Origin of the sequence: Xanthomonas sp. LF07-6 (genome assembly GCF_034105445.1) — a bacterium.
Taxonomy (GTDB): domain Bacteria; phylum Pseudomonadota; class Gammaproteobacteria; order Xanthomonadales; family Xanthomonadaceae; genus Xanthomonas_A; species Xanthomonas_A sontii.
Genome location: NZ_JAXGGI010000004.1, coordinates 173014 through 229596 on the forward strand (window position 1 = coordinate 173014; position 56583 = coordinate 229596).

Sequence of the window (56583 nt, forward strand, 5' to 3'; positions counted from 1 at the left end):
AAGGACATCTCCAGCCCCTGAGCTTCTACTGGGGAGCCAACGAGCAGGCCGTGCGTGCCCTGGCCACGCGCATGGGTCTGGCGCAACCGGACATCGAGAGCGCGGTCTTTGCAGGCGGCAGCATGTTCTGGGTGCGCCTGCAGGCGATTCAGCCCATTTTGGACTGCCACCTGCAGGCCGGCGAATTCGAGAAAGAGGCGGGACAGGTCGATGGCACCTTGGCGCATGCCATCGAGCGCCTGTTCAGCCTCTGCGCGGTGGATCGGGGCTATGCGCTGACCAGTGCCGCCTCCCTCGTGGGGGCCGAGCACGCGCCTGCCGGCCCCTACAAGTACGCACGCAGAGGCTAGATCACCCGGCCCGGATCGAAAACGGCACGCCGGTCTTGGCGACCAGTTCGGCCTCGTCCACACCCTCGGCGGTTTCCACCAGCACCAGGCCGCTGTCGGTGACGTCGAACACGGCCAGGTCGGTGATGATGCGGTCGACCACGCCGACGCCGGTCAGCGGCAGGTCGCAGGCCGGCAGGATCTTGTGACTGCCGTCCTTGGCCACGTGTTCCATCAGCACGACCACGCGCTTGACCCCGGCCACCAGGTCCATCGCCCCGCCCATGCCCTTGACCATCTTGCCGGGCACCATCCAGTTGGCCAGGTCGCCCTTCTCGCTCACTTGCATCGCGCCGAGGATGGCCAGGTCGATATGGCCGCCGCGGATCATCGCGAAGGAATCGTGGCTGCCGAAGTAGCTGGCGCCGGCGCGGGCGGTGACGGTCTGCTTGCCGGCGTTGATCAGGTCGGCGTCGACCTCGTCCTCGGTCGGGAACGGGCCGATGCCGAGCAGGCCATTCTCCGATTGCAGCCACACGTCCACGCCCTCGGGAATGTGGTTGGCGACCAGGGTCGGCAGGCCGATGCCCAGGTTCACGTAGGCGCCGTCGGTGAGTTCGCGGGCGGCGCGCTGCGCCATGTCGTCGCGGGTCCAGGCCATGTCAGGCGTCCTTCTGGCGCAGGGTGCGCTGTTCGATGCGTTTTTCGGGATGCGGGTTGTGCACGATGCGGTCGACGTAGATGCCGGGCAGGTGCACCTGGTCCGGATCGAGGCTGCCGGTCTCCACGACGTCCTCGACCTCGGCGATGCAAAGCTTGCCGGCCATCGCGCAGGCCGGGTTGAAGTTGCGCGCGGTCTTGCGGAACACCAGGTTGCCAGCGGCATCGGCCTTCCACGCCTTGACCAGGGCCACGTCGGCGCGCAGCGCGGTCTCCAGTACATAGTGCTTGCCGTCGAATTCGCGGGTCTCCTTGCCCTCGGCGACCACCGTGCCGTAGCCGGTGGCGGTGAAGAACGCCGGGATGCCGGCGCCACCGGCGCGCAGGCGTTCGGCCAGGGTGCCCTGCGGGTTGAATTCCAGTTCCAGCTCGCCGGCCAGGTACTGGCGTTCGAACTCCTTGTTCTCGCCGACGTAGGACGAAATCATCTTGCGGATCTGTCGCGTCGCCAGCAGCTGGCCCAGGCCGAAGCCATCGACGCCGGCGTTGTTGGAGATCACCGTGAGACCGTTGACGCCGCTGTCGCGCAAGGCCGCGATCAGGGCCTCGGGAATACCGCACAGGCCGAACCCGCCAACCGCCAGGGTCTGTCCGTCCGCCACCACATCGGCCAGCGCCGTGGCCGCATCGGGGAAAAGCTTGCCGCGCCGCCCGCCCGCAGGGGTAGAGGTGTCGCCCATTCGCCAGCTCCGCATTGGAATGTAGACAGCTAGTTTAGCCGCTCGGGGACTGCGACCCCCGCCGCACCGCCGCAACGACCGATTAAGCGCCGTAACGTTACACTCCGGTTTCCCCCAACTAGGACCCTCTTCCATGTCGCTTCCCGCATTCAAGGCCTACGACATCCGCGGCCGCGTACCCGACGAACTGAACGAGGACCTGGCCCGCAGGATCGGCGTGGCGCTGGCGGGGCAATTGGGCAGCGGCCCGGTGGTGATCGGCCACGACGTGCGCCTGGCCAGCCAGGGGCTGCAGGACGCGCTGTCGGCCGGCCTGCGCGCCAGCGGCCGCGAGGTCATCGACATCGGCCTGTGCGGCACCGAGGAAGTGTATTTCCAGACCGACCACCTGCAGGCCGCCGGCGGCGTGATGGTCACCGCCAGCCACAACCCGATGGACTACAACGGCATGAAGCTGGTGCGCGAGAACGCGCGCCCGATCAGCTCCGATACCGGCCTGTTCGCGATCCGCGACACCGTCGCCGCCGACACCGCGGCGGCCGCCGAGCCGACCGCCGCCGAGCATCACCGTCCGGACAAGAGCGCCTACATCGAGCACCTGCTGAGCTATGTCGACCGCGCCACGCTCAAGCCGCTGAAACTGGTGGTCAACGCCGGCAACGGCGGCGCCGGCGCCATCGTCGACCTGCTCGCGCCGCATCTGCCGTTCGAGTTCGTGCGCGTCTTCCACGAGCCGGACGGGCACTTCCCCAACGGCATTCCCAACCCGCTGCTGCCGGAGAACCGCGCCGCCACCGCCAACGCGGTCAAGCAGCACGGCGCCGACTTCGGCATCGCCTGGGACGGCGACTTCGACCGTTGCTTCTTCTTCGATGCCGACGGCCGCTTCATCGAGGGCTACTACCTGGTGGGCCTGCTGGCGCAGGCGATCCTGGCCAAGCAGCCGGGCGGCAAGGTCGTGCACGACCCGCGCCTGACCTGGAACACCATCGAACAGGTCGAAGAAGCCGGCGGCATCCCGGTGCTGTGCAAGAGCGGCCATGCCTTCATCAAGGAGAAGATGCGCAGCGAAAACGCCGTATATGGCGGCGAAATGAGCGCCCACCATTACTTCCGCGAATTCGCCTACGCCGACTCGGGGATGATCCCGTGGCTGCTGATCGCCGAACTGGTGTCGCAGTCCGGCCGCTCGCTGGCCGATCTGGTCGAGGCGCGCATGCAGAAGTTCCCGTGCAGCGGCGAGATCAACTTCAAGGTAGCCGACGCCAAGGCCGCCGTGGCGCGGGTGATGGAGCACTTCGCCTCGCATGCGCCGACGCTGGACTACACCGACGGCGTCAGCGCCGAATTCGCCGACTGGCGTTTCAACCTGCGCAGTTCCAACACCGAACCGCTGCTGCGCCTGAACGTGGAAACCCGCGGCGACGCGGCGCTGCTGGAGCAGCGCACCCAGGAGATCTCCGAGCTGCTGCGCGGCTGATCCCACCACCCTCCCCCTAGACGCACTATGGAGTTCCATCGCCCATGAGCGACGTCCTTCCCATCATCCTGTCCGGCGGTTCCGGCACGCGGCTGTGGCCGTTGTCGCGCGAGTCGTATCCGAAACAGTTCCTGCCGCTGGTCGGCGAGCAGAGCATGCTGCAGGCCACCTGGCAGCGCGCCGCGCCCGTGGCCGCGCACGCGCCCATCGTGGTCGCCAACGAAGAGCACCGCTTTGTCGCGGCCGAGCAGTTGCAGCAGATCGGCGTGAAGCCGCATGCGATCCTGCTCGAACCCAAGGGCCGCAACACCGCGCCGGCGATCGCGGTGGCGGCGCTGGAGGCCTCGCGCGATGGCGCCGACCCGCTGTTGCTGGTCCTGCCCTCCGACCATGTGATCGGCGACGAAGCCGCCTTCCAGGCCGCGGTGCGCGTGGCCGCCGTCGCGGCCGAGCAAGGCAAGCTGGTGACGTTCGGAATCAAGCCGACCGCACCGGAAACCGGCTACGGCTACATCAAGGCCGCCGCCGGCGACGGCGCGCACGCGGTCGAGCGCTTCGTCGAAAAGCCCGACCTGGCCACCGCGAAAAGCTACCTGGCCTCCGGCGAGTACTACTGGAACAGCGGCATGTTCCTGTTCCGCGCCTCGCGCTATCTGGAAGAACTGCGCAAGTTCCAGCCCGCCATCGCCGATGCCTGCACCAAGGCCTGGCAATCGGCCAAGCGCGATGCCGACTTCACCCGTCTGGACAAGGAGGCCTTCGCCGCCAGCCCCTCCGATTCCATCGACTACGCGGTGATGGAGAAGACCGCCGACGCGGTGGTGGTGCCGCTGGACGCGAAGTGGAGCGATGTCGGCTCGTGGTCGGCGCTGCTGGATGTGTCGCCGCAGGACACCAACGGCAACGCCCACCACGGCGACGTGATCGAGATCGATTGCCGCAACACCTACGCCTACGGCTCGCGCCTGATCGCGATGGTGGGCCTGCAGGACGTGGTGGTGGTGGAGACCGACGACGCGGTACTGGTCGGCCATCGCGAACGCATCCAGGAAGTGAAGGACATCGTCGGCAGGATCAAGGCCGATGGGCGTTCCGAAGCCACCTGGCACCGCAAGGTGTACCGCCCGTGGGGCGCCTACGATTCGATCGACAACGGCCAGCGCTTCCAGGTCAAGCGCATCACGGTCAAGCCCGGCGCCACGCTGAGCCTGCAGATGCATCACCACCGCGCCGAGCACTGGATCGTGGTCAGCGGCACCGCCGAGGTCACCCGTGGCGACGAGGTGCTGCTGCTCACCGAGAACCAGAGCACCTACATCCCGCTCGGGGTGACGCATCGTTTGAAGAACCCCGGCAAGCTGCCGTTGGAGCTGATCGAAGTGCAGTCGGGCAGCTACCTGGGCGAAGACGACATCGTGCGCTTCGAGGACACCTACGGGCGCACCTGAGTTCGGCGCACGCCGCAAACGCAAAGAGCCGGGCATTGCCCGGCTCTTTGTTCTTCGGCTGCGTGGTTTACCGTGTGCGGCGGTCAGGCGGCCGACGCTGCCGCGGCGAGTTCGCCGATGACCTGGCGCAGACCATCGCGCCACTGTGGCAGTTCCAGCGCGAAATCGCGCTGCAGGCGCGACACGTCCAGGCGCGAATATGCCGGACGCTTGGCCGGGGTCGGATACTCGGCGGTGGTGATCGGCAGCACCCGCGGCGCACGCGTCAACAAGCCCGCGGCCACCGCCTCGGCAAAGATCGCCTCGGCGAAGCCGTGCCAGGTGGTCTCGCCGGTCGCGGTCAGATGCCAGGTCCCGGACGGCAACGTCGCGCGCTGCGCCAGCACCCGCGCGGTGACATCGGCGATCAGCGCCGCCGGCGTCGGCGTGCCGACCTGGTCGGCGACCACCTTGAGTTCGTCGCGGTCGGCGCCGACCCGCAACATGGTGCGCAGGAAATTGTGCCCGTGCGCTGCGTACACCCAGGCGGTACGGAAGATCAGGTGCTGCGCACCGGAGGCGCGGATCGCCTCCTCGCCGGCCAGCTTGGTGGCGCCGTACACGCCCAGCGGCGCGGTGGGCGCATCTTCGGGATAGGGCTGCGTGCCCTGCCCGTCGAACACGTAATCGGTGGAGTAATGCACCAGCGGCACGCCGTGCGCCGCGCACCAGGCGGCGATCGCCGCCGGCGACTCGGCATTGGCGCGGTGCGCCGCTTCGGCGTCCTGCTCGGCACGATCGACCGCGGTGTAGGCCGCGGCGTTGACCACCGCCGCCGGCCGCAGCCGGTCCAGCAGTTCGCCCAGGGTCTGCGGCTGGTCGAAATCGGCGCGCTCGCAGGCGCTGCCGTCGGGCAACTGTCCGCTGCGCGTGGTCGCGACCACCGGCCCCTGCCCGGCCAACGCCCGCAGCAGTTCCTGCCCGACCTGGCCGTTGCCGCCGAAGACCAGCACGCTCATGGCTGGTAGACCGGCAGGCGCTCGACCGGGATGTCGGCCAGGAACGGCGCAACCGCGTCCTTGCCCGACAGCACCGGCTCGGAGATCGGCCAGTCCACGCCGATCGCGGCATCGTCCCAGCGCACGCCGGCGTCGGCTTCCTTGACGTACACGTCGGTGCACAGATAGCTGAACACCGCGCGCTCCGACAGCACGGCAAACCCGTGCGCGAAGCCTTCCGGAATCCAGAACTGCTTCTTGTTCTCCGCGCTCAGCACCACTGCGGCCCAGCAGCCGAAGTGCGGCGAGCCGTGGCGGATGTCGACGGCGACGTCGTACACCTCGCCCTCCAGCACGCTGACCAGCTTGCCCTGCGGCCGCGGCCACTGGTAATGCAGGCCACGCAGCACGCCCTTGGCCGAGGTGGAGACATTGCTCTGCACGAACTTGGTCGGCAAGCCATGCTCACCGAAGCGCTCGGCGTTCCAGGTCTCGAAGAAATAGCCACGCGCGTCGCCGAACACTGCCGGCTCGATCACCACGCAGCCAGGCAGATTGGTTTCAATCACTTTCACGGAACGGATCCTCGTACAGCCAGTTCATGCAGGTAGGTGCCATAAGCGTTCTTACGCAAGGGAGCGGCAAGTTTCTCCAGTTGCACCGCATCGATCCATCCATTCCCGAATGCGATCTCTTCCGGGCAGCAGACCTGTAGGCCCTGCCGCGACTGGATGGTCTCGATGAAATTACACGCTTCGTGCAGCGACTGGTGGGTGCCGGTATCCAGCCATGCATAGCCGCGGCCCAGCGCTTCCAGATGCAGTTCGCCGGCTTCCAGGTAACGGCGATTGAGATCGGTGATCTCCAGTTCGCCGCGCGGCGAGGGCTTCAATTCCGCGGCATGGTCGCTGGCCCGGCCATCGTAGAAATACAGGCCGGTGACGGCGTAGTGGGAGCGCGGCTTGGCCGGCTTTTCCTCAATGTCGATGACCTTGCCGGACGCATCGAACTCGGCCACGCCGTAGCGCTCGGGGTCGTTGACCCAGTAGCCGAACACGGTGGCGCCCTGTTGCCGCGCATTGGCACGCTGCAGGGTCTCGGTCAGACCATGGCCGTGGAAGATGTTGTCGCCCAGCACCAGGCAGCTCGGCTTGCCGGCGACGAAGTCGCGGCCGATCAGGTAGGCCTGGGCGAGCCCGTCCGGGCTCGGCTGCACCGCGTACTGGATGTCCATGCCCCACTGCGCGCCATCGCCCAGCAGCGCCTGGAACAGCGCCTGCTCGTGCGGGGTATTGATGATCAGCACCTCGCGGATGCCGGCCAGCATCAGCACGCTGAGCGGGTAGTAGATCATCGGCTTGTCGTACACCGGTAGCAGTTGCTTGCTGACGCCCTTGGTGATCGGGTACAGCCGCGTGCCGGAGCCGCCAGCGAGGATGATGCCCTTGCGTTGTGTCATGAGGTATTTCCTGGTGAAGTCCGCACGCGCATGGGCGGATTCTTGCGAGGGACTGGCGTTATGCCGCGGTGCCGATGCGTTCCAGCCGATAGCTGCCGTCGAGCACGCCCTGCACCCAGTCCTGATGGTTCAGGTACCAGTCCACAGTGAGCGCGATGCCCTGTTCGAAGGTGTACTGCGGCTCCCAGCCCAGTTCGTTCTTCAGCTTGGACGCATCGATGGCGTAGCGGCGGTCGTGGCCGGGCCTATCGGCGACGTAGGTGATCTGGCTGGCGCGCGGCTTGCCGTCCTCGCGCGGACGCCGCGCGTCCAGCAGCGCGCAGATCGCCTGCACCACCTCGATGTTCTGCTTCTCCGAATTGCCGCCGACGTTGTAGGTCTCGCCGACCTTGCCCTTGGCCAGCACGGTACGGATCGCCTCGCAGTGGTCGCCGACGAACAGCCAGTCGCGCACCTGCTTGCCATCGCCGTACACCGGCAGCGGCTCGCCGGCCAGCGCCTTGGCGATCACCAGCGGGATGAGCTTTTCGGGGAAGTGGTACGGGCCGTAGTTGTTGGAGCAGTTGGTGGTCAGGACCGGCAGGCCGTAGGTATGGTGGAACGCGCGCACCAGGTGGTCGGACGCGGCCTTGGACGCCGAGTACGGCGAGTTCGGCGCATACGGCGTGGTTTCGCTGAACTTGCCGGTCTCGCCGAGCGTGCCGTAGACCTCGTCGGTGGACACGTGCAGGAAGCGGAACGCGTCGCGGCGGTCCTCCGGCAGCGCCTTCCAGTGATCGCGCACCGACTCCAGCAGACCGAGGGTGCCGACCACGTTGGTCTGGATGAAGGCACCGGGCCCGTCGATCGAGCGATCCACGTGGCTTTCGGCGGCGAAATTGACCACAGCGTCGGGCTGGTGCTCGGCGAGCAGGCGGCCCACCAGCTCGCGGTCGCCGATATCCCCGTGCACGAATACATGGTCCGGGTTGCCGTCCAGCGACGCCAGCGTGTTCAGGTTCCCGGCATAGGTCAACGCGTCCAGGTTGATCACTCGGATGCCGCGCGCCACCGCCTCAAGCACGAAATTACCGCCGATGAAACCGGCACCGCCGGTTACGAGCCAAGTCGCCACTGTGTGTCTCTCCTGATTCGGCGCCGTCGGCGCCTGATATTCTAACCGCACAGGATATACGCTTTGTATGAACCGGTCGTGGTCGCCGCAGGCGGCGACCACGACCTGACGGAAGCCCCTCCATACGCCCTCGCATGGTCCCCCGCGCCCGGTTAGAATCCTCCGACTGCCCCGTGCCAGCCGCCGCGGCCGGGCCTTCCCGCACTGCTGAAGGATCTCGTACACGATGAAAATCCTCGTCGCCTACAAGCGCGTGGTGGACTACAACGTCCGCATCCAGGTCAAGCCGGACGGCTCCGGCGTGATCACTGAGGGCGTCAAGCTCTCCGCCAACCCATTCGACGAAATCGCCCTGGAAGAGGCGCTGCGCCTGCGCGACGCCGGCATCGCCAGCGAGGTGGTGGTGGCCACCATCGCCCCGGCCGACGCCGCCGCGCACCTGCGCAACGGCCTGGCGATGGGCGCCAACCGCGCCATCCACGTGGTCGCCGACGCGGCGATCCAGCCGCTGACCGCCGCGCGCACCCTGCTGAAGCTGGTCGAGCAGGAGCAGCCGGACCTGGTGATCCTGGGCAAGCAGGCGATCGACGACGACGCCAACCAGACCGGGCAGATGCTGGCCACGCTGTGGGGCCGTCCGCAGGCGACCTTCGCCGGCAAGCTGGTGGTGGCCGACGGCAAGGCCACGGTGAGCCGCGAGGTCGACGCCGGCCTGGAGACCCTGGAAGTGGATCTGCCGGCGGTGGTCACCACCGACCTGCGCCTGAACGAGCCGCGCTTCATCAAGCTGCCGGACATCATGAAGGCCAAGAGCAAGCCGCTGCAGACGCTGGCCTTCGCCGACCTGGGCGTGGAGGCCAACGACAGCCTCACCACCACCCACTACGCCCCGCCGGCCAAGCGCAACCGCGGCGTGATGGTCAAGGATGCCGCCGAACTGGTGGCCGCACTCAAGCAGAAGGGGCTTTTGTGATCGTCCCTGATCAAGAGCCCGGCCATCCATGGCCGGACTTCTCAATGCCGAAGCTCGCATCTTCCAGCGCCCCCACGTTTGAAAGGACACTGTGATGTCTAAAATCCTCGTCGTCGCCGAACATCTCAACGGGCAGCTCAACGCCGCCACCGCCAAGTGCGTCAGCGCCGCGCAGGCGCTTTCAGCCGAGGCCATCGACATCGTGGTGCTGGCGTCCGATCCGGCCGCGGTGGCCGCCCAGGCCGCGCAGATCGCCGGCGTCGCCCGTGTCCTCACCGTCGCCAATCCTGCCAACGAACACGCCATCGCGCAGGTGCTGGGCCCGCAGATCGCTGCGCTGGCGGCGGGCTACACCCACGTGTTCGGCCCCTCCACCACGTTCGGCAAGGACCTGATGCCGGTGGTGGCCGCCCTGCTCGGCGTCAACCAGATCTCCGACCTGATGGCGGTGGACGGCGACTACGCGTTCAAGCGCCCGATCTACGCCGGCAACGCCATCATCAGCGTGCAGGCGCCGGCCGACCAGATCGTGGTCGCCACCGTGCGCAGCGCCTCCTGGCCGGAAGCGGCGCAGGGCGGCAGCGCGGCGGTCGAAGCGGCCAGCGTGGACGCGGCGCTGCCGAGCCACACCCGCTTCGTCGGTCTCGCCGCCGGCAAGTCCGATCGCCCCGACCTGCAGAGCGCCAAGCGCGTGGTCTCCGGCGGCCGCGGCGTCGGCTCGGCGGAGAACTTTCAGATTATCTACCAACTCGCGGACAAACTCGGCGCCGCGGTCGGCGCCTCGCGCGCGGCGGTCGACGCAGGGTACGTGCCCAATGAGCTGCAGGTCGGCCAGACCGGCAAGATCATCGCGCCGGAGTTGTACGTGGCAGTCGGCATTTCCGGCGCCATCCAGCACCTGACCGGCATCAAGGACGCTGGCACCATCGTCGCGATCAACAAGGACCCGGAATCGCCGATCTTCGAGATCGCCGATATCGGCCTCGTCGGCGACCTGTTCACTGTGTTGCCGGAACTGGAAAAACTGACGTAGGCCTTCTGCGCCCGCTTTAACAAAGCGGGCGCTATCCATTGCGTAGCAAGGCGCCGATTCCCAAACCAAATGCGCGATGAACACTTACTAACGAGTTGGGTGCCCGCCAATGTGTTTCACTACTCTACGGCGAGCACACCAGCCACTACCACAGTAGACTAATGGGTCGCCCATACACAGCTTGATGATGGAACCCTACTCCGGCTCCCCGAGCTACCTAGTTCAAAGTCTTCTTGCGAATCGCAAGCTTACCGTCGCACTGACTGCGCGAGAGATTTCAGCACGATATAGAGGCTCTCTTCTCGGCCTTACTTGGACATTGGTCCAACCGATATTCATGCTTGCAATCTACACATTCGTTTTCAGCGAAGTTTTTAAAGCAAGATGGCCAGGTGGTAGCGGAACCCGGACAGAGTTTGCGCTAGTCTTATTCAGCGGACTATTAGTTTTCAACTTCTTCTCTGATGTATTTAACAGGGCGCCGCAACTCGTCATAAGCAATTCAAACTATGTCAAAAAGGTAGTTTTTCCTCTTGAAATCCTGCCCGTTGTTAGCATGCTAACCTCGCTATTTAGCCTGACTATCAATCTCGCAGTATGGCTAGTATTTTATATAATTTCCTACGGCCCCCCCCCAATGACGGCGCTATTATTACCCATGGTCATATTACCAGCCCTGCTATTCATGACGGGATTGGGGTGGCTCTTATCAGCACTTGGCGTATTCCTGCGAGATACCACTCAGATCACTGCAATCATTACCACTGCGGTAATGTTCTTGACCCCAATTTTTTACCCTATCGACGCCATACCTGCATCGCTACGCCCATTTCTTAATGTAAACCCTTTGGCGCCGGTCATTGCCCAGATGCGCGACGTTCTCATCTGGGGCCATGCATTAGATCCCATTGAATATATGCTTTGCTTGACAATATCACTTCTGGTCTTCGTTGCCGGATTTGCATTCTTCCAGAAGACAAGAAAGGGATTTTCAGATGTACTCTGACGTAGCAATCCAAGTGAAAGATCTTGGCAAGTGCTTCAATGTCTACGACAAGCCGATTCATCGCCTGAAGCAGATGTTTTGGCGCAATCACCGACGATACTACCGGGAATTCTGGGCACTCCGCAGGGTGAACTTCTCGATCAAACGCGGCGAGACGGTCGGCATCATCGGACGTAATGGTTCTGGAAAATCAACACTCCTTCAAATGATTTGTGGAACTTTAACGCCAACCGAAGGAGATATTGCAGTAAATGGTCGCATTGCAGCTTTGCTAGAGCTTGGGGCAGGCTTTAATCCGGAATTTTCAGGCCGGGAAAATGTTTATCTTGCTGCCTCGCTATATGGATTAGAAAAAGAAACTATCACTACCCGACTGAATTCTATAGCCGCATTCGCTGACATCGGCGAATTTATTGAGCAGCCCGTCAAATCGTACTCAAGCGGAATGTATGTCCGCCTTGCATTTGCAGTGATTGCCCATGTCGATGCTGACATACTCGTGATCGACGAAGCTCTCAGCGTTGGAGATGCATTCTTTCAGCAAAAGTGCATGCGCTTTCTTTCCAACTTCCAAAGAGAAGGCGGCACGCTGCTATTCGTCAGTCATGACATGGGAGCCGTAAATGCATTGTGTAAATCAGCCGTTCTCCTACGCCGTAATAAGTCCGAGTATAGCTGCGATACGGGAAGTGCAAAAGACATCTCTGCACTTTATCTCAGAGATTTGTACACTGATCGCACGACCTCGACAGTAATAAATAGCTCTTCATCGAAGGAAGGCGCTTACGACAGCAAAAACATTGAGCCCACTCGTTTCCATGTCAGTCCATTTCGCGCGGAGGCTGATGGTTTCGGTGCCGGCGGCGCCTCTATTGAATCAGTAGTTATCAGTGACATCCAAGGCGCGTCACTTGCGGAATTCGACTCCTTAACGGACGTCCGCCTAGTTATTACATGTCGAACCAGAAAGCCATTGATGTATCCGGCGATTGGATTCATGCTCAAAGACCGGAAAGGGCAATATATTCTAGCGGAAAGCTCAGACAGCTATCTTAGGGAAGACGCAATAAGCGTAGAGGAGAATTCGCTTATCTCCGCAACATTTCAAATGCGACTTCCCCGTCTTGTACGCGGAGAGTACAGTATCGATGTCGCTTTAGCAGAAGGCCCCGGAGAAGATCATATTCAGCACCACTGGCTACACGATGTGGTTTTACTGACTGCAATAAATACGCAGTTAGTGCATGGGATATCTGGCGCACAGCCGCTATCCGTATCGTTTCACTCTAGGCGAGATGAGTGACTATGAAAAATCCCTAATCTAAATCATCAATTTCCGCCACCGCAATAGGGCTGCCCTACCCCGTAGCCACCATACGGGGGAAGGATTACAATACCCTCAAACGTCGGAGTTTACTCCTATCGGGGATAACGACTAGACAACATCTCCAGCTTTGCCAGACTTATCATATTTCCCGCAAACGCTACCCGCATAGCTATCTACACGCAAGTAAAATCCTGCTCTTTTCCAACGAAAAAGAGTAGGATTTTTTCTTAAGAGTGCCTAAAAGCGTACCAGGCCACCATCAGACTGATTTAGACGCTTTTGGCTTTAATTTCAGGGCTGGCTGCTCTATAAAATGCCACGAAATCCAAGCCAGCGCAGAAGTAATAGACAGCGCGAGGATCAGGCTGCCCGAAAAAGAAATACTTTTACCCAAAGCCCATATTAAGGTCTGCTGGACCGGAAAAGCATAAATATATATTCCGTAGGACATATCTCCAAAACGACCGAACCGCCTAACCACGGGAAATGATGCATTACCCATCACCACAAAAGTGAACGGGGTTAGCAGAAAGGCGGCTATCAATTGGTGATTGTATTTTATCAAAAAAAGTGAACAGATTAAGATAATAAGAAAAGTAACCAGAGCGCGCCCCCAATTCAACCAAATCCCTCGGAAGTAATGCAAAAGCGCTCCAGAGAAGAAAAAGGTAGCAAATTCGATTTCATGGATTCTTCCACCCCCAGCTTTAAAGACAGCCTCAGCGTCATGATAGACGTAATAATAAAAAGCTAACGCCGTTGTAAGGAGCAAAAGCAGCCAGCGGAAGCGCAACACCCCAATTAGCCCCAATAGAGCGAGATAGCCATAGCAGTGAACTTCAATTGGAATGGTCCAAAGCACTCCGTTTGGGATGTAAGGCACTGGGCTATTGGGAAAAACTCCTTGTAGAAATGGCTGAACTTGAAAAAGAAGAGTAGCAAAATACTTCCAAGTTAAATCATTGGAAAAATATTCTCTGAGCGGCAGCGTCGTAACGATTGGCCCCAATATTAGGGCGCATAATACCAACGCACACAGCATACCCGGCCAAATTCGCAACAAACGGCGAGAAGCGAAGCGCAGCAAATTGGGATCGCGCTCCCAACTCTGCGCAACCAAAAAGCCGCTAATTGAGAAGAAAATAAAGACGCCATAGCCACCTAGCGTCTGAAACTGAAGCACCAATGGCTCTGGCAATCCAGATAAAGCAAAATGGTGGCTAACTAATACACAAAGTGCAGCAAAAATACGCACAAAATCAAAATTGTTAGTGCGATGCGTCAGCTCAGCTCGGATCATGGCTCATACCCGCTCTGGATAGTTGCTTGTTCGACTCACAGCAACGCTGCTGAACTCGGATTTTAGGGCACTTGCAAACGCGCCTGAATCAAAAAGATTCAAAGCATTAGGCTCTTTGTCAAAAAATTTCCGGATTCCTTGTCCGATATCTTTACGACTCAACTTTAGATCGAGCCGAAAGCCCCTGAACACCGCCTGCACGCTATCGTTAGCGCCATCAGGGGAAAGAAGAATGTTGACCTCATCCTCGCTTTTGCGATCACGAGCAATCCAACCAACATCAATTGAGTATCCGAATTGCCGCCCAGCGCTCCGTATTATTTGAGAAATTGCATCATCGTGCGCACGAGCAAGAACCCCAGAATGCACAAAGGCTCCCACTTGATTACGAAACTGCGGGTATCTCAAGTCGATAATCGCCTCATTCGCAGGAACAGTGGTTGAGTCCGACGATACCAAGCCCGCATCAAGATTAGAACCGCGCCCATGATGAAAAACAAAAGTTCCTGGCGCCAGAGCAATGCGATAACCAGCAGCAAGACTGCGCAGACTCCAGTCGGTTTCTTCGCAGTAACCGCGACCGAAACAAGGGTCCATAATGCCGACTTTACGTATCACCTCGGTGGGGATAAGGATACAGAAAGAAATGCCCGCCGGGATGTCCATAACAGCGTCGCCAAAATGGCCTGCAAGGCTTGCGTGAATCCAGTCAACCACTCCTTGATCATGGAGAAACAGATTGGGATCTTGGTTGGGCAACGAATAGAGCGAAACATTGTTGGACCAAGCGGTCACCGAACCGACATTCTTTTGACGCGACGCCTGCAGCATCTGGCCCATAAGCTCGCGCGGATAGAGCACATCCGAGTTGCTAATAACCACGTAATCGTAGCCGTGCTTGACAGCAGTCAGCATACCAAGGTTGACGTTACGCGGAATACCTAGATTGCGTGGAGTTCGATAGTAAATCGCGCCTCGAAGATCACAGAACGCTGAAAGTTCTTCGCTCCAACCCGGCTCTGGACTAGCGTCATCAAGAACTAATACATCGATTTCAGCATCATGTTGGTCCAATCGCAATGCACTTTCGATAGCGGCGGGAACAAAAGCTCGACCGTTATAGACGGTAATGCAATGTAGAATTCGTGGCCGACTCATTATAGACACCGCCGCAATTTGTGACTAAAAATTGCCGCAAACCTCACTAGACGCGAGGAACGAATCTGCGCATATCGATTATGCACATCTTCATAGTCTCCAAAATTAACTGTTGACTGCGGGATAGAAATTCCACCGATTCGCAATCTTTCCAACTCAGAGCGAGTCTGAATAAGCTCACGACTCATTGAAGTCAAGCGTGAAGTTAGATCCATTACCCGAGCATTAGCGACCTCAAAATCTATCAGCGCCTGCTCCAAGGAAATTTTATCGATATCAGTAGAGTTCATGTTTCAACCTATTAATGTATTAAGCGCGCGGGGGAGCCGCGAGCGTCTGGCGGTATGCTAAAGTTAGATCAGCAGCAGTCGTAGCCCACACCAAATGGTTTCCGCTAGCAAGAACATGCTTAACATTCTTTGCGGCTTGGTCAGGCTCTTGTAATAGCTGATGACAATAATCTGCCATATGCAGTGGATCCCAATCTTGAGGCAATTCCGGCGAGTCAATCAACTCTTTGAGCGGACCAAAACTCACGTGGGCGGTAGGCGTCCCCATCGACGCAGCTTCAAAAGGAACCAGTCCAAAGCCCTCCGCGGAAGTAGGATATAGCACGATGCTCGCATGACGCAGCAGCCAATTCCTGACGGCACTGCTGACGTCAGGCAGCACCACCAAATAGTCCTCGTCCGCGTCCCTTCTTGCGATCGCCTCTTCCTGCCTAGATGCTCCCTTGGCAACGACAGCACCAGCCATGACTAAAGCAATGTTGTGCCCACGTCGACGCAGCTCTTTCCAGGTGCGTATAGCTAAATCGCGATTCTTGTGACTATAACTTGCCCCTAGCACAAGCAAAAATTGCGCTGCAACAAGACCCTTTTCGACTAAGGCTCTGGGCATTTGCTCCACATCGCCAGCAACCAAGTGGTCACCGCCATTCTTGACTACATGAATGCGTTGCAACTCTACAGCCAGCCGCTCATCCAGAATAGATTCACGGGTATCGTCAGAGATTGCGACAATGGCATCAGAAAAGCGTGCAGCAGCTTCAATATTGTTTCGATACTCCAGCCACCGATGCCCACTCTCATGATAACTACCAACACGGTAGGCGATAAGATCTTGAAGGGTAATTACGATACGTTTGGACAGCTCTCGCCAGCGGCCCCAGGGAATCGACCGGTCTGGTTGAAAGGGACGATGCAGGATATCGACTTGCTCCGCCCCCTTGAACATCAGATCGCTAGCATCGCAAATGGCAAGTTTGGACTGCAAGAGCAAGTCGCGCGCATATCCCGGCAACATCGCATTGGGCGTGGCGAGTACAACTCGACTTACATCATCGCGTTTAAGCAAAGAGCGTACAAGCGCCAAAGTCTGCACCTGCGTTCCCATCTCCATCGGCCCCAAGCAAGAACCATCTATGAGAACGCGCAGACCTTGAACCTTGCTACGCGCAACGTCGAGCGCAATACCTAATGCGCTCGTCTGTGAAGATCTAATATGATCGTGCAAAGCGGGGAAACAGCTATCACGTACATGCAGACGTTGCCGTGCTCGATGCTCGTCACTTGCCTCGATGGGCGCTCCGTTACTGGTCCATTGCCCTGTCACATACGACCCCGCATCCAAGACGTGTCTAAAGCCCCTGCGCCCGGTTCGCAACGCGAACTCGGCGAGAGCCTCAGAGGGATTGGAATCACTATCAGGATCAAATCCACCAACGGCCTTTATCACTCTCGCATTGACCAACACTACCGGCCCCATCGGGACCTGCAGCGAAACTGGGCCACTGTCTGGTTGCACATCGCGAAGCATCTCACACACTTCGGACTCATCCAAACTTGGAATTCCGTGTGGTGTAGGTGAATTACGGTATGGGAAACTCAGGGCACCGGCGGCATTCGAAAGAAACGATACAGTAGCAATCCGCTGATCTCTTCTTATCCACTCCAACGCACGATCCAGGAGCTCGGCAGGCACAACCGCAGGCGATACGGCCACCACAAGAGCTTCAAGCGAAGACTCTTTACTCATGATGTCAGCGACTGCAGCTGACAATGTCCATGCCGAATTTAATCGCGCTTCGCTACCAGCAAAATCCCGTCCCGCACTGACATTATCCCAAGCCACGATCTCACAACTAGCGCTACCCTGCAGATTCAACAAAGACCGCACTGAATCTAGCCAGTCACGAGTTGCGTTAGTGATGACTGCTAATGAAACTACTTTGTCTTTCGCTATATTCAAATTATCGCCAGGCGAACTCATGCATAACCTCGCGCAATTAGCCACTCACCGACACGGCGTGCACCTTCCTCAAAGCTAATACGAGCCCGCACATCTAGAGCCTTTTCGAGTGGCGCCGCATCTGCGACAGCCCAACGCACATCGCCATCGCGGAACTTCCCGCTAACCTGAGGTTCTGGGGCATTATGCATGGCTGCGATCGCTTTAGCCGCGTCGGCAATGGTTGTTACAACGCCGCTGCCAACATCAAGTGTACGGATATTGGATGGCGGCCTACGCAGACCAGCAACAAGCGCACTAACAACGTCATCAATAAAAACGAAATCACGGCCGATATTGCCGTCTTCATAGATATCCAGACGCTGCAACTTTCGAGCTAACCTGTGGAAAAGTGTGATGATACCGGTATAGGCATTAAATGGCGACTGGCCTGGACCGTAAACGTTTTGCAAGCGAAAAATGGAGAGAGGAACCTGCATGGCGCCACACCAAGCCGAAAGGACATGCTCTTGCGCAAGCTTAGTACCGCCGTACACGCTAGTCGGGTTAGCAAACACAATGTCTGCGCGATGCGAAATAGGCGAGACAGGACCAGTGTCAGAAGGGGAAACGGGGTCCCATTGAGAACGCGCCAACACCTCATGCGAACGAGCAGGCGGATAGAAAGTTCGGCCATTTCCGTCGCGCCAGGCCCCCTCACCATAAACAGCTCGGCTAGAAGCCAGCAGAACATGTTCAGGCACCACGCCGCGAGCAGAAAAAGCGTCCAGCATCACGGTGGTTCCAACTACATTCACATGCGCGTGTCGGGTCGCTTCAACTAACGATTGGCCAGTACCAGTTTCTGCAGCAAGATGCACAACAATTGCAGGTTGCCAGTTTTGGAGAACTTGGCTCCAAGTGTCTGGTTCGGTGATGTCTCCAACTAAAAGATGCACGGATTCATCAAGTGCCTCGGGACGGCTTGGCTCTACATGAATCTGGGGGTGTAGATTATCGACTGCAACTACCGGCAAACCGAACTCTCGAAGTTGACTAGAAATCGCGCACCCAATGAATCCCGCACCGCCGGTGACAATTACTGCTTTTTGCATCTTCAGATTCCCATATTAAATTCATCGCACTCAAGTGCGAACTAGCAGCAGATTTGCCTGTGCCATTGGACCAGCCGAACTGCAATAACGGAGTATTTCCGTATTACTTTCCTCACTTAACTGACCATCTCGAATGAGCAGAACTCGCATACCCAAAGAACGATAGACATCGAGCACCACTTCTGGATCAAAATGATCAGCAATGGCTAGATCCGGACTAAACTCCACAACAATGCGAATACTGGGAGACCTGCGAATGACACCCACCATCCCACGTATGACATCCAACTCTGCGCCCTGCACATCGATCTTCACGACACTTGCAACAAGGTCGGGGTACAGCTCATCCAGACTTACTAGAGGCGCGACGGTATTTGCAACATCCTCCTCCACACCTCGCGTGTCCCCTAGATTGTTCGTGGCTGTCTCTAGTGCAACGGTCCCACGCTTGGAACCAAGCGCACATGAATGCAGCTGAATTCGCGAGCCGTATTTCCATGTATTCAGCGCAAGGACGTCATAAATGAGAGGATGCGGCTCAAATGCAAAAGTCCGTAAATCATGAAACCGCTCAGATAGCAGACACGAAAAGTAACCGACGTTTGCACCGATATCGACAAAGACACCCTGCTCCTGACTGGCGCAGCAATCAAACAAAACCTTGGCGACGTCAATGTCCCAGCGCCCACTATTACGGGCATATTCTCGCATTACCTTGTCTGCCAAGGGAAACCAGAGCTCCCCTGCATCAGTTGCAACGCGCTCAAGTGGCCAGCCATTGACGCCTCGCGGCACCATGCAAACACTGGCTTTTGTATTTAAAGAGGTATATTGCACTGATTGCTCCTAGTAGCGATCACAAAGCGCTGTCTAACAGCATAGAAAGTCACAGCTGGATTTCCAGAGCCCGCTCCAGATCCCCACGCAAATCCCCCAGATCCTCCACCCCCACGCTCAACCGCACCAGCGCATCGCTGATGCCGAGCTGCTCGCGGCGCGCGACCGGCACCGAAGCATGAGTCATCACCGCAGGATGGTTGACCAGGCTCTCCACGCCGCCCAGCGATTCGGCCAGGGTGAACAGGCGGGTGCGTTCGCAGAAGCGCTTGGCCGCGTCGAAGCCGCCCTTGAGCACGATCGAGACGATGCCGCCGTAGCCGCTCATCTGCCTGCCGGCCAGGGCATGCTGCGGGTGCGAGGGCAGGCCCGGGTAGATCACCTTCTCCACCGCCGGGTGCGTCTCCAGCCACTGCGCCAGGGCCAGGGCGTTGTCGCAGTGCGCGCGCATGCGCAGCGGCAGGGTCTTCAAGCCGCGAAGTGCCAGGAAGCTGTCGAACGGGCCCTGCACGCCGCCCACCGAGTTCTGCAGGAAGGCGAGCTGCTCGGCGAGCTCGGCGTTGTCGCCGACCGCGGCCATGCCGCCGACCATGTCCGAGTGGCCGTTGAGGTACTTGGTCGCCGAATGCACCACGATGTCCGCACCCAGTGCCAGCGGCCGCTGCAGCAGCGGCGAGGCGAAGGTGTTGTCGACCACCACCAGCAGGCCGTGCTTGCGCGCGATCGCGGCGATCGCCGCGATATCGACGATCTTCAGCATCGGATTGGTCGGGGTCTCGATCCACACCATCTTCGTGGTCGGGCGGATCGCCGCCTCGAACGCGGCCGGGTCGGTCAGGTCGACGAAGCCGAACTCGAGCGCGGCGGTGCGCTTGCGCACGCGCTCGAACAGGCGGTAGCTGCCGCCATACAGGTCATCCATGGCGATCACGTGGCTGCCGCTGTCCAGCAGCTCGATCACCGTGGCCGTCGCCGCCATGCCCGAGGCGAAGGCGAAGCCGCGGCTGCCGCCTTCCAGGGCCGCCACGCAGCGCTCGTAGGCGAAGCGGGTCGGGTTGTGGGTGCGCGAGTACTCGAAGCCCTGGTGCTCGCCGGGGCTGGACTGGGCGTAGGTGGAGGTCGCGTAGATCGGCGGCATCACCGCGCCGGTGGTCGGGTCCGGGTGCTGTCCGCCATGGATGGCCAGGGTCGCCAGCGCCAGCGCGGAGCCGTCGCCATGGGGGTTCGACGTGTTGTCCGTCATGTGGGGTTACCGGAAAAGGGGCGTGATTCTAGCAGCGCGGTCTGAACGGCCCCATGCAGCCGGGGCCGTTCAGACCGCAGGGATTACTGCACCCGGCGGCGCAGGTAGTTGAGCAGGTCGATCCGGGTGATCAGGCCGAGGAAGGCGCCCTCGTTCATCACGATGGCGACCTGGCCGCGATCGAACACCGGCAGCAGGGCCTCGATCGGCGATTTGACGTCGAGCCGGTCGAGCTTGCTGACCATGGCCGTGGCCACGGGATCGCGGAACCGCGACTCATCGCCATATACATGCAACAAGACGTCGCTTTCGTCGACGATGCCGACCAGTTGATCGCCTTCCATCACCGGCAGCTGCGACACGTCGTACAGCTTCATGCGCTGGTAGGCGGTGGTCAGCAGGTCCTTGGGGCCGACCACCACGGTGTCGCGCTGGCTGTACGGGCGCAGGATCAGGTCGCGCAGGTCGCCGTGCTGCGGGCGCTCCAGGAAGCCGTTGTCCAGCATCCAGTAGTCGTTGTACATCTTCGACAGGTACTTGTTGCCGGTGTCGCAGACGAACACCAGCACGCGCTTGGGCTCGGTCTGTGCGCGGCAGTACTTCAGCGCCGCGGCCAACAGGGTGCCGGTGGAGGAGCCGCCGAGGATGCCCTCCTTGGCCAGCAGTTCGCGTGCGGTGTGGAAGCTCTCCGCGTCGCTGATCGAGTAGGCCTTCTTGACCCGGCTGAAATCGGAGATCGCCGGCAGGAAGTCCTCGCCGATGCCCTCCACCAGCCAGCTGCCGGACTTCTCGCTGACCGTGCCCTGCTCGATGTACTCGGTCAGGATCGAGCCGACCGGGTCGGCCAGCACCAGTTCGGTGTGCGGCGAGGCGGCGGCGAAGGCGCGCGACAGGCCGGTCATGGTGCCGGAGCTGCCGCAGCCGAACACGATCGCGTCCAGCAGGCCGTCCATCTGCCGCAGGATCTCCGGGCCGGTGCCGAACTCGTGCGCGGCCGGGTTGTCGGGGTTGCCGAACTGGTTGATGAAGTAGGCGCCTGGGGTCTCGGCAGCGATGCGCGCCGCCAGGTCCTGGTAGTACTCGGGGTGGCCCTTGGCCACGTCGGAGCGAGTCAGCACCACCTCGGCGCCCATCGCCTTGAGGTTGAAGATCTTCTCCCGGCTCATCTTGTCCGGCACCACCAGGATCAGCTTGTAGCCCTTCTGCTGGGCGACCAGGGCCAGGCCGATGCCGGTGTTGCCGGCGGTGCCCTCGACCAGCACCGCGCCGGGCTTGAGATCGCCGCGGCGCTCGGCCGCCTCGATCATCGACAGGCCGATCCGATCCTTGATCGAGCCGCCGGGATTGGCGCTCTCCAGCTTCAGGTACAGCTCGCACACCCCGGTGTCGAGCTTGCTGGCCTTGACGATGGGGGTGTCGCCGATCAGATCGAGTACGGAGGAGTGAATGGCCATCGGGTCCGAATGCGTCGCGCCGCGGCAGCGGCTGGACCGGGCATTATCCGCGCTCGGGGAGGGAAAGTCAGAGAATGCGCGCGGCAGAGACGAAAAAAGCCGCGGTCGCGGCTTTCGGAGGGGATGACGCGGACGGTGGCAAGCCGACGAGGAGGCCAGCCACCGCCCGCGACAAGAGGGAATAGTACGGTCAGTGCGGCTTCTGCTCGTAAAGGCGCAGCAGCTTTTCCTTGGCGGCGAGCTTTTCGCGCTTCATCTGCGCCAGGGTGACATCGTCGATCGGCAGCACGCCGAGCTCGGCGTCCATGCACTTCTTGTCCAAGGTCTTGTGGCGCTGGTAGAGCTGCTTGAACTCCGGATCGGACTTGATCAACGCGTCGATTTCGGTCTGCGGTTGCCCTTCGAACATAGGAATAGCCTCCTTCAGCTAGAAACAAGAACGCCCCGGCCGCTGCGGCACGGGGCGTTGCCTGGGAGCGGAAGCGCGCGAGCCGCCGGCTGCACCGCCACAACGCCTGGAACCGCGGTTCCTGCGACGTCGGACTGCGGTGCGCGCCACTGCGTCATCGGCTCGAACTCCTCCGTTGGCACCAGGCGGCGGGAGTGCCACCTGGAATACCGACCCTACGCCTCCCCACCGTCGCGGACAAGAGAAGCAGGCCCGCTTTGCCGCATTCAGTTGCTCGGCGCTCAGGCCCAGGGAAAAACCCCGTTAAACCGCCTGCACAGGGCGCCGTCCGACCTCAGGGCGCGATCACGACGTCGGCCGAGCGGGCCTTGGTCGAGGCCCCCTTCTTGCCGACCGCCTGCACCCGGTTGGCGGGCACGCCACCGCTGACCAGGGCCGCGCGCAGGGCATCGGCGCGTTTCTGCGCCACCCCGGCGTCGGTGTCGTAGGCCTCGATCCGCACCTTGCCCTTGCTGATCTGCAGGTACTGCGACAGGGCCTTGGCCTGGTTGCTGGCATCGCCCGACAGCGCGGCCTTGCCGGCGCCGAAGGCCGCACCGGAGAAGGTGAAGACCTCGCCGCGCGTCTCGAAGCGCGAGGCCGGCAGCTTGGTGCCGGCGACCAGTTCGGCCTCCTCGCGCGCCAGCTTGGCCGACTTCTGCTGCGCGGCGCTGAGCTTGGCGGTCTGCTGCCCGGCGACGCTGGCCAGGGCCGCATCCGCATCTGCCCGCGCGGCCTGCTCGGCCTCGGCGGCCTGACGCAGGCTCTCGGCCTCCTCGGCCTGGATCTGCGCCTGCACGCGCAGGCGCTCGGCCTCCTGCCGGGCCCGCGCGGCCTCGCGGCGGCTGGCCTCGATCAGCAGGTCGCTGCGAGTCTTCTCCAACTGGTCGACCTGACGACGGGCGATCTCGGCACGGGCCATGGTTTCGGCGATCTCGACCCGGCGCTCGGCCAGGTAGCGCGCCTCGTCGCGCTCCTTGCGCTTGGCGTTGGCGAAGTTGGCCACCGCCTGCTGCGCCTGCAGGCGTTCGTAGGCGGCGACATCGGCGTTCAGCGGATCGGCCTGCAGCGCCACCAGGCGCTGGTTGAGCACGGCCAGTTCCGGGTCGTCCGCGGCCATCGCGCCCAGCGGCGCCAGCAGCAACGCCAGCAGGGCCAGGCGGCGCATTCCGTGCAGGGCGCGGCTCATGGACGACCCTCCCCGGTGCCCAGCGTCTGTTGCAACTGAGCCACCTCGGCCTGGCGTTGCTTCAGTTGCGCATTGGCCACCGCCTCCTCGCTGCGCGCGCGCGCAAGGTCGGCATCGGCGGCCACACGCAGGGCCAGTTGCGGCGCGGTCTTGCGCTGGCGGCGGTCGAGCGCGGCCTGTTGCGCCTGTTCCAGGCCCTGTCGGGCGCTGGCCAGCAGGTCCGGCGCGTACTGGTCGGCATCGGCCTGGACCGCACGCTGCACCGCCTGCTGCGCGGACAGCAGCTCCGGCGAAGCCACCTGGGCGAACGCGGCCGGCGCGGCGAACAACGCCAATGCGCAGGCCATCACATACTGCTGACAACGGAAGTGTGCGAAGCTAGTTTTCATCTAGGGGGGCCGTGGACGGAGACGTCGGTCACGGCCATTGTCGGAAGCCTGTGGCGCGCTTGCAACGGGCGATTGCGGATCGTTGGGGAACCATTGCGCATGGATATCGGCTATTTCCTGAAGCTGATGACCGAAAAGAACGCCTCGGACATGTTCCTGACCACGGGAGCACCGGTCTATATCAAGATCGAAGGCAAGCTGTACCCGCTCGGCGCCACCGGCCTGCCGCCGGGCATGGTCAAGAAGATCGCCTACTCGTTGATGGACGAGGGCCAGGTGCCGCAGTTCGAGCGGGAGCTGGAATTGAACATGGCCATCGCCCTGCAGGACGCCGGGCGCTTCCGCGTCAACGTGTTCAAGCAGCGCGGCGAGGTCGGCATGGTGATCCGCGCGATCCGCAGCAAGATCCCCAGCATCGAGGAGCTGCACCTGCCGCAGGTGCTCAAGGATGTGATCATGACCCCGCGCGGGCTGGTCCTGGTGGTCGGCTCCACCGGCTCGGGCAAGTCCACCTCGCTGGCGTCGATGATCGACTACCGCAACAGCACCACCACCGGGCACATCCTCACCATCGAGGACCCGATCGAGTACCTGCACAAGCACAAGATGTCCATCGTCAACCAGCGCGAGGTCGGCCTGGACACCCACGCCTTCCACAACGCACTGAAGAACGCGATGCGCGAGGCGCCGGACGTGATCCTGATCGGCGAGATCCTGGACGCGGAAACCATGGAGGCGGCCATCGCCTTCGCCGAGACCGGACATCTGTGCCTGGCCACCCTGCACTCCAACAACGCCGACCAGACCATCGAGCGCATCCTCAACTTCTTCCCCGAGAGCGCGCACAAGAACGTGCTGATGAACCTGTCACTGAACCTGCGCGCGGTGATCTCGCAGCGCCTGGTCAAGGACAGCAGCGGCCGCCGCCGGCCGGCCTCGGAAGTGCTGCTCAACACGCCGATGATCCGCGACCTGCTGCGCCGCGGCCAGGTCCACGAGATCAAGCAGGCGATGGAGGAGTCGCTGGAGGAAGGCATGGAGACCTTCGACCAGTGCCTGTTCCGCATGGTCAAGCAGGGCCAGATCGAGCAGGAGGAAGCGCTGCGCGCGGCCGACTCGCGCGACGGCCTGGCCCTGAAGTTCCGCCTGTCCGAAGGCGGCAGCGGCGAGCACGATCCCTACGCCGACTACGACAGCGGCCCCAGCGCCGCGCCGCGGATCACCCACGGCTTCGTCTGAGGCGTCGCCGTGTTGTCGTAGGCGCGGTTTCAGCCGCGACCGGGCGTTCGCAGCCGCCTGGTCGAACTGGCCCCGCAGCGACGGCGGCAACGACCGACCGTAGGCCCAGCGGCGGTCGCCGCGGGTCGCCCTTGCGCGGGCAAACGCCACTTCCACGCAACTGCGCGTCGGGACCGAAGTCCCTCCCACAGTGCGCCCAGCGAGTGCGCCGCAAGCGCGTGTGGAAGCGACTTCCGTTGCGACGCGTGAAGGCCGAAGTGTCCGGAAAACTGCAGTCGGGACTGAAGTCCCTCCCACATCCTCATGCTCACCGGCGCGGCAGGGGCCGGTGGCCGACTGGCAGCAGCGGATGCCCGGTCGCGGCTGAACCCGCTCCTGCGACGATAGTCCCAGCTTACTGCGCGTCGGGCTGGTGTTCCGGGCGCGCCGCGTCGAATGCCGGCAGCGCCAGGCAGGCGCGCTCGATCCGCTCCAGGGTCGGGTAGGCCTGCAGATCCACGCCGAAGCGGCGCGCGTTGTAGAGCTGCGGCACCAGGCAGCAGTCGGCCAGGCCCGGCTGCTCGCCGTGGCAGAAGCGTCCGGTGTCGGGCGACTCGGCCAGCAACTGCTCCAGCGCATCGAAGCCGGTCTGCATCCAGTGCCGCATCCACTCTTCGCGCTCGGGTTGCGGCACGTTCCAGGCGCTCTCGAAGAACTGCGTCACGCGCAGGTTGTTGAGCGGGTGGATGTCGCAGGCGATCAGTTGCGCCAGGCCGCGCACGCGGGCGCGATCGATCGGCGCGTCCGGCAGCAGCGGCGGCTCCGGCCAGCGCTCGTCCAGGTACTCCAGGATCGCCAGCGATTGGCGGATCGGCTGGCCCTCGTGGCACAGGGTCGGCACCAGTTCCTGCGGGTTCAACCGCGCATATTCCGGCGAGTGCTGCTGTCCACCGTCGCGCACCAGGTGCACCGGCAGCGACTGGTAGGCCAGACGCTTGAGCTCCAGCCCGATGCGCACCCGGTACGCGGCGCTGGAGCGCCAGTAGGTGTAGAGCTGCAGTGCCTCGTCCATGCCCGCCTCCGTCTGCGCAATCGACAACGATACCGGTGGACACCCGGGCTGCGGCGCCGCCGGTCGCCCCGGCACCGCCGCCGGCCGGGTCAGGGCAGCGGCGCCTGCTCGATGCGCTGCTCGATCGCACCGAAGATGCTCACTCCGTCACGGTCCAGCATCTCGATCCGCACCACGTCGCCGAAGGACATGTACGGCGTGCTCGGCTTGCCGTCGCGCAGGGTTTCCACGGTGCGCTGTTCGGCGAAGCAGGAGGCACCACGCGTGGTGTCCTGGTTGGCGATGGTGCCCGAGCCGACCACCGCGCCCGCCGCCAGCGGCCGGGTCTTGGCCGCGTGCGCGACCAGTTGCGCGAAATCGAACTGCATGTCCTCGCCCGCCTCGGGCGCGCCGAACCAGGCGCCGTTGATGTGGGTCAGCAGCGGCAGGTGCACCTTGTTGCCCTGCCAGGCCTCGCCCAGTTCGTCGGGAGTGACGAACACCGGCGACAGCGCCGAACGCGGCTTGGACTGCACGAAGCCGAAGCCCTTGGCCAGTTCCGGCGGAATCAGGTTGCGCAACGACACGTCGTTGACCAGGCCGATCAGCTGGATGTGCGCGGCGGCCTGCGCCGGGCTGACCGCCATCGGCACGTCGTCGGTGACCACCACGATCTCGGCTTCCAGGTCGATGCCGTAGTCCTCGCTGACCACCTTGACCGCATCGCGCGGGCCGTAGAAGCCGGCGCTGACCGCCTGGTACATCAGCGGGTCGGTGTAGAAGCTCTCCGGCACCTCGGCGCCGCGCGCGCGGCGCACGCGCTCGACGTGCGGCAGGTAGGCGCTGCCGTCGAGGAACTCGTAGGCGCGCGGCAGCGGTGCCGCCAGCGCGGCCATGTCCAGGTCGAACTGGCCGTCGGCGCTGCCGTCGTTGAGCGACTCGGACAGCGCGTTCAGGCGCGGGGCGAGGTTGCTCCAGTCCTCCAGCGCGCGCTGCAGGGTCGGCGCGATGCCGGTGGCGCGCACGGCGCGGGTCAGATCGCGGGACACGACGATCAGGGTGCCGTCGCGACCGCCTTCCTTCAGGGAACCTAGCTTCATGTCCGTCCAGTGCTGGGGGCTGAGCCGGCGATTGTACGGCCAGACGCCGGCTTGGTTTCAACTGAAACGGACCCGGATTTTGTGCAGCGCGCCAATTCAGGTACACTGCGCCGGTCTGCATGCGGCCGTCCGTTTCCCTCAGGGACCGCCGGCGAGGCCAGGATCGCAACGATCCGACTCGCCCGCCCCGCCCGACGCCTTTCGTGGTGCTGACGAACCCCAGCCTCGCGCTGCGGGTTGATCCACCCTCTCGCAGCGCGGTTCACGGGAACGCTCCGAGCCTCACCTACTTGCGCCTGCGCGCCGGGTCCGTCCCGGCGTCGGCGCGTTATCCGGAGCATTCTCATGTCGTTCGAATCCCTGGGCCTTGCGCCCTTCCTGCTGCGCGCGTTGGCCGAGCAGGGCTACGAAACCCCCACCCCGATCCAGGCGCAGGCCATTCCCGTCGCCCTGGAAGGCCATGACCTGATGGCCGGCGCGCAGACCGGCACCGGCAAGACCGCCGCGTTCGGCCTGCCGCTGCTGCAGCACCTGGGCACTTCGCCGCAGTCGGTGGGCCCCGGCCCGCGCAAGCCGCGCGCGCTGATCCTGACCCCGACCCGCGAACTGGCCACCCAGGTCCACGACAGCCTGCGCGGCTACAGCAAGTACCTGCGCATCCCCAGCACCACCATCTACGGCGGCGTGGGCATGGGCAACCAGCTCGACGCGCTGCGCCGCGGCGTGGACCTGCTGATCGCCTGCCCGGGCCGCCTGCTCGACCACCTCGAGCGCCGCAGCGTGGACCTGTCGGGCATCGAGATCCTGGTGTTGGACGAAGCCGACCGCATGCTCGACATGGGCTTCCTGCCGTCGATCAAGCGCATCCTCGCCAAGCTGCCCAAGCAGAACCGGCAGACCCTGCTGTTCTCGGCCACCTTCGAGGAAGGCATCAAGCAGCTGGCCCGCGAGTTCATGCACGACCCGCAGGAAATCCAGGCCACCCCGAGCAACACCGTGGCCGACACCATCACCCACCGCGTGCATCCGGTGGACGGTGCGCGCAAGCGCGAACTGCTGCTGCACCTGCTGGCCGCCGACTCGCGCAAGCAGACCCTGGTGTTCGCCCGCACCAAGCACGGTGCCGACAAGCTGACCATGTTCCTGGACAAGTCCGGGTTGAAGACGGCAGCGATCCACGGCAACAAGAGCCAGGGCCAGCGCCTGCGCGCATTGAGCGACTTCAAGGCCGGCCGCATCACCGTGCTGGTGGCGACCGACATCGCCGCGCGCGGCATCGACATCGACCAGCTGCCCAAGGTCATCAACTACGACCTGCCGATGGTCGCCGAGGACTACGTGCACCGCATCGGCCGCACCGGCCGCAACGGTTCGACCGGTGAAGCAATTTCGCTGGTGGCGCAGGACGAGGCCAAGCTGCTGCGCGCGATCGCACGCATGCTCAAGCGCGAGATGGACATCCGCGACGTGCCGGGCTTCGAGCCGGTCACGCCGATCCGCTGGGGCAACAACAACCCGCCGGACGAGCGTCCGGGCGGCCAGCGTCCGCCGCGTCGCGGCAGCCACGCCCGTCGCGGCCATGGCGATGCGCCGGCGCACGCGCATGCGCACGCCGGCAGCAAGAAGCCCGGTGGCAGCCACGCCGACGGCGCCCGCCGCCAGGGCCAGGGCCGCCGCCACGGCAACGGCGGCGGCAACCGCCCCGCCGCGCCGCGCTGATCCGTCCGCGGCCACGCGCTGCGCACGCACTCGGGCCGCCCTTCGGGGCGGCCTTTTTTGTCCGCTCCACCCGGCATCGCGCATGTCGCGACACCCTGCCGCACGACGGCGCCGTCGTCGTCGCGCGGCGCCGGCAGCCCGCCATGCCGCTCCACCCCTGACCGTACAATGCTCCCCATGGATATCTTCAAAGTCTTCACCCTCGAAGCCGCGCATCGCCTGCCCAACGTGCCGCCCGGCCACAAGTGCGCGCGCCTGCACGGGCATTCGTTCCGCATCGAGCTGCACGTCAGCGGCGAGCCTGGCGCCGAGAGCGGCTGGGTGATGGATTTCGGCGACATCAAGGCGGCGTTCCGCCCGCTCTACGACCAGCTCGACCACCATTACCTCAACGACATCGAGGGCCTGGACAATCCCACCAGCGAGCGTCTGGCGGTGTGGATCTGGGACCGGCTCAAGCCGGTATTGCCGCTGCTGAGCGAAGTGGTGGTGCACGAGACCTGCACCTCCGGCTGTCGCTATCGCGGGCCGGGTTGAAGAAGGCCGGGAATGGGGATTCGGGAATCGTAAGGGCGGCACCGCGCCGGCTGAGGGTTTGCGTGCTGCCCGCCTTGCGTCGTTGCGCGCATCTGGCGCTTTCCAGGCCCGCAGAGGCGTCCGGCAAGGGCTGGCGGAATTGCGCCAAGTAATTGATCAGAAAAGCAGTTTGAACGAATCCTGAGCGGCTTCAGAAAATTTTGTTGCATCGCAGCAGAATGAGCGTATGTTGCACTGCAACAGCAGTCGGCATTCCAACGGAGTTGCATGATGTCCGCTCAATTCAACGATCAGTTCAGCAGCTACACCCAGCAGTTCGCCGCCGCCGCGGCGCGTGCCAACCGCCTGGCGCTGGAGAGCGCCGAGAGCGTGTTCGGCGTGCAGTTGAAGACCTTCGAGAAGAACGTGTCGGCCACCACCGGCTTCCTCGGCGAACTGACCGAGGCGCGCGATCTGGGCACCGTGCAGGCGCTGTGGCCGAAGGGCCTGCAGATCGCCCGCGACAACTTCGAGCGGCTGGCCACGGCCAACCAGGAAGTGTTCGGCCTGGGCCTGAAGGCCTCCGAGGCCATCGGCCAGCTCGCCAAGCACCAGTTCGAAGCGGCGACCGAGCAGGCCGCGCCGAAGGCCAAGCCCGCCGCCAAGTAACACTAGTTTTCGACGTCGCTGCGGTTCGCCGCCCGACGCACGCTCGGTCTGCATGGGTCCCTCCCCCCGTGCAACCCAAGGCCCGGTAGATCCCTCCCTCTACCGGGCCTTTTTTATGGGCGGGATTCGGGAGTGGGGATTCGGGATTGGTCGATCGCGTGCGTCTTGGCGTTCCTGTCTTTCCTGATGAGAGAGGCTTCAGCTCCGGTGCTTTGCCAGGAGCCGGTAGATCGCCTCTTCGACCGGGCTTCTCCATGCGCTTGCTTCGGGAGTGAAACCCGGCATTCGGGATCAGCCCATCTTGCGGATCCTGGACGTCCTGCTCTTGTGGGAGGGGCTTCAGCCCCGACGCGGCATCGGTCAGGCGTCGGGACTGAAGTCCCTCCCACAAAGGCCGGCAGCGCAGTACCACCGGCAGTTGCTCAGCCGGGCGACATGCCCGCCCACGGCTGCAACTGCGCCGCCAACTGCTCGGCCTGCGGTTGCGGCCGGTACGGCAGGCGCCCCCAGCACGGCATCGGCAGGCGCGCACGCAGCATCGCCATGTTGTCGTCGATGCGCTCCATCGCCGGGTCGATCTCGTTGCCGATCCAGCCGATGCACTGCAGGCCATCGGCGGCGATCGCCGCGGCGCTGAGCCGGGCGTGGTTGAGGCAGCCCAGGCGCAGGCCGACCACCAGCACCACCGGCAGCCGCAGCGCGCGCGCCAGATCGGCCTGGTCCAGCGTCGCCGACAGCGGCGCCGCCCAGCCACCCACGCCTTCCACCACCACCACGTCGGCCTGCGCGCGCAGGCGTTCGAACGCGGCCGCGATCGGCGCCAGCTCCAGCTGCACGCCGGCATCGGCGGCGGCCAGTTCCGGCGCCAGCGGCAGCGGCAGCGCGTAGGGATTGAGATCGTCATAGGCCGGCCGCGGCGCGCTCGCATCCTGCAGCGCCAGCGCGTCCTCGTTGCGCCAGCCGTCGGCCTCGCGCGTGCAGCCGCTGGCCACCGGCTTCATGCCCACCGCGCGCTGGCCGCGCGCGCGCAGGGCGTGCAGCAGCGCGGTGCTGGCGATGGTCTTGCCGATGCCGGTATCGGTGCCGGTGACGTAGAAGGCGGGAACAGCCATGCGAAACCCTGTCGGTTGGCCGGCGGGACGCGCGGCGGCGCGCAGGATAGCCGGGTGCGTCGCGCGCGTCAGCCGCCGCGGTGCCGGCGGACGCAGTGCGCTGCTAGACTCGCGCGATGTTCGCCTCGTCCTCGCTCACCGGCAGCAAGCCGGAACAGTACGCCCAGTTGCTCGATCAGGCCCGTGCCCTGGTCGCCGGGGAGCCCGACCGCATCGCCAATGCCGCCAACCTGGCCGCGCTGGTGTACCACGCGCTGCCGCGGCTGAACTGGGTCGGTTTCTACTTCTACGACGGCAAGGAACTGGTGGTCGGCCCGTTCCAGGGCCTGCCCGCGTGCGTGCGCATTCCGCTGCACAAGGGCGTGTGCGGCGCGGCCGCCAGCAGCGGCCAGACCCAGCGCATCGACGACGTGGAGGCGTTCCCCGGGCATATCGCCTGCGATGCGGCCTCGCGGTCGGAACTGGTGGTGCCGCTGCTGCGCGACAGTGCGCTTGTGGGCGTGTTCGACCTGGACAGCCCCGACCTGGCCCGCTTCGACGCCGACGACCAGCGCGGCCTGGAAGCGATCGCCCAGGTCTTCGTCGACAGCCTGCGATGAGTACCACCAAGCTGCGCAACATCGGCCCCAAGAGCGCGGCCTGGCTGCGCCAGGTCGGCGTGCGCACGCAGCAGGACCTGGAGACGGCCGGCGCGGTCGGCGCCTTCGTCAAGGTCAAGCGCGCCGGCTTCAAGCCCAGCCTCAACCTGCTGTATTCGCTGGAAGGCGCGCTCAGCGGCTGCCACTGGCAGGAACTGTCCGAAGCACGCCGCGCGCAGTTGCTGGGCGAACTGGAGATCGCGACGGCGGCGCTGCCGGCGCAGCGCGGCCTGCCGGTCGCCGGGCCGGTGGCGACCACGCACTTCGACCGCGACGACACGCGCGACGACGACGCTGCCGACGGCGCCTACGCGCACGACACGCACGACACGCCGACGGGCGACCACTACGGCGACGACGACGGCCACGGCACTCACGCCGACTGAGCCGCGCAGCCAGCGGCGATCGCGTACAATCGCGCCGCTTCAAGGTGACCCACCGGCTCCGGCCAGCGGGTTGAAACGGGAAGCCGGTGCGTCTTGCGACAAGGCCGGCGCTGCCCCCGCAACGGTAAGCGATCCGCGCTGACGACCTGCGCCACTGTGCCCTGGGCATGGGAAGGCGTCGCAGCCGGGAGGTCCGCCTCCCTGATCGCGAGCCCGGAGACCGGCCTTGCAGTTCACTGGTTGCGATGCGGAGGGCGTCGCGGCGTGCCGCGCCGTGTCCGGCGCCGTCCGCTTGCACCTTCCGTTCGCGACTCCCTTGCCGTCACAGCGCGCAGCCGCGCGCCGGAGTTGCCACCCATGTCGTCCCGCCTGCTTTCGGTCGCGATCGCGTCCGCCCTGTCCCTGCCCGCGCTGGCCCACGCCGCCGATGCCGCCACCGACCTCGACCAGGTCCTGGTCACCGCCACCCGCACCCAGATTTCGGTGGAGGACAGCGTGGTGCCGGCGCAGGTCATCGACCGTGCCGAGATCGAGCGCAGCCAGGCCACCTCGCTGGCGCAGCTGCTGCAGGGCCGCGCCGGCATCGGCTTCTCCAACCAGGGCGGCCTGGGCAAGCTGACCACGCTGAACCTGCGCGGCAGCGAGTCGGACCACGTGCTGGTGCTGGTGGACGGCGTGCGCATCGGCTCGGCCAGCGCCGGCCTGGCCGCGTTCCAGGACCTGCCGCTGAGCCAGATCGAGCGCATCGAGATCGTGCGCGGCCCGCGCTCGAGCCTGTACGGCTCCGACGCGATCGGCGGCGTCATCCAGATCTTCACCCGCCGCGGCGGCCAGGGCTTCCAGCAGAACCTGAGCCTGGGCGGCGGCAGCCACGGCCTGCGCGAGGCCGGCGCCGGCTTCAGCAACCGCGGCGAGCGCGGCTGGCTGGCCGTGCAGGGCGGCTACCAGAAGACCGACGGCATCAATGCCTGCAACGGCTCGGCCACGCTGTTCGCCGGCTGCTTCGTCGACCAGCCCGACCGCGACGGCTACCGCAACGTCTCGCTGAGCGCGCGCGGCGGCTACGCGCTGACCGACACGCTGCGCATCGAAGGACAGGCGCTGAACATCGACAGCCGCAACGAGTACGACGGCGACGCGCTGTTCGCCGGCAACGAGGCCGACAACACCCAGCAGGTGTTCAGCGGCAAGCTCGACTGGACGCCCTCCGATCGCCTGCACCTGGCCGCGCAACTGGGCCGCAACGTCGACGACGCGGACAGCTACTACCGTGCGCCAGGCGCACGCACCCGCAGCTTCGTCAGCACCTTCGACAGCCGCCGCGACACCGCAGCGCTGCAAGGCGACATCACCCTGGCCGAAGGCCATTTGCTCAGCGTCGGCAGCGACTGGCAGCGCGAGCACGTTGCCAGCAGCACCGCCTTCGACGTCGACAGCCGCGACAACACCGGCGTGTTCGCCGAGTACCAGGGCCGCTTCGGCGCGCAGCAGGTGCAGGCCAGCGTGCGCAGCGACGACAACGAACAGTTCGGCGAGCACACCACCGGCAGCCTCGGCTGGGGCCTGGCGTTGGCGCATGGCCTCAAGCTCACCGCCAGCGTCGGCACCGGCTTCAAGGCGCCGACCTTCAACGACCTGTACTACCCGTTCGCCGGCAACCCGGAACTGAAGCCGGAGCGCTCCAAGAGCGGCAACCTCGGCATTGCGCAGTATGCCGACAGCTGGAACTGGACCTTCAACGCCTACGAGACCCGGGTGAAGGACCTGATCTCCTACGACGCGGTCAGCTTCCTGCCGGTCAACGTGGACGAAGCGCGCATCCGCGGCGCCGAACTGACCGGCTATGCATTGCTGGCCGGCTGGGAACTGTCGGCGCAGCTGAGCCACACCGACCCGCGCAACCGCAGCGACGGCGGCAACCGCGACAACTGGCTGGCGCGCCGCGCGCAGAACACCGCGCGCCTGGACGTGGACCGCGGCATCGGCCCAGTCAAGCTCGGCGTCAGCGTGTTCGGCAGCGGCCACCGCTTCGACGACGCGGCCAACCGCGTGCGCCTGGCGGGCTACGGCACCGTCGACCTGCGCGCGGAGTACGCGTTCACCCCGGACTGGACGCTGCAGGCCAAGGCCAGCAACGTGTTCGACCGCGACTACCAGACGGTGAACTGGTACAACCAGCCGGGCCGCGAGTACGCGCTGACCCTGCGCTACGCGCCGGCGGCGCGCTGAGTCGGCGTCCCGCGCTGCGCCGATGGCGTAGCGCGGGACGAAAGCGCAGAAACCACGCGTCCTTTTTTGTATGGGCGGCTTCAGCCGTGATGGGCTTTCCCGGTAAAGCCCATCGCGGCTGAAGCCGTTCCTACGAGAGGCGGCATGTGCGAACACAGCGGATGTAGATGCGCGCATTCTCAAAGCAGGCATGCGCGACGCACGCGCACGTGGTCGCTCGCGATCAGGCCGCTGGCTGCCGAACGCAAACAGCCTCCCTCGTGCTCATGCATCGCGGCACAAACCTGACAGTTCAGCGACCGCTGCGCGCCCGGACCCTCACCCCAACCCCTCTCCCGGGGGGAGAGGGGCTTACTGCGTCATCGGCTGAAGCCGCTCCTGCAAGCGCATCCCGGTCTTTGCGCTACACCGCAGTGTTTGGATCGCCGTCGTATCAGCGCAGCTGCAGCAGCGCGCGCAAATCATCCATCAGCAACACCACGTCGGCCGTGGCCAGATCCAGATCGCGCGGATAGCCGTAACTTACCAGCGCCACCGGCATGCCGGCGGCGTGGCCGGCCTGCAGGTCGGTCCCCGAATCGCCGACCATCAGGCAGCGCGCCGGCGGCTGCGCGAACTGCTGCGCCAGGTGCAGCAGCGGCGCCGGGCTGGGCTTGCGCTCGGGCAGGCTGTCGCCGCCGAGCACCGCAGAGAACAGATCGGCCACGCCCAGATGGCGCAACAACGGCGGCACCATCGCCGACGGCTTGTTGGTGCACAGCGCCAGCGTCACGCCATCCGCATGCAACTGCGTCAGCGCCTCGGCCGCACCCGGATACAGCCGCGGACTGCGCAACAGGCATTCGGCGTAGTGACGCATGAAGGTCGGCATCACCGTCTCGAGCTGAGTGGCGTCGCCGGCATGCCGCCAGGCGCTCTCGACGAGTTTGCGCACGCCCTCGCCGATCCAGCCCAGCACGGTCGCCTCCGGCACGCGCGGCAGGCCGAAGTCGGCCAGGGTGCGGTTCAGCGCCTCGGCGATGTCGGCGCCGCTGTCGACCAGGGTGCCGTCCAGGTCGAACACCACCAATGCATAAGGAAATGTCATGTCGTGCCAACACAGGGAAACAAGTGCGCATTGTAGGTGGCGCAATGTCGGACGCGGTTGCGACGCGCGCGCGGGCGCGGCGCGGCGCGGAAGCTGCCTTCGCTGACACGCGATTGCGACCACGCCACGACCGCTGCGGCGGCACCGTGACGGCGACCGAGCGCGCGAACCGCGCTCACGCGATCCATCCCGGCCCGAGTCAACCGCTCGATCCCTGCGCTCGCGCGCACGACACCCGAGAACATCACCGGTTGGCGATCCCCACCCATGTTTCAATCCACGCATCCGTGAGGACGCGACCAGGTCGATCCGCGTGCCAGAGGATGAAGTCGCTGTTGCAACCCGAGCAGGATGCCCCTGTGGGAGGGACTTCAGTCCCGACGCGGGAGCGACAGCCAGGTTCTCGGCCTGCACCCACATCCCATGGTTGTTTCAACACACGCACACGCGAGCGTGTGCGACCGCTGACGCTGTGCTTGCTGACCGACTCGATGCGCTTTCAATCCACGCCCCCGCAAGGGCGCGACACAGACCCGCCGTCGCCGCACCGTAACCCCAGGTGTTTCAATCCACGCACCGCTCAGGGCGCGACGATAGAGGGTACGACAGTCTCCCGTGGCACACGTTCCCATGCAATCAGCCGGGAAGGCAGTATCCCAGGCGACGCCACCGCCTCAACCGAACAAGCGCCCCTGCGCCTGCCCCGGCTCGCGCTCGTGGAAGCCGGACAGGCCGATGCCGACCAGGCGGTAGCGGGTGGATGCCGGCAGGTCTACCCGCTCGCGCAGCGCCAGGGCGATGTCGATCAAGGCCTGCAGCGAGTCCGGCGGCTGCTCCGGGGTGAAACTGCGGGTGAGGATGCGGAACTGCGCGGTCTTCAGCTTCAGCACCACGGTGCGCGCGATGCGCTCGGTGCGGCGGGTGGCGTTCCAGGTCTTCTCGGCCAGTTGCCGGATCGCCGGCTCCAGCGCCTCCAGCGCCAGGTCTTCGGCGAAGGTGTCCTCGGAGGAGATCGACTGCACCGGCTGGTCCGACTCCACCGGGCGTTCGTCGATGCCGCGCGCGCGCTGGTACAGGCGCAGGCCGAAGCTGCCGAAGCGCGCCTCCAGTTCCGCCTCGCTGCGCGCGCGCAGGTCGCCGACGGTGGCGATGCCCAGTTCCGCCAGCTTGGCCTCCATGACCTTGCCCACGCCGGGCACCTTGTTCACCGGCAACGGGGTCAGGAACGCTTCCACGCGATGCGGGCGGATCACGAACTGGCCGTCGGGCTTGCGCCAGTCCGAGGCGATCTTGGCCAGGAACTTGTTCGGTGCGATGCCGGCCGAGGCGGTCAGTTCGGTTTCGGCGCGGATCTGCGCGCGGATGGTCTGGGCGATCTCGGTGGCGGTGCGCAATTCGCCCTTGGGCTCGGTGACGTCCAGGTAGGCCTCGTCCAGCGACAGCGGCTCGATCAGGTCGGTGTGGCGCTGGAAGATCTCGCGCACCTGCCGCGACACCGCCTTGTAGCGGGCGAAATCCGGCGGCACGAAGATCGCGTCCGGGCACAGCCGCTCGGCGCGCAGCGCCGGCATCGCCGAGCGCACGCCGAACACCCGCGCCTCGTAGGAGGCGGCGCACACCACCGAGCGCATGCCGCGCCAGGCCACCACCACCGGCTTTCCGCGCAGCGCAGGATCGTCACGCTGCTCCACGGACGCGTAGAACGCGTCCATGTCGACGTGAATGATCTTGCGCATCGACCCCATACCCTACGCCTGCGAACGGTGTGCGCATGATAAGCCCCGCGCTGCGCACGGACTGAGAATGCGCGCCTTGATCCGGCGCAGTGCGCGCGCCACCGCCGCTGCCGACACTACGCGTGCGTACGGATAAAACGTTTGATTGAACGCGCGAAGCTCATGCACTCTTGCGCGCCTCGACTGTCTCGCCTGGGAATGTTCCGCTCATGAGTCGTCTGTCCTCCTATTCGCGCGAGCAATTGCTCGCCAGCGCACGCGGCGAGTTGTTCGGCGCCGACGCCGCGCGCCTGCCCAACGATCCGATGCTGATGTTCGACCGCATCGTCGCCATCGACGAGACCGGCGGCGCGCACGGCAAGGGCGTGATCCGCGCCGAACTGGATATCCGCCCGGACCTGTGGTTCTTCGGCTGCCACTTCATCGGCGATCCGGTGATGCCCGGCTGCCTGGGCCTGGATGCGATGTGGCAGTTGACCGGCTTCTTCCTGACCTGGCTGGGCGCACCCGGCCGCGGCCGTGCGCTGGGCGTGGGCGAAGTGAAGTTCACCGGGCAGGTGCTGCCCACCGCCAAGCAGGTGGTGTACGAGATCGACATCAGCCGGGTGATCAACCGCAAGCTGGCGATGGCGATGTCCGACGGCCGCATGTCGGTGGATGGGCGCGAGATCTATACCGCCAAGGACATGCGGGTGGGCCTGTTCACGTCGACGGAGGCGTTCTGATGCGGCGCGTGGCAATTACCGGAATGGGCATCACGTCGTGCCTGGGCAACGATCTGGACAGCGTGTCGCGCGCGTTGCGCGAAGGCCGCGCCGGCATCCGCCATAACCCGCAGGCGGTCGAGGCCGGCCTGCGCAGCCAGATCGGCGGCGATGTGCAACTGGATCTGGACTCGGCGATCGACCGCAAGCTCAAGCGCTTCATGGGCGACGCCTCGGCCTACGCCTACCTGGCGCTGCGCGATGCGCTGGCCGATGCCGGCCTGGACGAGGCGGCGATCAGCGACCCGCGGATCGGCCTGATCGCCGGCTCCGGCGGCGGCTCCAGCCATTGGCAGGTGGAAGCGGCGGATCTGCTGCGCAACCGCGGCGTGCGCAAGGTCGGCCCGTACATGGTGCCGCGCACGATGTGTTCGGCGGTGTCGGCGAGCCTGGCCACCGCGTTCAAGATCAAGGGCGTGAGCTACTCGTTGTCGGCCGCGTGCGCGACCTCGGCGCACTGCATCGGCGCGGCGGCGGACCTGATCCGCCACGGCCAGCAGGACGTGATGTTCGCCGGCGGCGGCGAAGAGCTCGACTGGACCATGAGCCTGATGTTCGACGCGATGGGCGCATTGTCCACCGGCTTCAACGACACGCCGGCGGTGGCGTCGCGGCCCTACGACGCCGCGCGCGACGGCTTCGTCATCGCCGGCGGCGGCGGCATGCTGGTGCTGGAGGACTACGAGCACGCGGTGGCGCGCGGCGCGCGCATCCATGCCGAACTGGTCGGCTACGGCGTGACCTCCGATGGCGCCGACATGGTGGCCCCGTCCGGCGAAGGCGCGGTGCGCTGCATGCGCATGGCGCTGCAGGGCGTGGACGCGCCGATCGACTATCTCAACACCCATGGCACCTCGACGCCGCTGGGCGATGTCACCGAGCTGGATGCGGTGCGCGCGGTATTCGGCTATGCGGTGCCGCCGCTGTCCTCGACCAAGGCGCTGTCCGGGCATTCGCTGGGTGCGGCCAGCGTGCACGAGGCGATCTACTGCCTGCTGATGCTGCGCGACGGTTTCATCGCCGGCTCGGCCAATATCAACACGCTGGATCCGCGCGCCGAGGGCTTCCCGATCGTGCGCGAAAGCCGCGACGCGGACTTGCGCACGGTGATGTCCAACAGCTTCGGCTTCGGCGGCACCAACGCCGCGCTGGTGTTCGCCAAGGCCTGACCGTACCCAGGCCGCACGGCGCCTTTGAGGGCGCCGTGGCGCGGCTTAGCGTTCCAGTTGCTTCACATCGTGTCGCCCGGCGGCCTCGTCCTTGTGCGGTTCCGGCTTGGCCGGTGGCGCTGAGGGCGGAGGCGGTGGCGGTGGTGGCGGTGGTGGCGAACTCGGCTTCGGCGGATGCCGCTCGACCCACTGGATCGTCGCGGGCGTGGGCGGCCACGAAGGCAATGCCGACGGTGCGGAAGCAGACGGCGGCACCGGTTGCAGTCCCATCGATTCGCGCCGGCGGCGGTCGCTGTCCTGGCGTTGCAGTTCCTTCGCCAGTTCCTTGTTGTAGCGGGGATTGAGCGCGTCCGGCGGCGGGATCTGATGCATCCGCTCGCCCGGCGGCGTCCATGCCGGCGTGGCGCTCACGGCCTCGGACGCGGACGCCTGCGGTGGAGGGGGCGCCCGCCATTGCGGCGCCAACTGCCGCTGCAGCGGTGCCGGGATCTGCGCTGGACCAGCGGCAGTCGCCGCGCTTTCCAGCGGGCGGTAACGCGCGCGTTCGCGTGCCCACGGCTGGCCGCGATAGTGCGTGTCCCAGTAGCGGTCCAGCGCGAAGCCGACCGTGGGCACACCGAGCGAGGCACCGGGCGCGACGCCCTGCCCCTGTTAGTGAAAGTCGATTGCACCAGCCGGCAGCCAGCCGCGTTTCTCGCGCCAGCTGACATCGCACCAGGCCCAATCCCGTGTGCAGCCATGCACCTGCAACGCGTCGTCGGTGGCCGGCGTGGCCACGCGCGGATACTCCGGCGCCGGGCCGGCGCGCAGACTGGCGCCGATGCGCACCGTGCCGCTGCCGTCCTGCGCCAATGCCGGCGCGGCCATGCCCAACAGCAACGGCGTCCACCACCCTGCTCGCTTCATGCGGTCCTCCTTGTGCAGTGCGGCAGTGTCCTGCGCCGCGATCGCGGCGGCGAAGATCGCCGTGCCGCTGTGCTGTGTTCTAGCACAGAGGAGCTGGGATTCGGGATTCGGGATGATCAGTCTGCGGCTGTTGAAAGCCGGGATGGGAATTGGGGGACGTCGTGCACGGAACAACATCACGATCAAGCTATCTGACAAACGTGGCTGCCTTCCGATGAAAAAGGTCGCCGCTTTTTGTGGGAGGGGCTTCAGCCCCGATGGGCTTTCCCGGGAAAGCCCGTCGGGGCTGAAGCCCCTCCCACAGTGCAATCGCAACCACTACGCCTGTGCAGGAAAATCTCGAATCCCGGCTTTCAGCAGCCGCAGGCTGTCATCCCGAATCCCCAATCCCGAATCCCGAATCCCGGCTTATCCGGCCATGCCGCTGTGCCGCAGCAACGCCTCCAGTTCCGGCACGCGACCGCGGAAGGCAGTGAAGTTCTCCAGCGCCGGGCGGCTGCCGCCGCGCGAGAGGATCTCGCGCAGGAAGCGCGCGCCGGTGTCCGCCAACTGGTCAGGCGCTTCCTCGAATGCGGCATACGCGTCGGCGCTGAGCACCTCGGCCCACTTGTAGCTGTAATAGCCGGCCGCATAGCCGCCAGCGAAGATGTGGTTGAACTGGTGCGGGAAGCGGTTCCACGCCGGCGGCCGGTTCACCGCCACGGCGTCGCGCACGCGCTCGAGCAACTGCAGCACGCTGTCGGCCTGCGCATCGAAGCTGTGGTGCAGCTGCATGTCGAACAGCGCGAACTCAAGCTGGCGCACGGTGAACATGCCGCTCTGGTAGTTCTTCGCCGCGAGCATCTTGTCGAACAGTGCGCGCGGCAGCGGTTCGCCGCTGTCCACGTGCGCGGTCATCGCCTGCAGGCGCGGCCACTCCCAGCAGAAGTTCTCCATGAACTGGCTGGGCAGTTCCACCGCGTCCCATTCCACACCGTTGATGCCGGCCACGCCCAGTTCGCCGACCTGGGTCAGCAATTGGTGCAGTCCATGGCCCATCTCGTGGAACAGGGTGGTGACCTCGTTGTGGGTGAAGGTGGCCGGCTTGCCGTCGCTGCCGCGGCCGAAATTACACACCAGGTACACCAGCGGGGTCTGCACGCCGTCGGCGCGCTCGCGGCGGTTGCGGCAGTCGTCCATCCAGGCGCCGCCGCGCTTGCCTTCGCGCGCGTACAGGTCCAGGTAGAACTGCCCGACCAGGCGCCCCTGCGCATCGCTGAGGCGGAAGAAGCGCACATCCGGATGCCACACCGGCGCGCTGTCGGCCTCCACGCGCAGGCCGTACAGGTCGTGGATCAGGCCGAACAGGCCCTCCAGCACCTTGGGCTCGGTGAAGTAGCGCTTCACTTCCTGCTCAGAGAAGCTGTAGCGCGCCTGCTTGAGCTTTTCGCCGGCATAGGCCAGATCCCAGGCTTCCAGCGTGTCCAGGCCCAGGTGCTCGCGCGCGAATGCCTCCAGTTCGGCGCGGTCGCGCTGCGCGTAGGGCTTGGCGCGTACGGCCAGATCGTGCAGGAAGTCCAGCACCTGCGCCGGATCCTGCGCCATCTTCGTCGCCAGCGAATACTCGGCGTAGCTGGCGAAGCCGAGCAGCGCCGCCAGTTCGCCGCGCAGGGCGAGGATGCGGCCGATCGCCGCGCTGTTGTCCAGCGCCGCATCGCCGAACTCCGAGGCGCGGATCGCGTTGGCGCGGTACAGCGTCTCGCGCAACGCGCGGTCCTCGGCGTACATCTGCACCGGCAGATAGCAGGGCATCTGCAGGGTCAGCTTCCAGCCCGGTTGGCCTTCGCGTTCGGCCGCTGCGCGCGCGGCGGCGATGCTGTCCTCGGGCAGGCCGGCCAGGCGCGCCGGGTCGTCGATCCACAGCGACCATGCATCGGTGGCGTCGAGCACGTTCTGCGAGAACTTGGCCGACAGCGCCGACAGTTCTTCCTGGATCGCGGCGAAGCGCTGCTTGTCGGCCTCGCCCAGTTCGGCGCCGCCCAGGCGGAAATCGCGCAGCGCGTTGTCCAGCACCTTGCGCTGCGCCGGGCCGAGCGCGGCCGCCTCCGGCGACTGCGCCAGCGTGCGGTACTGCGCGAACAGCGCCAGGTTCTGTCCCAGCGCGCTGGAGAAGCGCGTCACCTTGGGCAGGTTGGCGTTGTAGGCCTCGCGCAGCGCCGGCGTGTTGACCACCGCCTGCAGGTGACTCACCTGGCCCCAGGCGCGCCACAGGCGCTCGGTGGCATCGTCCAGCGGCGCCACGAAGCTGTCCCAGCGCACCGGCGCCACCGTCTCGGCGGCGGCCACGGCGGCCTCGGCCTGCGCCAGCAGCGTGTCGATCGCCGGGCCGATGTGCTCGGGCTGGATCGCATCGAAGCGCGGCAGGCCGGAAAAATCGAGCAGGGGATTGGTCATCGCGGAAGTCTCGGTAGCGGGGGAAGGACCGGCGCGGCCGGCCACGAAAAGCAGATGGCGGTCAGTCCAGCGCAGCACAAGGCAGCGGCGGCAGGCCGGCGCCGGCCACCGCCGCGGCCAGCTGCGCATCGGCCTGCTCCACGTCGATGCCGTGCTCGGCGTACCACTGCGGCCGGTAGTAGCTGTGCCCGTAGCGCTCGCCGCTGTCGCACAGGATGGTGACGATGGCGCCGCTGCGGCCCTGCTCGCGCATGCGCGTGGCCGCCTGCAGCACGCCGACGAAGTTGGTGCCGGTGGAGCCGCCCACGCGCCGGCCCAGGCGCGCGCTGACGTAGCGCATCGCCGCCAGGCTCAGCGCGTCGGGCACCTTGACCATCGCATCCACGCAGCTGGGGATGAAGCTCGGCTCCACCCGCGGCCGGCCGATGCCTTCGATGCGCGAGCCGCCGGTGCTTTCCAGGCCGGCGTAGTCGCGTCCGGCCAGCGCCTCGCGGTAGCCGTCGAAGAACAGCGACACCTCCGGATCCGCGCACAGGATGCGGGTGGGATGGCGCCGGTAGCGCACGTAGCGCCCGAGCGTGGCCGCGGTGCCGCCGGTGCCGGGGCTGCACACGATCCAGGCCGGGATCGGATGCGGCTCCTCCTGCATCTGCCGGAAGATCGACTCGGCGATGTTGTTGTTGGCGCGCCAGTCGGTGGCGCGTTCGGCGTAGAGGAACTGGTCCATGAAGTGGCCTCCGGTCTCGCGCGCCAGCTGCACCGAATCGGCATGCAGGTCGCAGGCGCGCCCGACCAGGTGGCAGCGCCCGCCCTGGAACTCGATCGCGGCGATCTTCTCCGGCGAGGTGGTGGCCGGCATCACCGCGATGAACGGCAGCCCCAGCAGGCGCGCGAAATACGCCTCGGAGACCGCGGTGGAACCGCTGGAGGCCTCGATCACCGGCCGCCCCTCGCGCAGCCAGCCGTTGGCCAGCGCGTACAGGAACAGCGAGCGCGCCAGGCGGTGCTTGAGGCTGCCGGTGGGATGGCTGGACTCGTCCTTGAAGTACAGGTCGATGCCGGGGAAACCGGGCAGGTCCAGCGGGATCAGGTGGGTGTCGGCCGAGCGGTTGAAGTCGGCTTCGATCTTCTGGATGGCGGCAGCCACCCAAGTGCGATGGGTCATGGCGGTGCGGGAGCGGAGAAATCGCGCCCACGATACACGCCCGGCCACGCGCCCGGGCCATGCGCGGCAGCGGCCGCCACGCCGGCGTTCACCTGGCGTGGCGCGGCGTCGGAGCGGCGTCGGAGCGGCGCTCAGCCAGCGGCCACGCTGAAGCCGGCGTCGGCGATCGCCTGCTCCAGCGCGGCCACGTCGATGCGCGCCGGGTCGTAGTCGATGCCGACGCGCCCGCCTTCCAGCACCACCGTGCTGGCGGTCACGCCCGGACAGGCGTCCAGCACCCGCTGCAACCGTGCGCTGCAGCCGCCGCAGCTCATGCCGTGGACGAGGAGATCGAGATGGTGCATGTCAGGCTCCAGGGTCGAGAAATCGCATCCGCGCTCATTGCGGACGCCAGCGATTCAGCAGCAAGGCATTGCCCAGCACCGAGACCGAACTCAGTGCCATCGCCGCGCCGGCGATCACCGGGTTGAGCAGGCCGAACGCGGCCAGCGGGATGCCCAGGCCGTTGAAGACTAAGGCGAAGAACAGGTTCTGGCGGATCTTGCGCACCGTCGCCGCGGACAGGTCGATGGCGGCGGCGACACCGGCCAGGTCGCCGTGCATCAGCACCACGTCGGCCGCCTCGATGGCGATGTCCGAGCCGCTGCCGATGGCGAAGCTGACGTCGGCCGCGGCCAGCGCCGGGGCATCGTTGATGCCGTCGCCGACCATGCCCACGTGTGCGCCCGGCACGGCCTGCAGCCGGCGCACGTGCGCGGCCTTGTCCTGCGGCAGCACCTCGGCCTGCACCTGCTGGATGCCGAGCCGCGCGGCCACCGCCTGCGCCGCGTGGCGGTTGTCGCCGCTGAGCATGGTCACCGCGATGCCGCGCGCCTGCAGCAATGCCACCGCCTCGGCGGCATCATCGCGCAGCGGATCGGCGATGGCGATGTAGCCGCTCACCGCGCCATCCACCGCCACCCCGACCACGCTGTGGCCCTGCGCCTGTGCCGCCTCGGCCTGGCGGCGCAGCGCCGGGTCGGCCGGCGCAGCGACCAGGCCGTCGAGCCACGCCAGCGCGCCCAGCGCCACCTCGCGCCCGTCCACGCGGCCGCGCACGCCCTGCCCCGGCAGCGTCTGCACCGCCTCGGCCGACGGTGCCGGCACGGCCGCGCGCACGCCCAACTCGGCGGCGCGCTGCACGATGGCGCGCGCCAGCGGATGCGCCGAGCCGGTTTCCAGCGCCGCGGCCAGGCGCAGCAGCGGCGCGGTCTCGGCCGCGTCGACGACCAGCACCGCGGTCACCTGCGGCTGGCCCAGGGTCAGCGTGCCGGTCTTGTCGACCACCAGCGCGGTCAGCGCACGCGCGCGTTCCAGCACCTCGGCGTCGCGGATCAGGATGCCGGCGCGCGCGCCGACACCGGTGCCGACCATGATCGCGGTCGGCGTGGCCAGGCCCAGCGCGCACGGGCAGGCGATCACCAGCACCGCCACCGCGTGCACCAGCGCCTCGGCGAAGCTGCCGCCCAGCGCCCAGGTCGCGCCCAGGGTGAGCGCGGCGATGGCCAGCACCGCCGGCACGAACACCGCAGCGATACGGTCGACCAGGCGCTGGATCGGCGCGCGCGAGCCTTGCGCGGCATCGACCATACGCACGATCTGCGCCAGCAGAGTGTCCGCGCCGACGCTCGTTGCGCGCGCGCGCAACAGGCCGAGCTGGTTGACCGTGGCCGCATGCAGGCGACTGCCCGGCGCCTTGGCCACCGGCATGGCCTCGCCGGACAGCATCGCCTCGTCCACGCTGGAATGGCCGTCGAGCACCTCGCCGTCCACCGGCACGCGCTCGCCGGCAGCGACCACGAACACGTCGCCGACCGCCAGTTCCGCCGCATCCACCTCCACGACGGTGCCGTCGCGCTCGACCCGCGCGGTGGTCGGCGCCAGGTCGAGCAGCGCGCGCACCGCCGCGGTGGTGCGGCGCTTGGCGCGCGCTTCGAGCAGGCGCCCGAGCAGCACCAGGGTGATGACGCTGGTGCTGGCCTCGAAGTACACGTGCTGGCCATGCAGGCCGGCCACGGTGACCACGGCGCTGTACAGATAGGCCATGCCGGTGCCCAGCGCGACCAGCACATCCATGTTGGCGCTGCCGTTGCGCAGCGCGCGGTAGCCGGCGCGGTAGAAGCGCGCACCGATCCAGCACTGCACCGGGGTGGCGAGCAGCAACTGCAGCCAGCGCGGCAGCGGTTCGACGTGCCCGCCGCGCAGGGCGTCGCCATCCAGCATGCCGAGCATCTGCCCCCAGAACGGCAGGGTGAGCAACACCGCCGCGGCGAACAGGCCCAGCTCGCGTCGCCAGGCGTGCCGCTCGCTGCGCTCGCGCTCGGCCAGCTGCGCCGGGTCCATGGCCTGCGCGACGCGCGCGCCGAACCCGGCGCGTTCAATCCGTGCGACCAGCTCCGCCGGCGCGACCGCACCAGGCACGATCTCCACCCGCGCCTTGGCCGAGGCCAGGTTGGCGTGGCCGGCGAGCACGCCCGGGGTCTTCGCCAGCACCGCATCGATGGACGCGACGCAGGACGCGCAGTGCAGGCCGCTGAGTTCCAGGGTCAGGGTCTCGATGGGCACGCTGTAGCCGGCCTGCTGGATGCGCTGCAGCAGCGTCGGCAGATCCACCTGCTGCGGATCGTAGTCCACCTGCACGCGCGCGCCGGCATAGCTGGCCTGCGCCGCCACGCCGGGCAGGCGCTGCAGCGCCTTCTCCACGCCGGCCGCGCAGGCGGCGCAGGTCATGCCCTGCACCGGCAAGGTCAGCGAGGCGGTGGCGCGACCCGTGCTCATCGCGACGGCTCGCCGGCGGCATCGCCGCGGATGTCGCCCAGGATCGGGCAGGCGTCCGGCGCACCGCGGCCGGGGCACTCCTCGACCAGCGCCGCCAGGGTGTCGCGCATCTCGGTCAGCTCGGCGATGCGCCGATCCAGCGCCTGCAGGCGCGCGCTGGCGCGCTGCTTGATGCCCTCCACGCCATGCACGCGATCGTCCTGCAACGCCAGCAACTCGCCGATCTCCTCCAGCGAAAAGCCCAGTTCCTTGGCGCGTCGGATGAAGCGCACCCGCTGCACCGCCGCGGTGTCGTACTCGCGGTAGCCGGAGGCACGGCGCGGGGCGGGTGGCAGCAGGCCCTGGCGTTCGTAGTAGCGCACGGTGTCGATGGCGACGTCGGCCTGGCGGGCGAGCGCGCCGATGGTGAAGCGGGCGGTGGCGGGGTCGGATCGCATGCGCACACCCTACTCCCTGGAGTCGGGTCCAGAGTCAAGCCTTGCCGGATGGCGGTCGCTTGCCGCGCACGCCGGCTTCGGTATCCTCTTCCGTTCCCGACGCCACGCTGCCGCCTGTGCCGACTTCCGCCGTCCTGCTGCGCCTGCTGCTGTGCCTGAGCCTGCTGCTCAACGGCACCGCGGCCGCCATGGCGATGCCTGGCATGGCGACGCACGGCACTTCGACGCACGACACCGGTGCCACGGTCGCCAGCGCGGCGCCGGTGCATGCGGCAATGCCCTGTCACGACGCGCCGCCACCGCCGCCGGCGGATCACGACGGCCACTGCCACGACCATGCCGGCAAGCACGGTGGCTGCGGCGGCATGGCCGGCTGCCAATGCCCGCACGCGCAGCCGCTGCCGGCCCTGCTGGCGATGCCGCTGGCGCTGCCACGCTTGCCCCGCACCCTGATTGCAGCCGCTCCCCAGGGCGCGCACGGCGCACCCGGCCTGCCGCGGCTGGAACGCCCTCCCAGCGCCTGAGCGCGCGCGGCCGCCTGCTGGGCGGTCTCCCGGTGGCAGCGCACAGGCGCTGCCGCGTCCGAGCCTGCAGCGCCCATCGGCGCTGCGTGGCGCATCGCATCCGCTTACGGACATCGCACATGAACCCATCTTCTTCCGGCCTGCCGGCGCTGCCGTCGCGGCGCCGCTTCGTCACCGGGCTGGCGCTGGGCGCCGCCGCCGGCCTCACCGGGCTGCCGCTGCGCAGCGCCCACGCCAGCGCGCTCGCCCGCAACGGCGCCGCGCCCTACGTGCTGCAGGGCACCGACCTGGATCTGAGCATTGGCAGCACCCGCGTCAACTTCACCGGGCGCGAGCGTCCCGCCATCGCCGTCAACGGCAGCGTGCCGGCGCCGCTGCTGCGCTGGCGCGAAGGCGACACCGTCACCATCCGCGTGGCCAACCGCCTGCCCGGCCACACCCAGACCTCGGTGCACTGGCATGGCCTGCTGCTGCCGGCCAACATGGACGGCGTGCCGGGCATGAGCTTCGACGGCATCTACCCGGGCGAGACCTACCAGTACCGCTTCGCCCTGCGCCAGTCCGGCACCTACTGGTACCACAGCCATTCGCTGCACCAGGAGCAGGCCGGGCTGTACGGCGCCATCGTCATCGACCCGCGCGAGCCGCCGCCGTACCGCTACGACCGCGAGCACGTGCTGCTGCTGTCGGACTGGACCGACCTGGATCCGGCAGCGCTGTTCCGGCGGCTGAAGCAGATGCCGTCCTACGACAACCTGTACCAGCGCACCGTCGGCGATTTCCTGCGCGACGCGCGCGAGGACGGGCTGCGCGCCACCCTCGCCGACCGCGGCATGTGGGGGCGCATGCGCATGACCCCCAGCGACCTGTCCGACGTCAACGGCAACACCTACACCTACCTGCTCAACGGCATGACCCCGGCCGGCAACTGGACCGGGCTGTTCCGTCCCGGCGAGAAGGTGCTGCTGCGCTTCATCAACGCCTCCAGCATGAGCTACTTCGACGTGCGCATCCCCGGGCTGAAGATGACCGTGGTCGCCGCCGACGGCCAGTATGTGCATCCGGTGAGCGTGGACGAATTCCGCATCGCCGCGGCCGAAACCTTTGATGTGCTGGTCGAACCCAGCGGCCAGGACGCGTACACGGTGTTCGCGCAGGACATGGGCCGCACCGGCCACGCGCGCGGCACGCTCGCAGTGCGCGAAGGACTGCAGGCACCGGTGCCGGCGAACGATCCGCGTCCGCTGCTGCGCATGCAGGATATGGGCCATGCGATGGCCGGGCACGCCGGCATGGAGCACGGCGCAGGCATGGCCATGCACGGCATGGAGGGCGGCTGCGGCGCGAACATGCACATGGCCGGCATGCCGGGCATGGAGCACGCCGCGCACGCGGCTGCAGGCGCTGCCACCGCACCTGCGCACCCACGCAGCGAACGCGGCAATCCGCTGGTGGACATGCAGTCCTTCGCCACCGCGCCGCGGCTGGACGACCCCGGCACCGGCCTGCGCGACAACGGCCGCCGCGTGCTGACCTATGCCGACCTGCACAGCCTGTTCGAGGACCCGGACGGACGCGAGCCGGGGCGCGAGATCCAGTTGCACCTGACCGGCAACATGGAGAAGTTCGCCTGGTCGTTCGACGGCATTCCCTTCGCCAGCGCCGAGCCGCTGCGGCTGAACTACGGCGAGCGCCTGCGCATCGTGCTGGTCAACGACACGATGATGCAGCACCCGATCCACCTTCACGGCATGTGGAGCGACATCGAGGACGCGGCCGGCCGCTTCCAGGTGCGCAAGCACACCGTGGACATGCCGCCGGGCACGCGCCGCAGCTACCGCGTGCGCGCCGATGCGCTGGGCCGCTGGGCCTACCACTGCCACCTGCTCTACCACATGGACGGCGGCATGATGCGCGAAGTGCGGGTGGACGCATGAGCCGCCTCCGCCTCGCTCCGCTCGCCCAGGCCACCGGCCTGGCGCTGCTGCTCGCGCACGCTGCGGCGCAAGCGCAGCATGCCCACACGGCCGACACCGACGGCGGCGACGCCACTACTGCCGCGCCCTGCGCCTGCCCGGCACCCGCTGCCACCACACCCATGGCGGGCGCTGCGGAGGCATCGCAGCCCGACACGGCAATGCACGGCGCCATGGACCACGCAGCCATGGGGCATGCCGCGCACGCGCCGACCATGCAAGACACGCCTGCGGCAGAGCACGCCGACGCCCTGTCGCACGCGTACATGGACCACGCCACGAAGGACCACGCGGCCGCGCCGGCGTCGCAGGTCGATCACAGCCACCGCGCGCATCACGCACACGACGGCATGCATCACGACTGCATGGACCATGCGATGCCCACCGCGCCCGCGCCCGCGCCGACCGCGACCGCGAGCGCATGCCAGTGTCCTGCGAGCGCCGACACGTCGCTGCCACGCGAGCCGATCCCGCCGATCACCGACGCCGATCGCGCAGCCGCATTCCCCGTGCTGCGCGACCACGGCATGGCGCACGGCGCGGCGCGCACCGGCTACCTGCTGGTCGATCGCCTGGAGGGCTGGGACAACGCCCACGGCAGCGGCCAGGCCTGGGAGGCACGTGGCTGGTACGGCGGCGACATCGACCGGCTGTGGCTGCGCAGCGACGGCGAACGCGAGGGCGGCCGCACCACGGCCTCCTCGCTGGAACTGGCTTATGGCCGCGCGATCTCGCCCTGGTGGGACATGCTGATCGGCGCCAGGCAGACATTCGCGCCGGGCCGTGCGCGAACCTCGGCGGCGTTCGGCGTGCAGGGCATGGCGCCGTACAAGTTCGAGGTGTCGGCCCTGCTCTACGTCGGCGAGGGCGGCCATGCCAACCTGTACCTGGAAGGCGAGTACGACGTGCTGCTGACCAATCGCCTGATCCTGCAGCCACGGCTGGAAGCGGAACTGGCCGCGCGCGACGATCCGGCGCACCGCACCGGCAGCGGCCTGACCACCGTGGAGGGCGGGTTGCGCCTGCGCTACGAGGTCACGCGCCGGTTCGCGCCGTATGTCGGCGTGGAGCACGTGCGCAGCTTCGGCGACACCGCCGACCTGCGCCGCGCCGATGGCGAGGCGGCGCGCGAGACACGCTGGGTCGCCGGCCTGCGGTTCTGGTTCTGAGCGGACGGCAACGCGGCGCGGCGCTGTCCGTCGACAGTCGTTCTCCCCATCCAGGGTCGGCCGCAGTTCACCCGGTACATGCGAGGGTTCGGGCGGCCCTGTGCGCACCACGCACGCGGGGCTGTCACCGTCGATCGCCCAGGAGACCCGCTCGATGCACGAATCCGCCAACGCCGCCGTTCCCGCGGCCCGCCGGTGGCTCGGCCTGGCAGGCATCGCCTGCCTGGCCGTGCTCGCCGCTTGCGCATGTTCGACCGCCATGCAGCAACGCCCTCTGCTGCCGGACGGCACCCAAGCGGCTGCCGACGCGCAGGACGCCAACGCGGCCAGGGCAGTGATCGTCTACTTCGATCGCAGCGGCGACGTCGAGCAGACCAAGCACCGCATCACGGCAGCGGCAGCGGACTTGCATGCCCCGGTGCTGTACACGCTCGACCGCATCGGTGCCATCGTGTTGGGCGTACCGACCGGGAAGACCGCCGAACGGCTGATCGCCGACGTCGGCGGCATTGCGGGCGTGCTGATGGCGGTGCCCGATGGCCAACAGCAACCGCAGCAGGGCGCGTCGCCGCCCTCCTTGCAGCTGCGGTAATCGCCGGGCTGATCCCGGCCACCGCGCGCGCATGCGGGAAAACGCGCCGATGGCCTGGGCGCGTCCGCGTGCGACCCGGTTCGCCGTCTCCGTAGGCGCGGCGCTGGCGATTGGCAGGATCGGCCGCGACACGCGTCATCCAAACGCCCGTCGCGACGGACGCCGCTCCTGCGCGAGCGACTGCCGCAAGAGCGCCACGGCTCACACGTGCAGCGCCGCCTGCAACGCCGCCACCTCATGCCGTGGCGGCCGCAGCGCCCCCAGCGTGCCGACCAGTTCGCGATAGCTGCGCGCCAGTTGCGCGAACAGTCCCGCGTCGCTGGCGCGGGTCTCGGCGACTTCGGCATAGGCGCCGCGGCCGAGATCGATGAAGTAGTCCACGCTGACCCGGCGCCGCGCCGCCACGCCAGGGAACAGCCCGGCGATCAGCAGGCAACCATCGCCGACCTCGCGCAGTGCGTCGGCGCGCGCGCGCCCGACCTGGTCCTGCGCATGCAGCCAGGCCAGCGCCTGGATGCGCGCCAGCAACTGCGCGTCGCGCTGGTAGCGCAGCAGCACGAACACCAGATAGTGCTCGCGCGATTCGTCCAGCGGCCGGCCCAGGCGCTGCCCGGCCTCGTGCACCAACGCCTGCCACAGTTCGGCCGGCGCCCCCTGTCTGAAAGACTCGTACATGCGTCCTCCTGCGTGGTGGGAACCCTCGCAGGAAGCTTATGCATAACCCAGGCCAGTGCGTTAGCAGATCGGCGGCGCCTCTGCCAACAGGCGGAGCGGCACGACTCTCTCGCCGCGCTCTACATCGGCCGCTACGCCGTCGCCCTTGGAATTGCGCCAAGCCGCACAACGCGGCGCCTCCCCCATGCGAGACCGCCATGCCCACCACCGAAGGTACAGGTGCCGGCAGACCCGGCGCAGCGGCAGATGTGGACGGCCGGCCCGGCGTGCTGGAATCGACCAACAACCACGGCAGCGAACGGCTGGATGGCCCGGTCTACCACGACGGCAACAGCGAGCCGCGCGGCTTCGGCCAGCTGTGCGTGTCGGTGCCGGACCTGCATGCGGCCTGCGCACGCTTCGAAGCGCTGCACGTGCCGTTCCAGAACCGCCTGAGCGACGGGCGCATGCGCAACATCGTCTCCATCAAGGACCCGGACGGCTACTGGGTGGAGATCATCCCCAACACCTCCAGCGACTGAGCGCAGCGCGCTCAGGCATGCTGCGGCGCGATCACCACGTTGACCCGCAGGCCTAGGCGGCCGGATTCAAGATCTTTCTTGAGCACCGCCGGGTTGTCCAGCAACCCGGCCGGATCGTAGATCAGGCACACCAGGCGCTTGACGCCAGGATGCTGGCTATAACGGGCGGCATCGATCACCAACTGATCGACGATCTCGCGATCCCGCAGCCCATCGCGCGTCATTTTCACTTCGATCGCGACCTCGTTGTCGTCGAGCCGAAAATCCATCCGCGAACTGTTGCCGGCATAGCTCGGCGTGTACTCCTCGGCACGCACGTGCAGGTAATGCAGCTTCAACAGCGCGTGCAGAGCATCCTGCACGTCGTACTCGTCGACGAAGGTCATAGCCGTCCGTGTTGCGTGGCGCTTGCCGATCTGCCGTACGAACGCGTGGAAGTTCTGCAGCAGGTTGAACAACTGCGCCAGATCACCGCCCGGCGTGCTCGCATCATCGACGGCTGGCGCTGGATCGGCGTAGGACCGTTCCAGCAAGCGCTGCTCAAACTGGCGTTGCGGCTTCGATGCTGGGCGCAGGATGAAATGCAGCAGCACGACGGCACCTGCCATGAGCGCCAGGTAGAAGATCAGATAGCGGGGATCCAGTCGGACGTCGATATCGGGCACATAGCTGGCCCGCACGTGGTCCGCCGCCCCCTGCCCCCGGGCGACGACCAGATAGTGGACCACCACCACCAGCCCGGACATCGATCCGCTGCCGGCGTAGAACTCGTCCGGGCGTTCGACCGGAGATCCCTCGGGAGACGCGTTGTAGCGCTGCATCTGCGCGAACAGCGGCGCCGTGCGCGCCCTGAACTCCTCCGACAGCAGGAACTGCTGCACCCTGGAATTGCTCAGGTCGTGCGGCTGGAAGATCGGCCAGATCAGCAGCAGATAGCTCAGCGTGATCATCACCGCGGACAGCACCGTCGCGGACAGGGCCAACCGCCGCATCCATTGCACCCGTTCGATCAGCGCCCGCAGCGACGCCTGCGGCGACCCACGCGTTTCGTGGACATCCTGCATCGTGTCGCTCCTGGGTTGCAGGCGATGGACGCGCCCTCGCCGCCAGCATAGCGCAGCGTCGGCATCGCCCTGCGCCCCGGCGACTACTCCACCGTCACCGACTTGGCCAGGTTGCGCGGCTTGTCCACGTCGGTGCCACGCGCCAGCGCGGTGTGGTAGGCCAGCAACTGCACCGGCACGGTGTGCAGCACCGGGCTGAGCACGCCGGCGTGACGTGGCGTGCGGATCACGTGCACGCCGTCCGATTCATTGAAGTTGCTGTCCTGGTCGGCGAACACGAACAGCTCGCCGCCGCGCGCGCGCACTTCCTGCATGTTCGACTTCACCTTCTCCAGCAAGGTGTCGTTGGGCGCGATCACCACCACCGGCATGTTGGCGTCGACCAGCGCCAGCGGGCCGTGCTTGAGCTCGCCGGCCGGATAGCCCTCGGCGTGGATGTAGGTGATCTCCTTGAGCTTGAGCGCGCCTTCCAGGGCGATCGGGTAATGCAGGCCGCGACCCAGGAACAGCGCGTTGTGCTTGTCGGCGAAGCGCTCGGCCCATACCGCGATCTGCGGTTCCAGGTTGAGCACGTGCTGCACGCTGCCGGGCAGGTAGCGCAGTTGCTCCAGGTACTCGGCCTCCTGTTCGGCGCTCAGCCGCCCGCGGCGCTTGGCCAGCACGCAGGTGAGCTGGAACAGCGCCGCCAGCTGGGTGGTGAAGGCCTTGGTCGAAGCCACGCCGACCTCGGCGCCGGCGCGGGTGTACAGCACCATCGCGCTGGCGCGTGGGATCGCGCTCTCGGGCACGTTGCAGATCGACAGGGTCTTGGTATGGCCCAGCGCCTTGGCGTATTTGAGCGCCTCCATCGTGTCCAGGGTTTCGCCGGACTGGGAGATGGTCACGATCAGTTGCCGCGGATTGGCGCAGGCATCGCGGTAGCGGTACTCGCTGGCGATCTCCACGCTGCACGGCAGCCCGGCGATGCCCTCGATCCAGTAGCGCGCGGTCAGCCCGGCGTAGTAGCTGGTGCCGCAGGCCAGGATCTGCACGCCGTCCACGTCGGCCAGCAGCGCCTCGGCCTTGCTGCCGAACAGCGTGGTGTCGAAGCCGCCGGCGTCGAACAGCGCCTCCAGCGTGTCGGCCAGCGCGCGCGGCTGCTCGTGGATCTCCTTCTGCATGAAGTGGCGGTACGGGCCCAGCTCCAGCGAGGCCAGCGACACGTCGGACACGTGCGGCTCGCGCTGCACCGGCTGGTCCTGCGCGTCGTACACCTGCACGCCGTCGCGGCGCAGTTCGGCGGTGTCGCCTTCTTCCAGGAAGATCACCCGGCGCGTGGCCTGGATCACCGCCGAGACATCCGAGGCGATGAAGTTCTCGCCCTCGCCCAGGCCGATCAGCAGCGGGCAACCCATGCGCGCGCACACCAGCAGGTCCGGGCACGACTTGCTCACCGCGGCCACGGCATAGGCGCCGGTCAGTTCCTTCACCGCCGCCTGCAGCGCGCCGAGCAGGTCGCGGCCCTGGGCGATGTAGTGGTGGATCAGGTGGGCGATGACCTCGGTATCGGTCTGCGATTCGAACACGTAGCCCAGCGCGGTCAGGCGCTCGCGCTGCTGCTCGTGGTTCTCGATGATGCCGTTGTGGACCAGCGCCAGGTCGCCATGACTGACGTGCGGGTGCGCATTGGCCTCGGTGACGCCGCCATGGGTCGCCCAGCGGGTGTGGCCGATGCCCAGCGGCGCGTGCAGGCCTTCGGCCAGCGCGGCGCTCTCGGTCTCGGACACGCGGCCGGTACGGCGCACGCGGCGGACCTGCCCGTCGGCGATGGCGGCGATGCCGGCCGAGTCGTAGCCCCGGTATTCCAGGCGCTTGAGCCCCTCGATCAGGACCGGAACCACATCGCGATCCGCGATCGCACCGACGATACCGCACATAGCCACGCCCTTCGCCGAAAAGTCCGCCATTCTAGCGAAGTCCGCTGAATGTCTCGCCGCTGTCCGCTGCCGGACACAGGGCGTGTCACCCATTCCCGAGCATGCACCCGCCCTGGTGTCCGCGAACGTGTCCGCGGACACCCGGACACCTGTCCGTGCCGTCCGCACCCATGCAATTCAATGACTTGCAGTTGGCACGCATCGTGCTGTGAAGTCCCCATCCTCACCGCTGCGACCGTCCGATGATCCGTGACACCTCCGCCCAGGACCAGGTTCTCGCCCGCCCCCGCTCCGCGGCCTGGCGCCGCTGGCTGTGGCCCGGGCTGATCGCCACGCTGGTGCTGCTGGGCATCGCCTTCGCCGCACGCGGCTGGATCGCCGGCAGCCGCTCGTTCGACGCGCAGCGGGTGCGCATCGCCACGGTGACCCGCGGCGACCTGGTCCGCGACATCTCCGCCGACGGCCGCCTGATCGCCGCCAACAGCCCCACCCTGTACGCCATCTCCGGCGGCACCGTGACCCTGAAGGTGGTCGCCGGCGACGTGGTCAAGCAGGGCCAGGAGCTGGCCGAGATCGACAGCCCGGAACTGCGCAGCAAGCTCGCCCAGGAAGAAGCCACCCTGGCCGGCCTGCAGGCCGAGGCCGGCCGTGCCGACCTGGACGCGACCCTTGCCCGCGCCAACGCCAGCAAGCTGATCGACCAGGCGCAGATCGAACGGCAGGCGGCCAGCCGCGACCTGGAGCGCTACCAGCGCGGCTATGAAGGCGGCGCGGTGCCGGCAGTGGAACTGGCCAAGGCCCAGGACACCCTGAAGAAGGCCGACATCGCGATGAGCCACGCGCAGAAGGATTCGGGCCTGCAGGCGCAGGGCGCCTCGCTGGACGCGCGCAACAAGCGCCTGCTCGCCGAGCGCCAGCGCGCGGTGGTGGCCGAGGTGCAGCGCCAGGTCGACCTGCTGACCCTGCGCTCGCCGTTCGACGGCCAGGTCGGCCAGGTGCAGGTCTCGCAGCACACCAACGTCGCCGCCAACGCGCCGGTGTTGAGCGTGGTCGACCTCTCCAAGTTCGAACTGGAGATCAAGGTGC

Annotated in this window: 52 protein-coding genes, 1 pseudogene and 1 riboswitch (2 of these 54 cut by a window edge); of the genes and pseudogenes, 22 read left to right on the forward strand and 31 right to left on the reverse strand. The window is 66.2% G+C overall.

Annotated features, from left to right (window positions below; all coding sequences use genetic code 11):
- On the forward strand, nt 1-350 hold the 3' end of the coding sequence (locus tag SLW56_RS09680) for a glycoside hydrolase family 99-like domain-containing protein (RefSeq protein WP_320694770.1). 1717 nt of this gene lie to the left of the window's left edge; 350 of the gene's 2067 nt are visible here — the last part of the coding sequence; the start codon falls outside the window, past its left edge; it ends in the stop codon at nt 348-350.
- A 1-nt stretch (nt 351) separates the two neighbouring features.
- On the opposite strand, the gene SLW56_RS09685 is transcribed toward SLW56_RS09680, so the two are convergent.
- Nucleotides 352-990 (reverse strand): CoA transferase subunit B, encoded by a 639-nt coding sequence (locus SLW56_RS09685; RefSeq protein ID WP_267085167.1) that lies wholly within the window; start codon nt 988-990, stop codon nt 352-354.
- A gap of 1 nt (nt 991) precedes the next feature.
- A complete protein-coding gene (locus SLW56_RS09690) occupies nt 992-1729 on the reverse strand; it encodes a CoA transferase subunit A (RefSeq protein ID WP_148827300.1) in 738 nt (245 codons plus the stop codon).
- Between the two features lie 133 nt (nt 1730-1862).
- Between SLW56_RS09690 and SLW56_RS09695 the strand changes: the two genes are divergently transcribed.
- On the forward strand, nt 1863-3209 hold the full coding sequence (locus SLW56_RS09695; RefSeq protein ID WP_320694771.1) for a phosphomannomutase: 1347 nt from the start codon (nt 1863-1865) through the stop codon (nt 3207-3209).
- A gap of 44 nt (nt 3210-3253) precedes the next feature.
- Nucleotides 3254-4657, forward strand: coding sequence for a mannose-1-phosphate guanylyltransferase/mannose-6-phosphate isomerase (locus SLW56_RS09700; RefSeq protein WP_267085168.1), 1404 nt, complete (start codon nt 3254-3256; stop codon nt 4655-4657).
- An 83-nt stretch (nt 4658-4740) separates the two neighbouring features.
- Here SLW56_RS09700 and rfbD read toward each other — a convergent pair whose 3' ends face one another.
- Genes rfbD through rfbB form a run of 4 tightly spaced genes read right to left on the reverse strand, consistent with a single transcriptional unit; the run spans nt 4741 to nt 8207 of the window.
- A complete protein-coding gene (rfbD, locus tag SLW56_RS09705) occupies nt 4741-5655 on the reverse strand; it encodes a dTDP-4-dehydrorhamnose reductase (protein ID WP_267085169.1) in 915 nt (304 codons plus the stop codon).
- Nucleotides 5652-6209 (reverse strand): dTDP-4-dehydrorhamnose 3,5-epimerase, encoded by a 558-nt coding sequence (gene rfbC / locus SLW56_RS09710; protein ID WP_267085170.1) that lies wholly within the window; start codon nt 6207-6209, stop codon nt 5652-5654. Before rfbC ends, rfbD begins: the two co-directional genes overlap by 4 nt.
- A complete protein-coding gene (rfbA, locus tag SLW56_RS09715) occupies nt 6206-7093 on the reverse strand; it encodes a glucose-1-phosphate thymidylyltransferase RfbA (protein ID WP_267085171.1) in 888 nt (295 codons plus the stop codon). The genes rfbC and rfbA overlap by 4 nt, the downstream gene beginning before the upstream one ends.
- A 58-nt stretch (nt 7094-7151) precedes the next feature.
- Nucleotides 7152-8207, reverse strand: coding sequence for a dTDP-glucose 4,6-dehydratase (gene rfbB / locus SLW56_RS09720; RefSeq protein WP_267085172.1), 1056 nt, complete (start codon nt 8205-8207; stop codon nt 7152-7154).
- 226 nt (nt 8208-8433) lie between these two features.
- Here rfbB and SLW56_RS09725 point away from each other — a divergent pair, with 226 nt between their 5' ends.
- The 4 genes from SLW56_RS09725 to SLW56_RS09740 all read left to right on the forward strand — a co-directional run bounded on the left by SLW56_RS09725 (nt 8434) and on the right by SLW56_RS09740 (nt 12522).
- Nucleotides 8434-9180 carry an electron transfer flavoprotein subunit beta/FixA family protein gene (locus SLW56_RS09725; RefSeq protein WP_320694772.1) on the forward strand — a complete coding sequence of 249 codons (747 nt, stop codon included), beginning with the start codon at nt 8434-8436 and terminating at the stop codon, nt 9178-9180.
- A gap of 94 nt (nt 9181-9274) precedes the next feature.
- The gene (locus SLW56_RS09730) at nt 9275-10213 is read left to right on the forward strand and encodes an electron transfer flavoprotein subunit alpha/FixB family protein (RefSeq protein ID WP_320694773.1); all 939 of its coding nucleotides are present in this window, start codon (nt 9275-9277) and stop codon (nt 10211-10213) included.
- A 187-nt stretch (nt 10214-10400) separates the two neighbouring features.
- On the forward strand, nt 10401-11219 hold the full coding sequence (locus tag SLW56_RS09735) for an ABC transporter permease (RefSeq protein WP_267085175.1): 819 nt from the start codon (nt 10401-10403) through the stop codon (nt 11217-11219).
- Nucleotides 11209-12522: an ABC transporter ATP-binding protein gene (locus tag SLW56_RS09740; RefSeq protein ID WP_267085176.1), complete on the forward strand. Its 1314-nt coding sequence runs from the start codon at nt 11209-11211 to the stop codon at nt 12520-12522. The genes SLW56_RS09735 and SLW56_RS09740 overlap by 11 nt, the downstream gene beginning before the upstream one ends.
- Nucleotides 12523-12805: 283 nt before the next feature.
- Here the strand turns inward: SLW56_RS09740 and SLW56_RS09745 are convergent, their stop codons facing one another.
- The 10 genes from SLW56_RS09745 to SLW56_RS09790 form a co-directional block, all read right to left on the reverse strand.
- The gene (locus SLW56_RS09745; RefSeq protein WP_267085177.1) at nt 12806-13846 is read right to left on the reverse strand and encodes an acyltransferase; all 1041 of its coding nucleotides are present in this window, start codon (nt 13844-13846) and stop codon (nt 12806-12808) included.
- A 3-nt stretch (nt 13847-13849) separates the two neighbouring features.
- Nucleotides 13850-15004 carry a glycosyltransferase gene (locus SLW56_RS09750; protein ID WP_267085178.1) on the reverse strand — a complete coding sequence of 385 codons (1155 nt, stop codon included), beginning with the start codon at nt 15002-15004 and terminating at the stop codon, nt 13850-13852.
- A gap of 309 nt (nt 15005-15313) precedes the next feature.
- Nucleotides 15314-17275, reverse strand: a complete 1962-nt coding sequence (locus tag SLW56_RS09755; RefSeq protein ID WP_267085179.1) for a glycosyltransferase — start codon at nt 17273-17275, stop codon at nt 15314-15316.
- Complete coding sequence (locus SLW56_RS09760; RefSeq protein WP_267085180.1) at nt 17272-18348, reverse strand: NAD-dependent epimerase/dehydratase; 1077 nt, start codon at nt 18346-18348, stop codon at nt 17272-17274. Before SLW56_RS09760 ends, SLW56_RS09755 begins: the two co-directional genes overlap by 4 nt.
- Before the next feature lie 30 nt (nt 18349-18378).
- Complete coding sequence (locus tag SLW56_RS09765) at nt 18379-19185, reverse strand: FkbM family methyltransferase (protein ID WP_267085181.1); 807 nt, start codon at nt 19183-19185, stop codon at nt 18379-18381.
- Between the two features lie 49 nt (nt 19186-19234).
- Complete coding sequence (locus SLW56_RS09770; RefSeq protein ID WP_320694774.1) at nt 19235-20428, reverse strand: cystathionine gamma-synthase; 1194 nt, start codon at nt 20426-20428, stop codon at nt 19235-19237.
- Nucleotides 20429-20511: 83 nt separating this feature from the next.
- Entirely contained in the window at nt 20512-21882 is a 1371-nt protein-coding gene (locus SLW56_RS09775; protein ID WP_295909119.1) for a pyridoxal-phosphate dependent enzyme, read from the reverse strand.
- A 190-nt stretch (nt 21883-22072) separates the two neighbouring features.
- Entirely contained in the window at nt 22073-22291 is a 219-nt protein-coding gene (locus SLW56_RS09780; RefSeq protein WP_010340228.1) for a YdcH family protein, read from the reverse strand.
- A 334-nt stretch (nt 22292-22625) separates the two neighbouring features.
- On the reverse strand, nt 22626-23498 hold the full coding sequence (locus tag SLW56_RS09785) for a hypothetical protein (protein WP_295909346.1): 873 nt from the start codon (nt 23496-23498) through the stop codon (nt 22626-22628).
- A 17-nt stretch (nt 23499-23515) separates the two neighbouring features.
- The gene (locus SLW56_RS09790) at nt 23516-23908 is read right to left on the reverse strand and encodes a DUF4398 domain-containing protein (RefSeq protein WP_026144112.1); all 393 of its coding nucleotides are present in this window, start codon (nt 23906-23908) and stop codon (nt 23516-23518) included.
- Between the two features lie 99 nt (nt 23909-24007).
- Between SLW56_RS09790 and SLW56_RS09795 the strand changes: the two genes are divergently transcribed.
- Nucleotides 24008-25147, forward strand: a complete 1140-nt coding sequence (locus tag SLW56_RS09795) for a PilT/PilU family type 4a pilus ATPase (protein ID WP_017907532.1) — start codon at nt 24008-24010, stop codon at nt 25145-25147.
- Nucleotides 25148-25541: 394 nt separating this feature from the next.
- Here SLW56_RS09795 and maiA read toward each other — a convergent pair whose 3' ends face one another.
- Together maiA and SLW56_RS09805 are read right to left on the reverse strand one after the other, a co-directional pair.
- The gene (gene maiA / locus SLW56_RS09800; RefSeq protein ID WP_152182542.1) at nt 25542-26198 is read right to left on the reverse strand and encodes a maleylacetoacetate isomerase; all 657 of its coding nucleotides are present in this window, start codon (nt 26196-26198) and stop codon (nt 25542-25544) included.
- Nucleotides 26199-26287: 89 nt separating this feature from the next.
- Nucleotides 26288-27277: a fumarylacetoacetate hydrolase family protein gene (locus SLW56_RS09805; protein WP_017908490.1), complete on the reverse strand. Its 990-nt coding sequence runs from the start codon at nt 27275-27277 to the stop codon at nt 26288-26290.
- Nucleotides 27278-27622: 345 nt separating this feature from the next.
- Here SLW56_RS09805 and SLW56_RS09810 point away from each other — a divergent pair, with 345 nt between their 5' ends.
- The 3 genes from SLW56_RS09810 to SLW56_RS09820 all read left to right on the forward strand — a co-directional run bounded on the left by SLW56_RS09810 (nt 27623) and on the right by SLW56_RS09820 (nt 30181).
- The gene (locus SLW56_RS09810) at nt 27623-28996 is read left to right on the forward strand and encodes a DEAD/DEAH box helicase (protein WP_043093333.1); all 1374 of its coding nucleotides are present in this window, start codon (nt 27623-27625) and stop codon (nt 28994-28996) included.
- A 177-nt stretch (nt 28997-29173) separates the two neighbouring features.
- Nucleotides 29174-29533 carry a 6-carboxytetrahydropterin synthase QueD gene (gene queD, locus SLW56_RS09815; RefSeq protein ID WP_017912556.1) on the forward strand — a complete coding sequence of 120 codons (360 nt, stop codon included), beginning with the start codon at nt 29174-29176 and terminating at the stop codon, nt 29531-29533.
- A 270-nt stretch (nt 29534-29803) separates the two neighbouring features.
- Nucleotides 29804-30181 carry a phasin family protein gene (locus SLW56_RS09820; protein ID WP_026143664.1) on the forward strand — a complete coding sequence of 126 codons (378 nt, stop codon included), beginning with the start codon at nt 29804-29806 and terminating at the stop codon, nt 30179-30181.
- A 422-nt stretch (nt 30182-30603) separates the two neighbouring features.
- On the opposite strand, the gene bioD is transcribed toward SLW56_RS09820, so the two are convergent.
- Complete coding sequence (gene bioD / locus SLW56_RS09825) at nt 30604-31293, reverse strand: dethiobiotin synthase (RefSeq protein ID WP_267085184.1); 690 nt, start codon at nt 31291-31293, stop codon at nt 30604-30606.
- A 116-nt stretch (nt 31294-31409) separates the two neighbouring features.
- Between bioD and SLW56_RS09830 the strand changes: the two genes are divergently transcribed.
- The 3 genes from SLW56_RS09830 (at nt 31410) to btuB (ending at nt 34546) form a co-directional block, all read left to right on the forward strand.
- On the forward strand, nt 31410-31892 hold the full coding sequence (locus tag SLW56_RS09830; protein ID WP_017912553.1) for a GAF domain-containing protein: 483 nt from the start codon (nt 31410-31412) through the stop codon (nt 31890-31892).
- On the forward strand, nt 31889-32317 hold the full coding sequence (locus SLW56_RS09835) for a TfoX/Sxy family protein (RefSeq protein WP_267085185.1): 429 nt from the start codon (nt 31889-31891) through the stop codon (nt 32315-32317). Before SLW56_RS09830 ends, SLW56_RS09835 begins: the two co-directional genes overlap by 4 nt.
- 25 nt (nt 32318-32342) lie before the next feature.
- Nucleotides 32343-32561: riboswitch (cobalamin riboswitch) on the forward strand.
- 113 nt (nt 32562-32674) lie between these two features.
- On the forward strand, nt 32675-34546 hold the full coding sequence (gene btuB, locus SLW56_RS09840; RefSeq protein WP_295965388.1) for a TonB-dependent vitamin B12 receptor: 1872 nt from the start codon (nt 32675-32677) through the stop codon (nt 34544-34546).
- 433 nt (nt 34547-34979) lie between these two features.
- Here btuB and gph read toward each other — a convergent pair whose 3' ends face one another.
- Together gph and dinB are read right to left on the reverse strand one after the other, a co-directional pair.
- Nucleotides 34980-35633 carry a phosphoglycolate phosphatase gene (gene gph, locus SLW56_RS09845; RefSeq protein ID WP_295965387.1) on the reverse strand — a complete coding sequence of 218 codons (654 nt, stop codon included), beginning with the start codon at nt 35631-35633 and terminating at the stop codon, nt 34980-34982.
- A gap of 674 nt (nt 35634-36307) precedes the next feature.
- Nucleotides 36308-37378, reverse strand: a complete 1071-nt coding sequence (gene dinB, locus SLW56_RS09850; RefSeq protein ID WP_267100537.1) for a DNA polymerase IV — start codon at nt 37376-37378, stop codon at nt 36308-36310.
- Nucleotides 37379-37578: 200 nt separating this feature from the next.
- Here dinB and fabA point away from each other — a divergent pair, with 200 nt between their 5' ends.
- Nucleotides 37579-38094, forward strand: a complete 516-nt coding sequence (gene fabA, locus SLW56_RS09855) for a 3-hydroxyacyl-[acyl-carrier-protein] dehydratase FabA (RefSeq protein WP_267114353.1) — start codon at nt 37579-37581, stop codon at nt 38092-38094.
- Nucleotides 38094-39302 (forward strand): beta-ketoacyl-ACP synthase I, encoded by a 1209-nt coding sequence (gene fabB, locus SLW56_RS09860; RefSeq protein ID WP_320694775.1) that lies wholly within the window; start codon nt 38094-38096, stop codon nt 39300-39302. The genes fabA and fabB overlap by 1 nt, the downstream gene beginning before the upstream one ends.
- A 45-nt stretch (nt 39303-39347) precedes the next feature.
- Here the strand turns inward: fabB and SLW56_RS09865 are convergent, their stop codons facing one another.
- From SLW56_RS09865 to SLW56_RS09895, 7 genes are all read right to left on the reverse strand, one after another.
- The gene (locus SLW56_RS09865) at nt 39348-39917 is read right to left on the reverse strand and encodes a hypothetical protein (protein ID WP_320694776.1); all 570 of its coding nucleotides are present in this window, start codon (nt 39915-39917) and stop codon (nt 39348-39350) included.
- A 36-nt stretch (nt 39918-39953) separates the two neighbouring features.
- Nucleotides 39954-40394, reverse strand: coding sequence for a hypothetical protein (locus SLW56_RS09870; RefSeq protein ID WP_320694777.1), 441 nt, complete (start codon nt 40392-40394; stop codon nt 39954-39956).
- 222 nt (nt 40395-40616) lie between these two features.
- A complete protein-coding gene (locus SLW56_RS09875; RefSeq protein ID WP_320694778.1) occupies nt 40617-42641 on the reverse strand; it encodes a M3 family metallopeptidase in 2025 nt (674 codons plus the stop codon).
- 61 nt (nt 42642-42702) lie between these two features.
- Complete coding sequence (locus SLW56_RS09880) at nt 42703-43806, reverse strand: PLP-dependent cysteine synthase family protein (RefSeq protein ID WP_267105126.1); 1104 nt, start codon at nt 43804-43806, stop codon at nt 42703-42705.
- 131 nt (nt 43807-43937) lie between these two features.
- Nucleotides 43938-44150: a heavy metal-associated domain-containing protein gene (locus SLW56_RS09885; RefSeq protein WP_320694779.1), complete on the reverse strand. Its 213-nt coding sequence runs from the start codon at nt 44148-44150 to the stop codon at nt 43938-43940.
- A 34-nt stretch (nt 44151-44184) separates the two neighbouring features.
- Nucleotides 44185-46623, reverse strand: a complete 2439-nt coding sequence (locus tag SLW56_RS09890) for a heavy metal translocating P-type ATPase (RefSeq protein WP_320694780.1) — start codon at nt 46621-46623, stop codon at nt 44185-44187.
- Complete coding sequence (locus tag SLW56_RS09895; protein WP_295965383.1) at nt 46620-47060, reverse strand: heavy metal-responsive transcriptional regulator; 441 nt, start codon at nt 47058-47060, stop codon at nt 46620-46622. The genes SLW56_RS09890 and SLW56_RS09895 overlap by 4 nt, the downstream gene beginning before the upstream one ends.
- A gap of 116 nt (nt 47061-47176) precedes the next feature.
- On the opposite strand from SLW56_RS09895, the gene SLW56_RS09900 reads away from it, so the two are divergent.
- The 4 genes from SLW56_RS09900 (at nt 47177) to SLW56_RS09915 (ending at nt 51321) form a co-directional block, all read left to right on the forward strand.
- On the forward strand, nt 47177-47584 hold the full coding sequence (locus SLW56_RS09900; protein WP_295925172.1) for a CopL family metal-binding regulatory protein: 408 nt from the start codon (nt 47177-47179) through the stop codon (nt 47582-47584).
- A 119-nt stretch (nt 47585-47703) separates the two neighbouring features.
- Nucleotides 47704-49521 (forward strand): copper resistance system multicopper oxidase, encoded by a 1818-nt coding sequence (locus SLW56_RS09905; protein ID WP_295925170.1) that lies wholly within the window; start codon nt 47704-47706, stop codon nt 49519-49521.
- The gene (locus tag SLW56_RS09910; RefSeq protein WP_320694781.1) at nt 49518-50729 is read left to right on the forward strand and encodes a copper resistance protein B; all 1212 of its coding nucleotides are present in this window, start codon (nt 49518-49520) and stop codon (nt 50727-50729) included. The genes SLW56_RS09905 and SLW56_RS09910 overlap by 4 nt, the downstream gene beginning before the upstream one ends.
- Before the next feature lie 154 nt (nt 50730-50883).
- Nucleotides 50884-51321 (forward strand): hypothetical protein, encoded by a 438-nt coding sequence (locus SLW56_RS09915; RefSeq protein ID WP_295965379.1) that lies wholly within the window; start codon nt 50884-50886, stop codon nt 51319-51321.
- A 201-nt stretch (nt 51322-51522) separates the two neighbouring features.
- On the opposite strand, the gene SLW56_RS09920 is transcribed toward SLW56_RS09915, so the two are convergent.
- A complete protein-coding gene (locus SLW56_RS09920; protein ID WP_295965378.1) occupies nt 51523-51996 on the reverse strand; it encodes a hypothetical protein in 474 nt (157 codons plus the stop codon).
- A 219-nt stretch (nt 51997-52215) separates the two neighbouring features.
- Here SLW56_RS09920 and SLW56_RS20855 point away from each other — a divergent pair.
- A pseudogene (locus tag SLW56_RS20855) lies at nt 52216-52517 on the forward strand (lactoylglutathione lyase); the annotation flags it as partial.
- 11 nt (nt 52518-52528) lie between these two features.
- Here the strand turns inward: SLW56_RS20855 and SLW56_RS09930 are convergent.
- Both SLW56_RS09930 and glmS read right to left on the reverse strand, forming a co-directional pair.
- Nucleotides 52529-53581 (reverse strand): hypothetical protein, encoded by a 1053-nt coding sequence (locus SLW56_RS09930; RefSeq protein WP_320694783.1) that lies wholly within the window; start codon nt 53579-53581, stop codon nt 52529-52531.
- An 83-nt stretch (nt 53582-53664) separates the two neighbouring features.
- On the reverse strand, nt 53665-55497 hold the full coding sequence (gene glmS, locus SLW56_RS09935; RefSeq protein ID WP_295965463.1) for a glutamine--fructose-6-phosphate transaminase (isomerizing): 1833 nt from the start codon (nt 55495-55497) through the stop codon (nt 53665-53667).
- 242 nt (nt 55498-55739) lie between these two features.
- On the opposite strand from glmS, the gene SLW56_RS09940 reads away from it, so the two are divergent.
- Nucleotides 55740-56583, forward strand: the 5' portion of a protein-coding gene (locus tag SLW56_RS09940) for an efflux RND transporter periplasmic adaptor subunit (protein ID WP_152240309.1). The gene runs 425 nt beyond the window's last position; the window shows 844 of its 1269 coding nt (coding positions 1-844); it begins with the start codon at nt 55740-55742; the stop codon falls past the right edge of the window.

Bases quoted from the DNA above. Each gene is read 5' to 3' on its own strand.
- SLW56_RS09685 (WP_267085167.1), bottom strand. From the start codon at position 990: ATGGCCTGGACCCGCGACGACATGGCGCAGCGCGCCGCCCGCGAACTC.
- SLW56_RS09690 (WP_148827300.1), bottom strand. From the start codon at position 1,729: ATGGGCGACACCTCTACCCCTGCGGGCGGGCGGCGCGGCAAGCTTTTC.
- SLW56_RS09695 (WP_320694771.1), top strand. From the start codon at position 1,863: ATGTCGCTTCCCGCATTCAAGGCCTACGACATCCGCGGCCGCGTACCC.
- SLW56_RS09700 (WP_267085168.1), top strand. From the start codon at position 3,254: ATGAGCGACGTCCTTCCCATCATCCTGTCCGGCGGTTCCGGCACGCGG.
- rfbD (WP_267085169.1), bottom strand. From the start codon at position 5,655: ATGAGCGTGCTGGTCTTCGGCGGCAACGGCCAGGTCGGGCAGGAACTG.
- rfbA (WP_267085171.1), bottom strand. From the start codon at position 7,093: ATGACACAACGCAAGGGCATCATCCTCGCTGGCGGCTCCGGCACGCGG.
- SLW56_RS09725 (WP_320694772.1), top strand. From the start codon at position 8,434: ATGAAAATCCTCGTCGCCTACAAGCGCGTGGTGGACTACAACGTCCGC.
- SLW56_RS09730 (WP_320694773.1), top strand. From the start codon at position 9,275: ATGTCTAAAATCCTCGTCGTCGCCGAACATCTCAACGGGCAGCTCAAC.
- SLW56_RS09735 (WP_267085175.1), top strand. From the start codon at position 10,401: ATGGAACCCTACTCCGGCTCCCCGAGCTACCTAGTTCAAAGTCTTCTT.
- SLW56_RS09740 (WP_267085176.1), top strand. From the start codon at position 11,209: ATGTACTCTGACGTAGCAATCCAAGTGAAAGATCTTGGCAAGTGCTTC.
- SLW56_RS09745 (WP_267085177.1), bottom strand. From the start codon at position 13,846: ATGATCCGAGCTGAGCTGACGCATCGCACTAACAATTTTGATTTTGTG.
- SLW56_RS09750 (WP_267085178.1), bottom strand. From the start codon at position 15,004: ATGAGTCGGCCACGAATTCTACATTGCATTACCGTCTATAACGGTCGA.
- SLW56_RS09755 (WP_267085179.1), bottom strand. From the start codon at position 17,275: ATGAGTTCGCCTGGCGATAATTTGAATATAGCGAAAGACAAAGTAGTT.
- SLW56_RS09760 (WP_267085180.1), bottom strand. From the start codon at position 18,348: ATGCAAAAAGCAGTAATTGTCACCGGCGGTGCGGGATTCATTGGGTGC.
- SLW56_RS09770 (WP_320694774.1), bottom strand. From the start codon at position 20,428: ATGACGGACAACACGTCGAACCCCCATGGCGACGGCTCCGCGCTGGCG.
- SLW56_RS09775 (WP_295909119.1), bottom strand. From the start codon at position 21,882: ATGGCCATTCACTCCTCCGTACTCGATCTGATCGGCGACACCCCCATC.
- SLW56_RS09780 (WP_010340228.1), bottom strand. From the start codon at position 22,291: ATGTTCGAAGGGCAACCGCAGACCGAAATCGACGCGTTGATCAAGTCC.
- SLW56_RS09785 (WP_295909346.1), bottom strand. From the start codon at position 23,498: ATGCGCCGCCTGGCCCTGCTGGCGTTGCTGCTGGCGCCGCTGGGCGCG.
- SLW56_RS09790 (WP_026144112.1), bottom strand. From the start codon at position 23,908: ATGAAAACTAGCTTCGCACACTTCCGTTGTCAGCAGTATGTGATGGCC.
- SLW56_RS09795 (WP_017907532.1), top strand. From the start codon at position 24,008: ATGGATATCGGCTATTTCCTGAAGCTGATGACCGAAAAGAACGCCTCG.
- maiA (WP_152182542.1), bottom strand. From the start codon at position 26,198: ATGGACGAGGCACTGCAGCTCTACACCTACTGGCGCTCCAGCGCCGCG.
- SLW56_RS09805 (WP_017908490.1), bottom strand. From the start codon at position 27,277: ATGAAGCTAGGTTCCCTGAAGGAAGGCGGTCGCGACGGCACCCTGATC.
- SLW56_RS09810 (WP_043093333.1), top strand. From the start codon at position 27,623: ATGTCGTTCGAATCCCTGGGCCTTGCGCCCTTCCTGCTGCGCGCGTTG.
- queD (WP_017912556.1), top strand. From the start codon at position 29,174: ATGGATATCTTCAAAGTCTTCACCCTCGAAGCCGCGCATCGCCTGCCC.
- SLW56_RS09820 (WP_026143664.1), top strand. From the start codon at position 29,804: ATGTCCGCTCAATTCAACGATCAGTTCAGCAGCTACACCCAGCAGTTC.
- bioD (WP_267085184.1), bottom strand. From the start codon at position 31,293: ATGGCTGTTCCCGCCTTCTACGTCACCGGCACCGATACCGGCATCGGC.
- SLW56_RS09830 (WP_017912553.1), top strand. From the start codon at position 31,410: ATGTTCGCCTCGTCCTCGCTCACCGGCAGCAAGCCGGAACAGTACGCC.
- SLW56_RS09835 (WP_267085185.1), top strand. From the start codon at position 31,889: ATGAGTACCACCAAGCTGCGCAACATCGGCCCCAAGAGCGCGGCCTGG.
- btuB (WP_295965388.1), top strand. From the start codon at position 32,675: ATGTCGTCCCGCCTGCTTTCGGTCGCGATCGCGTCCGCCCTGTCCCTG.
- gph (WP_295965387.1), bottom strand. From the start codon at position 35,633: ATGACATTTCCTTATGCATTGGTGGTGTTCGACCTGGACGGCACCCTG.
- dinB (WP_267100537.1), bottom strand. From the start codon at position 37,378: ATGGGGTCGATGCGCAAGATCATTCACGTCGACATGGACGCGTTCTAC.
- fabA (WP_267114353.1), top strand. From the start codon at position 37,579: ATGAGTCGTCTGTCCTCCTATTCGCGCGAGCAATTGCTCGCCAGCGCA.
- fabB (WP_320694775.1), top strand. From the start codon at position 38,094: ATGCGGCGCGTGGCAATTACCGGAATGGGCATCACGTCGTGCCTGGGC.
- SLW56_RS09875 (WP_320694778.1), bottom strand. From the start codon at position 42,641: ATGACCAATCCCCTGCTCGATTTTTCCGGCCTGCCGCGCTTCGATGCG.
- SLW56_RS09880 (WP_267105126.1), bottom strand. From the start codon at position 43,806: ATGACCCATCGCACTTGGGTGGCTGCCGCCATCCAGAAGATCGAAGCC.
- SLW56_RS09885 (WP_320694779.1), bottom strand. From the start codon at position 44,150: ATGCACCATCTCGATCTCCTCGTCCACGGCATGAGCTGCGGCGGCTGC.
- SLW56_RS09890 (WP_320694780.1), bottom strand. From the start codon at position 46,623: ATGAGCACGGGTCGCGCCACCGCCTCGCTGACCTTGCCGGTGCAGGGC.
- SLW56_RS09895 (WP_295965383.1), bottom strand. From the start codon at position 47,060: ATGCGATCCGACCCCGCCACCGCCCGCTTCACCATCGGCGCGCTCGCC.
- SLW56_RS09905 (WP_295925170.1), top strand. From the start codon at position 47,704: ATGAACCCATCTTCTTCCGGCCTGCCGGCGCTGCCGTCGCGGCGCCGC.
- SLW56_RS09910 (WP_320694781.1), top strand. From the start codon at position 49,518: ATGAGCCGCCTCCGCCTCGCTCCGCTCGCCCAGGCCACCGGCCTGGCG.
- SLW56_RS09915 (WP_295965379.1), top strand. From the start codon at position 50,884: ATGCACGAATCCGCCAACGCCGCCGTTCCCGCGGCCCGCCGGTGGCTC.
- SLW56_RS09920 (WP_295965378.1), bottom strand. From the start codon at position 51,996: ATGTACGAGTCTTTCAGACAGGGGGCGCCGGCCGAACTGTGGCAGGCG.
- SLW56_RS09930 (WP_320694783.1), bottom strand. From the start codon at position 53,581: ATGCAGGATGTCCACGAAACGCGTGGGTCGCCGCAGGCGTCGCTGCGG.
- glmS (WP_295965463.1), bottom strand. From the start codon at position 55,497: ATGTGCGGTATCGTCGGTGCGATCGCGGATCGCGATGTGGTTCCGGTC.